At 55.0% G+C, this 48,714-nt stretch carries 40 protein-coding genes and 1 pseudogene; 25 read left to right on the plus strand and 16 right to left on the minus strand.

Features of this window, described 5'->3' with window-relative positions:
* Window positions 1–73 precede the first annotated feature (73 nt).
* The 7 genes from B30_RS17450 (at window position 74) to B30_RS17480 (ending at window position 5,644) form a co-directional block, all read left to right on the plus strand.
* Complete coding sequence (locus B30_RS17450) at window positions 74–358, plus strand: hypothetical protein (RefSeq protein WP_009573485.1); 285 nt, start codon at window positions 74–76, stop codon at window positions 356–358.
* Between the two features lie 12 nt (window positions 359–370).
* Complete coding sequence (locus B30_RS17455) at window positions 371–763, plus strand: hypothetical protein (protein WP_009573486.1); 393 nt, start codon at window positions 371–373, stop codon at window positions 761–763.
* Between the two features lie 225 nt (window positions 764–988).
* Window positions 989–1,543 carry a hypothetical protein gene (locus B30_RS17460; RefSeq protein WP_009573487.1) on the plus strand — a complete coding sequence of 185 codons (555 nt, stop codon included), beginning with the start codon at window positions 989–991 and terminating at the stop codon, window positions 1,541–1,543.
* The gene (locus B30_RS22250; RefSeq protein WP_157789833.1) at window positions 1,540–2,052 is read left to right on the plus strand and encodes a hypothetical protein; all 513 of its coding nucleotides are present in this window, start codon (window positions 1,540–1,542) and stop codon (window positions 2,050–2,052) included. Before B30_RS17460 ends, B30_RS22250 begins: the two co-directional genes overlap by 4 nt.
* Window positions 2,053–2,167: 115 nt before the next feature.
* Window positions 2,168–3,367, plus strand: coding sequence for a CsgG/HfaB family protein (locus tag B30_RS21535; RefSeq protein WP_157789834.1), 1,200 nt, complete (start codon window positions 2,168–2,170; stop codon window positions 3,365–3,367).
* Between the two features lie 148 nt (window positions 3,368–3,515).
* Complete coding sequence (locus tag B30_RS17475) at window positions 3,516–4,433, plus strand: hypothetical protein (RefSeq protein ID WP_009573490.1); 918 nt, start codon at window positions 3,516–3,518, stop codon at window positions 4,431–4,433.
* A gap of 167 nt (window positions 4,434–4,600) precedes the next feature.
* Complete coding sequence (locus B30_RS17480) at window positions 4,601–5,644, plus strand: hypothetical protein (protein WP_157789835.1); 1,044 nt, start codon at window positions 4,601–4,603, stop codon at window positions 5,642–5,644.
* Window positions 5,645–5,666: 22 nt separating this feature from the next.
* Here B30_RS17480 and B30_RS17485 read toward each other — a convergent pair whose 3' ends face one another.
* Together B30_RS17485 and B30_RS17490 are read right to left on the minus strand one after the other, a co-directional pair.
* Window positions 5,667–8,354: a response regulator gene (locus B30_RS17485; RefSeq protein ID WP_009573492.1), complete on the minus strand. Its 2,688-nt coding sequence runs from the start codon at window positions 8,352–8,354 to the stop codon at window positions 5,667–5,669.
* Window positions 8,351–8,857: a hypothetical protein gene (locus B30_RS17490; protein WP_051130654.1), complete on the minus strand. Its 507-nt coding sequence runs from the start codon at window positions 8,855–8,857 to the stop codon at window positions 8,351–8,353. Before B30_RS17490 ends, B30_RS17485 begins: the two co-directional genes overlap by 4 nt.
* 205 nt (window positions 8,858–9,062) lie before the next feature.
* Here B30_RS17490 and B30_RS17495 point away from each other — a divergent pair, with 205 nt between their 5' ends.
* The gene (locus tag B30_RS17495) at window positions 9,063–9,734 is read left to right on the plus strand and encodes a response regulator transcription factor (protein ID WP_009573494.1); all 672 of its coding nucleotides are present in this window, start codon (window positions 9,063–9,065) and stop codon (window positions 9,732–9,734) included.
* Window positions 9,735–10,109: 375 nt separating this feature from the next.
* Here B30_RS17495 and B30_RS17500 read toward each other — a convergent pair whose 3' ends face one another.
* On the minus strand, window positions 10,110–10,607 hold the full coding sequence (locus B30_RS17500) for a hypothetical protein (protein WP_009573495.1): 498 nt from the start codon (window positions 10,605–10,607) through the stop codon (window positions 10,110–10,112).
* Window positions 10,608–11,864: 1,257 nt separating this feature from the next.
* Here B30_RS17500 and B30_RS17505 point away from each other — a divergent pair.
* From B30_RS17505 to B30_RS22255, 6 genes are all read left to right on the plus strand, one after another.
* Window positions 11,865–12,914, plus strand: coding sequence for a hypothetical protein (locus tag B30_RS17505; RefSeq protein WP_009573496.1), 1,050 nt, complete (start codon window positions 11,865–11,867; stop codon window positions 12,912–12,914).
* Window positions 12,911–13,774, plus strand: a complete 864-nt coding sequence (locus B30_RS17510; RefSeq protein WP_009573497.1) for a class I SAM-dependent methyltransferase — start codon at window positions 12,911–12,913, stop codon at window positions 13,772–13,774. Before B30_RS17505 ends, B30_RS17510 begins: the two co-directional genes overlap by 4 nt.
* A 31-nt stretch (window positions 13,775–13,805) precedes the next feature.
* Window positions 13,806–14,786, plus strand: coding sequence for a Bug family tripartite tricarboxylate transporter substrate binding protein (locus B30_RS17515; RefSeq protein ID WP_009573498.1), 981 nt, complete (start codon window positions 13,806–13,808; stop codon window positions 14,784–14,786).
* 46 nt (window positions 14,787–14,832) lie between these two features.
* Window positions 14,833–16,698: a tripartite tricarboxylate transporter permease gene (locus B30_RS17520; protein WP_009573499.1), complete on the plus strand. Its 1,866-nt coding sequence runs from the start codon at window positions 14,833–14,835 to the stop codon at window positions 16,696–16,698.
* An 819-nt stretch (window positions 16,699–17,517) separates the two neighbouring features.
* Entirely contained in the window at window positions 17,518–17,910 is a 393-nt protein-coding gene (locus B30_RS17525; protein WP_009573500.1) for a hypothetical protein, read from the plus strand.
* 114 nt (window positions 17,911–18,024) lie between these two features.
* The gene (locus B30_RS22255) at window positions 18,025–18,741 is read left to right on the plus strand and encodes a hypothetical protein (RefSeq protein WP_152001988.1); all 717 of its coding nucleotides are present in this window, start codon (window positions 18,025–18,027) and stop codon (window positions 18,739–18,741) included.
* Window positions 18,742–19,017: 276 nt separating this feature from the next.
* Here the strand turns inward: B30_RS22255 and B30_RS17535 are convergent, their stop codons facing one another.
* The 3 genes from B30_RS17535 to B30_RS17545 all read right to left on the minus strand — a co-directional run bounded on the left by B30_RS17535 (window position 19,018) and on the right by B30_RS17545 (window position 22,992).
* Window positions 19,018–20,013, minus strand: a complete 996-nt coding sequence (locus B30_RS17535; protein WP_081583751.1) for a LysR family transcriptional regulator — start codon at window positions 20,011–20,013, stop codon at window positions 19,018–19,020.
* A gap of 311 nt (window positions 20,014–20,324) precedes the next feature.
* Window positions 20,325–21,113, minus strand: a complete 789-nt coding sequence (locus tag B30_RS21540) for a helix-turn-helix transcriptional regulator (RefSeq protein ID WP_009573502.1) — start codon at window positions 21,111–21,113, stop codon at window positions 20,325–20,327.
* A gap of 739 nt (window positions 21,114–21,852) precedes the next feature.
* Window positions 21,853–22,992 carry a DUF3047 domain-containing protein gene (locus B30_RS17545; protein WP_198430632.1) on the minus strand — a complete coding sequence of 380 codons (1,140 nt, stop codon included), beginning with the start codon at window positions 22,990–22,992 and terminating at the stop codon, window positions 21,853–21,855.
* Window positions 22,993–23,189: 197 nt separating this feature from the next.
* Here B30_RS17545 and B30_RS17550 point away from each other — a divergent pair, with 197 nt between their 5' ends.
* From B30_RS17550 to B30_RS21545, 3 genes are all read left to right on the plus strand, one after another.
* Entirely contained in the window at window positions 23,190–24,653 is a 1,464-nt protein-coding gene (locus tag B30_RS17550) for a sensor histidine kinase (protein WP_009573504.1), read from the plus strand.
* Window positions 24,641–25,321 carry a response regulator transcription factor gene (locus tag B30_RS17555; protein ID WP_009573505.1) on the plus strand — a complete coding sequence of 227 codons (681 nt, stop codon included), beginning with the start codon at window positions 24,641–24,643 and terminating at the stop codon, window positions 25,319–25,321. The genes B30_RS17550 and B30_RS17555 overlap by 13 nt, the downstream gene beginning before the upstream one ends.
* 90 nt (window positions 25,322–25,411) lie before the next feature.
* Entirely contained in the window at window positions 25,412–25,900 is a 489-nt protein-coding gene (locus tag B30_RS21545) for a tetratricopeptide repeat protein (RefSeq protein ID WP_009573506.1), read from the plus strand.
* Window positions 25,901–26,281: 381 nt separating this feature from the next.
* On the opposite strand, the gene B30_RS17565 is transcribed toward B30_RS21545, so the two are convergent.
* A complete protein-coding gene (locus tag B30_RS17565; RefSeq protein WP_009573507.1) occupies window positions 26,282–26,926 on the minus strand; it encodes a peroxiredoxin in 645 nt (214 codons plus the stop codon).
* 104 nt (window positions 26,927–27,030) lie between these two features.
* On the opposite strand from B30_RS17565, the gene B30_RS17570 reads away from it, so the two are divergent.
* Together B30_RS17570 and B30_RS21845 are read left to right on the plus strand one after the other, a co-directional pair.
* A complete protein-coding gene (locus tag B30_RS17570; RefSeq protein ID WP_009573508.1) occupies window positions 27,031–27,906 on the plus strand; it encodes a LysR substrate-binding domain-containing protein in 876 nt (291 codons plus the stop codon).
* A gap of 471 nt (window positions 27,907–28,377) precedes the next feature.
* A pseudogene (locus tag B30_RS21845) lies at window positions 28,378–28,643 on the plus strand (integrase core domain-containing protein); the annotation flags it as partial.
* Between the two features lie 86 nt (window positions 28,644–28,729).
* Here B30_RS21845 and B30_RS17580 read toward each other — a convergent pair.
* Entirely contained in the window at window positions 28,730–32,038 is a 3,309-nt protein-coding gene (locus B30_RS17580) for a translocation/assembly module TamB domain-containing protein (protein WP_009573511.1), read from the minus strand.
* Window positions 32,035–33,789, minus strand: coding sequence for an autotransporter assembly complex protein TamA (locus B30_RS17585; RefSeq protein WP_157789837.1), 1,755 nt, complete (start codon window positions 33,787–33,789; stop codon window positions 32,035–32,037). Before B30_RS17585 ends, B30_RS17580 begins: the two co-directional genes overlap by 4 nt.
* Before the next feature lie 202 nt (window positions 33,790–33,991).
* On the opposite strand from B30_RS17585, the gene B30_RS17590 reads away from it, so the two are divergent.
* Window positions 33,992–34,501, plus strand: coding sequence for a PhnA domain-containing protein (locus B30_RS17590; RefSeq protein WP_009573513.1), 510 nt, complete (start codon window positions 33,992–33,994; stop codon window positions 34,499–34,501).
* An 87-nt stretch (window positions 34,502–34,588) separates the two neighbouring features.
* On the opposite strand, the gene B30_RS17595 is transcribed toward B30_RS17590, so the two are convergent.
* The 5 genes from B30_RS17595 to B30_RS17615 form a co-directional block, all read right to left on the minus strand.
* Window positions 34,589–34,795: a cold-shock protein gene (locus B30_RS17595; protein ID WP_009573514.1), complete on the minus strand. Its 207-nt coding sequence runs from the start codon at window positions 34,793–34,795 to the stop codon at window positions 34,589–34,591.
* Between the two features lie 296 nt (window positions 34,796–35,091).
* The gene (locus B30_RS17600) at window positions 35,092–36,396 is read right to left on the minus strand and encodes a RelA/SpoT domain-containing protein (RefSeq protein ID WP_198430633.1); all 1,305 of its coding nucleotides are present in this window, start codon (window positions 36,394–36,396) and stop codon (window positions 35,092–35,094) included.
* Window positions 36,397–36,408: 12 nt separating this feature from the next.
* On the minus strand, window positions 36,409–38,064 hold the full coding sequence (gene ettA, locus B30_RS17605; RefSeq protein ID WP_009573516.1) for an energy-dependent translational throttle protein EttA: 1,656 nt from the start codon (window positions 38,062–38,064) through the stop codon (window positions 36,409–36,411).
* 70 nt (window positions 38,065–38,134) lie between these two features.
* The gene (locus B30_RS17610; protein WP_009573517.1) at window positions 38,135–39,517 is read right to left on the minus strand and encodes a KAP family P-loop NTPase fold protein; all 1,383 of its coding nucleotides are present in this window, start codon (window positions 39,515–39,517) and stop codon (window positions 38,135–38,137) included.
* Between the two features lie 66 nt (window positions 39,518–39,583).
* Window positions 39,584–40,459 carry a helix-turn-helix domain-containing GNAT family N-acetyltransferase gene (locus B30_RS17615; protein ID WP_009573518.1) on the minus strand — a complete coding sequence of 292 codons (876 nt, stop codon included), beginning with the start codon at window positions 40,457–40,459 and terminating at the stop codon, window positions 39,584–39,586.
* A 108-nt stretch (window positions 40,460–40,567) separates the two neighbouring features.
* On the opposite strand from B30_RS17615, the gene B30_RS17620 reads away from it, so the two are divergent.
* Window positions 40,568–41,173: a nicotinate-nucleotide adenylyltransferase gene (locus B30_RS17620; protein WP_009573519.1), complete on the plus strand. Its 606-nt coding sequence runs from the start codon at window positions 40,568–40,570 to the stop codon at window positions 41,171–41,173.
* A 121-nt stretch (window positions 41,174–41,294) separates the two neighbouring features.
* Window positions 41,295–42,779 carry a D-alanyl-D-alanine carboxypeptidase/D-alanyl-D-alanine endopeptidase gene (gene dacB, locus B30_RS17625; protein WP_009573520.1) on the plus strand — a complete coding sequence of 495 codons (1,485 nt, stop codon included), beginning with the start codon at window positions 41,295–41,297 and terminating at the stop codon, window positions 42,777–42,779.
* A gap of 32 nt (window positions 42,780–42,811) precedes the next feature.
* On the opposite strand, the gene B30_RS17630 is transcribed toward dacB, so the two are convergent.
* Window positions 42,812–43,252, minus strand: a complete 441-nt coding sequence (locus B30_RS17630) for a tellurite resistance TerB family protein (protein WP_009573521.1) — start codon at window positions 43,250–43,252, stop codon at window positions 42,812–42,814.
* 232 nt (window positions 43,253–43,484) lie between these two features.
* Here B30_RS17630 and B30_RS17635 point away from each other — a divergent pair, with 232 nt between their 5' ends.
* From B30_RS17635 to B30_RS17645, 3 genes are all read left to right on the plus strand, one after another.
* Entirely contained in the window at window positions 43,485–45,128 is a 1,644-nt protein-coding gene (locus B30_RS17635) for a lysine--tRNA ligase (RefSeq protein WP_009573522.1), read from the plus strand.
* 78 nt (window positions 45,129–45,206) lie between these two features.
* A complete protein-coding gene (locus B30_RS17640) occupies window positions 45,207–45,602 on the plus strand; it encodes a DUF4864 domain-containing protein (RefSeq protein ID WP_009573523.1) in 396 nt (131 codons plus the stop codon).
* 200 nt (window positions 45,603–45,802) lie between these two features.
* Complete coding sequence (locus tag B30_RS17645; protein WP_009573524.1) at window positions 45,803–48,091, plus strand: glycosyl hydrolase family 28-related protein; 2,289 nt, start codon at window positions 45,803–45,805, stop codon at window positions 48,089–48,091.
* Window positions 48,092–48,166: 75 nt separating this feature from the next.
* Here the strand turns inward: B30_RS17645 and B30_RS17650 are convergent, their stop codons facing one another.
* Window positions 48,167–48,670, minus strand: coding sequence for a pyridoxamine 5'-phosphate oxidase (locus B30_RS17650; RefSeq protein WP_009573525.1), 504 nt, complete (start codon window positions 48,668–48,670; stop codon window positions 48,167–48,169).
* Window positions 48,671–48,714 lie beyond the last annotated feature (44 nt).

Here is a 48,714-nt window from a genome sequence, read left to right on the forward strand (position 1 = left end):
GATTTCCATCTCGCTCGCACGCCAACACGGACTTCTCCGTGACCAGTGTCGTGTGCCGATGAAAGGAAAATCTATGGATCGTTCTAAGCTTCCCCACCTCCAAGGCCGTCGTTTCGATATTGAGACACTGCAATACGACGCGTTGAGATTGGCGCGACAGGCGGACAAAGGGCCGACGTTTTTGCGTCACCATGGTAGGATTGCCTATGTCGTCATGACAGAAGACATCTTCGATCAACTCTGGCCCGATCCGCGCAGAGCGTGGAGCGTTGATGAAATGCCGCTGCACATTCTCCAGCTTTTAGAGCAGAGCTTGCAGGACGGGTTGTCGTCGAGACCGGAAGTTTCAGATATTTAAGGCTCATATGTAATGAATGTGACGCCGAAGTGGCGCATGTCGCGGACCTCACCGGTATCGCGTTCGACGCACGGCGTTTCGATACTCCGTTCCTCGATGGGAACGGCTGGTTTCGGCTTGGCTTGTGTCGTAAGCGATAATCGCGCAGGTCTGCGCAACGGTCCGGTGAAAACGGCGCTTTTGGGAGCGGGGGCTCAGGTGGTCGATGTCAGAGCGTATCGCTTGGGCGACACGCCCTTCGTCGAACGGATGTGGAGCACGATGGAAAGCCAGGTCATCAATTTGCTTCATGGCTACACGGGGCGTAAGGCGGGCCATCTCAAGGGGGACGATGCCAAGAAAAACGTGGTGATCTTGCGCGAGGACCTCTTTCGCCTGATCACGCGCTATCTGATCGTCGAATAAACTCGGGCCTATTCAGACAGTGTCAAAACGTATGGAAAATTAGAATTTCCATAAGAGTGAAACTTTAGATTCCGAAATAATCTCAAAGTTAAACAAAAACTTAATTCGGGCAGAGATGACAATCTAACGCGCTATTTTTAATCTTAAGAACATCCCTTTACGCGAATGTGTTCCGGTCTCTTCCTGCGTGGTGTCGTAGCCTGACGGAAACGCGTGGAGAATATCATGAACATCCGACTTAGTGCCATAATTTTGGCGATTCCAACGCTTTCTGCGTGTGGACAGAGCTTGAGCCTGACCATGCAGGATCCGTACTGCATAGCCGATAAGGCAGGGAAATCAGTCGAAGACTCCTTCTTTGTCGTCGATGGCGAATACTATGTTTTGAGCGACACCTATGTCGCGTCGAATGGCAAAATGACACAATATCCGGACGAATGCCCAGTAACGAATTTCTACGTCGTGCCGGCGGTGCGCCTTTCCGATGGCAGCGTGCGGTCTACGCAAAGTGTTCCAAACAATATTCCAGCACCGGCTGGCACTCCAGAGATTGTTGCTGAGAGCGCAGAAGCAGGAACCGCACAGGCGTCCGAAGTGGTTTCTGGTGGGACAGTGGCGCAGAGTGCAAGTACCGGAAACGTGTCTGTATCTGAAGTGAGTATGGAAGATGCGCCCAATGACACTGGAAAGGACGGAGACGACGCAGCTGTGACGGCGGGCAGCATCACGATCCACCGTGATGGTAGCGTTACAACGCCCAATCTTGGGCGCGTAAAATGAAACAACTCGTTCTCGGCCTTTCTCTGCTTCCATGTCTCGCATGGGGCCAAACCTATAGTACGTCTGGACAGAATTGGTCGGGAAGCTATGCGTTTCCGAGCGCATCAGACCGTAGCCTCGTGTTGCAGCAAGCGCAGGTGATCAACGACGCCGAAAACCCGACGGCTGCGGCACAAACGAACTACTACATTACAAACGATAACCGCACTGGCTACGTTGAGGTGACAACGGATGGTGATGTCACGACCGATTTGCAGATTGGTGACGAAATCGGCCAGCAGACCTATGCTGTTGGATCTCTAAACACCGGCACGACGGAGGTGTCGGTGGAGGGCGATGGCAACATCATTACCGCAGACAACACGGCCGACAACAGCGGCTGTATTGATGCGTCTATCTTGTCATCCTTGCAGACTCCTGAAGGCGACGCCGCAACGGATGTGTCGTCTCTTTCGGTCCTTGATCTTGCCGATGCGCTCGCTGCTTTTGCAGCGGGAAAATGTAATTGATCTTGTGTTTGGGGGCTACGTGAGACCGTTTCCAGTCATCGCAAGTGTTGTGGCTCTCCTTTCAGGATGTGCCAGCCTTGGACAGGCTGTGGCGCCAATGGATCAGGATGTATTCATGGTTGATGGGCCACCCGTCCGCCGTGTCGAGACTGCATATGACGACGCGCTTGCGTGCATTGGCAACCGCGCACCGAGATCGCTGACCTTCGCCGTCGGTGCCATCAATGATGCGACCGGCAAAGAAAGCTATGCCGACGCAGGCAGCGGGAAAATGGTCACGCAGGGTGCAGGGGATATGATCCAGACCGCCCTGTTTAATGCAGGTGTGCAGGTCGTAAACCGGCGCGATCCGGCCATTGCGGCGACTGAGCACAACTGGGGTATCCGAGATATTACGTCGATGAAGCCGGCGGATCTTTTCATCACGGGAAGTATCAACAGTCTCGATTTTATTCCAGGAGCCGGGGCGTCTGTGACCGTCTCGGGAGTTGGGCCGAAAGCGCGGCAGAACCGTTTGTTGGTGGGAATGGACCTGGCCATGACCAATGCGCTGACCGGGGAAATTGTCGCAAATATCGCAATTCAAAAACAACTCGTTGGCAAAGAAATTGGCTTTGCGATTGGTCGGTTCTTTGACACGAGCCTCGTTGATATTTCGGCAGGCGCAATGGAACGCGAAGCCACCAATGCTGTGTTCCGGCAGATGCTGTACTACGGTGTATATCAGCTTCTTTTACAAGCAAGTGACGCGGCAGAAAGTGCTGGCGAATGCAATGCAAAGCTGACTGCGACAATTGCAGAAGACTTGGTCTGGGAAGATCCGGCTGGGCGCGCATCCTTGCGGGCAATTGCCTCAGAGGTAGAGGCGGCTCGTCCGCCTTCCGAACAAGAAGTCGCCGAGATGCGTGCAGAAATGACGACAGCCGCTCCGGTTGAGCTGTCCGCCGAGGCACGCAAGCTTGCCAACAACGTTACGACACAGGCGGCACGCGCCATATCGATGTTTGATACTGTCGTGTCGGAGAAAAATGCCCAGGCCGCGCAAACAGCCTTTGAGAAGGGCAAAATCTACCTGTCCATTGCCATTCGCGATCTGCGCGCTGGGGCCAGTGTGGGTTTGACTGGTCCCGTAGGCGATGCCGCCGCGACGCTTGTCGAACAGGCGATCCGCGCAGGCTCAGCCGCCGAAATTGCACTCGCAGTCAAAATTGCTCCGAAGGATGAGGAAGAGGCTGTGATCGCGCCCGAAACGGCGACGGATCCGGCATCCCCGTCCAGCCCGGCTAAACCGTCAAACGTGGAGGGAAAGCCATGATGCATCCTTCTACATCCAGTTTTCTTTGCGAGACCCGCAAAGAAAGGTTTGTGGTCATACACCACAACTCAAACGGGGCCCTCGAATATGCCCTATTTAAGGACGGCCTGTTCACGAGGGAAGAACAGACACAAACGAGGACATCACTATGAAAAAGTTTCTTGCGACCACCGCTGTGATGCTGATCGCCACGACCGGCGCAGCGTCCGCACAATCCGTTCTGGAGCGTGTGCTGACTTCTTTGGATGCAGCGACATCTACAGAACTGAACGGGACGTTCGCTAACATCGCTGAAAACCTTGGCGGAGCTGGAATGACGACGGTCTACGCTGCACCTGACGGAACCGTTTTGACTGCTGACGAGTATCAAGCGGGTCTGGATTCCGCTGTTGCAGCAGCTGTTGCGGCGATTACGGTCGTCGCAGAACCGAATCCTGCGAATTACAACATGGCTGATGCGACCGAGTTGGCTGCTTATGGAACTGCTGTAGAAGCCTATAATACGTATGTAGGTGAGGTTGCCGCTGCTACGACTGGCGCAACCAACGCTTATACCGGCTCTTACATAGCAAACGACGTTGCCGTTGCTGGTCTCGGCGGCATCGACGGCTCGATCACAAACACCATCGAAGGCGTGACCAGCGCTATTGCTGAAGCAAGCCAAAGCGCGACCGCTGGCCTCGACACAGTTGCTTATGAGTTCAACTTGCCGACTTATGATCTTGGCGCGCTGTCCACAACCGCACTTGGCGCTGTGAACACCGGCGACATCACCCTCGGTGTGAACTCCACCGTGGATGACGCAAAAACCACGTCGACACAGGCCGTGTCCTCTGTGATGCAACAACTGGGTGGTACTATCGATAACGGCGCGCTTGTGCTGAACATCGCATCCAACATGACCGGCGTGAACGGTTCGATCACCAACTCGATGAACAACGTGAACGGTGTACTTGCATCCGCGTCGACAACTGCACTTGGTGCGGTCAACACCGGTACAATCACATCCGGTGTGAATGCTGCTGTTCAGGGCATCGTCGGCACGTCCGGCCAGTCCGGCCTGTAAGCTTTAGGCTTATTCGCAATATAAGAATTGGGATGGCAGTCATGCCATCCCTCCAAACTATTATAGGTGGCACAATGTTCACCCAGAGGCAGGGCGTACCGCCGAGTTTGGTCGTGGGCATATAGGCGTTCGAATGCGGTTGCGTTGATCGAGAAAGCCCTCATGAGATGCAGAGCGAAGGAGTTGAAATCTTGCATAGTTTTCGCAGTTTTGTCTCTCGTTTCTTGCACAGAATATGTCGCGGCCTGTCGCGCCGTCTGAGCCACAGCCTACCCAGAGTTGCTTTGAAACGAAGCAGATACCCCTTTGAGAGGTTTCCAAACCTGTGCGGCATTGTGATCTGCGTCCTTTCAGGACTGTCGCTTGCGGACCCTGCGTCAGCAGAGACTCGTCTTGAACGTATTTTTGCCGCTTTGGCAGAAACAGGGTTTGGTGCTGACGTCTTGTTTATGGTCAATGTTGCCGAAAACACGTCAAGTTTTATGAGCCAACCGGCACGTCTCAAATCCGGACAAACTGTCGTCATCGGATATGACACCGTGGGTGCGCCCGTCATCGCGCAATCCGACGATTTTGGCGTGACTGTGACGGCGGCGCAGGCTTTGGAGCTTGAGCGTGGTCTTCCGCCTGGTTTCTATCCGACCGGCAGCGGGCTTTTTTCCATTCCGACAGGTGCTCAGCTGTCCCTGTACGAAGCGGACCGGGATGGGCAGGCGATTGCAACAGCGCGCGAACTTGTTTCGACGCGGATTGATGGCCAGATCCTGACGGTTATCGGACTTTCCCCAAGATTTGCCGAATTTGGGGACCTGGCGTTGGTTGCAGGACAAAACAGTGCCTTGCGTGCCATCACTCAAATTGATGCACTTCAAACGACGGTACTTGGCGCGGTGAACAACGGGATCGCTGTCACAAACGTCGCTGCCAATTACGGTACGGATGTTTTGGTCCCAACGGATCTTATCGCCTCAAAAGTCTCGCGTGGTGCCAACATGAGCTATATGCAGGCGGCTACGGATCAGCTCGACGCGGTGCATCTGGCGCAAGTTGTCACGACGGGTCCCAGTGTTTTGATGAATTTGGCGTCGAATGATATGGATATAATCGGTAGCATCCGTCTGCGGGTGTCTGATCAATCGGGCGCAGCCCTCAAGGTTGTCACGACGGCAATCGGTGCTGTGAACAGCGGGATTATCTCGAATACGAACTAGGGCGAGTCTTCAGGCCGATTGGTTATAAACACTTTGACAATAGCAATTGTGCAAGCCCTTGTAGGCGCACAATTTCTGCTTTGCGGCAGCATTTTTCGATCTCACCCAAAAGGCGGCCGAGTTTCGGGTAACCAAGAAACAGCAAACTCCCCGCAACAAAGTGCGAAAATTGCGCAATCTCATCAAGGTCTTTTGCCCCCGGGTCATTTTGCAGCATGCCCCGTAGCATGTCTCCAAGTGTTTCCACCTCTGTTTTGGCGCGATGGGTCAGTTCGACCAAATTGGGATTTTCCTCAAAACTCGGGAGCGGATTGGAAAGTCGTTCGAACTCGAACTCCTCTTGCTGCTCGACATCGTCCATCGCGTCGCGTTCTGAAATGACTTTTTCAATGTGCGACCGAAGCTGATGCATGGTGAACGGCTTGTGGAGAATAGAATCGATGCCGCTTTCAAACAGCTCAAGTGTCTCTTCCATCTTCATGCTCGCCTGCGCCGTCACGGCAATAATGCAGGCTTTCGAGGATCTTGACCCCAGTCGTATGATGGATGAGGCATCTAAGCCTGACATGTTCGGCATATTCAGATCGGTCAAGATAAGATCGTAGGCTGTCTCACAAGCCTTTTGAACCGCTTCAAACCCATCAATGGCGGTGTCCACATCATAGCCGATTTGTTCGGCCATTGCCTTGAGCAATGTTCTATTGGTGGGGTGATCTTCGACCAACAAGACATGTCCTTTTGGTGCGCCGGTATGTTTCACATCCTCGCCTGCGGTTGTGTCTGGGGCTGGCGTGCTATTTGGCGTCTGATCGGTGCGCCCAGACATTTTCCCCAATGGGATATTCGCGGGCATGTCGTCTTCGGATTGTTCCTGTTGCGCGGAAGAGGGCACCCGGATCGCGTCATTCTGCTCATCGTGTACAAAAGAGGGGATCGTGAAACAAAACCGACTGCCACTTCCCAGAGTACTTTCCAATGTGATTGTCCCGCCCATGAATTCCACGGATCTCTGGACAATTCCGAGGCCTAGACCGGTGCCGGGCAAAACCGGTGCAACTTCGTCGGATAGAGAATAGAAATCTTCGAAGATGCGCGCTTGATCTGCCTGGCTTATGCCAATGCCCGTATCAATCACCTCGATACGTGTTTCCCATGCACTATTTACCAACGAGTTTGTGCCGAGCACAGTGATCGAGCCAGCATTTGTAAACTTGATGGCATTGGAAATGAGGTTGTAGATCGCATTTGAAAACGCGCGCCGGTATCCGATGTTTTCATCCGGACCCCGCCAGTTGAGTGTCAGGGCGTTGCCCTTTGATTTGGCCAATGCCTCGAGCTGCTCACATATCTGCTGTACTGTGTTGCGAGGGTTATAAGGCTGCGGGGTGAGCTGAGATGACATGGCATCGTGCCGCGCAATGTCGAGAACATCGTCAATTTGCTCAAGAGCTGTTGCCGCGGCATCGCGTGATATCTGAATATATTCGCGACGTTTTACGGCTTCCGTCTCGGTTTCTGCGAGATCAAGAGCCGCGACAACGCCATGCAGAGGCGTCCGCATTTCGTGACTCATCGTCGCGAGAAAACGGCTCTTTGCAGACGCATCACTGCGTGCGCGGGCCAACGCTGTGCGTGCTTTTAGGCGTGCATTCCATTCTTGAGAAGTGTCACGCACGAAGCCGATTAAGACCGGTTGCCCGTCCATTCCCGTCTCTCTTACGATGCTAAGAGATGCGGGAAATGTTTCTCCATTGAAGCGACGGGCCCTTACATTTGAACGATGTAAGGCGTTGTTGCCGCTTTCTTTGCGGGCAAACATGATGCGGAGTTGTTTTTCGAAAGGTGCCCAGCTTTTTTTGGGTGTCAGGTGCTTTAAAACGGATTGTCCATAGGCCTCTTTGCGTTGACATCCAAACATGGCTTCGGCAGCAGCATTGAACTCTATGACTTTAAAATCACAGTCCATTACGATGATTGCATCGTGAGAGACCTCAAGTAGTTTTGCGAGATAGGATGACAATTTTTTTTGAGTGAGATTGGTGGTTGCGATCCGCCTCAAAAGAAACACCACGGATATGAAGCTCAGGAGAAGTAGACCGATTAGAACAAGAGAATAAAAGAGATAGTTGTTCAAAGATGAATGCAGGACGCTGCGTCTCTCTTCTTGAGAGTCGATTGCCGACTGCAGAGCCGACAACGCAAAGATCCGGCTAAGCGTTGCGGCATATTCGATTAAATCGAAGATTGCTCGCACATCATCGACCGTTTTCAAACGCCCTGCATCTATTTCAATTGCAGCCCTGTCACGCAGTGTGGTCAATTCCGATAGGGCGTCACGGGCATCTTGTTCGACGGGAAATGTTCGCAACCTTTGTGCAACTGTGTCCACGCGCGCATAAAAGATGTCGAAACGCGTCTCAATTTCGAGATGGGTCTCGTCGGATATCTGAGACCCGTCTTGCGTTTCCATTAAGGCTTGAGCAAGGGCTAGCTGAAGGCGATGCAGTTCCACTTCGACCTGAACGAAGTTCCAGGTTTCGCTGTCAGAGCGTGCAAAAGAAAAGGAATTAACTTTGCGGGACAAGTCAACGGATATGGTCAAGAGGATCAGCAGGACGAAGCTGAAAATCGTTACTGAAACGTACATTTTCCGTCGTGTCAGGCGCCAATGCGGAGACACGTTCAGAAATTTCGGAATGTGGCGTTTCATTCTGACGTTAAAACCCTAATTTCAACGAGTTGCCAGACGGCGGCTCCATACACAGGTTCTGTTTGGTATTCTTTGCGTTTGTCGAAGGGATACATGATCCACAGAGGGCCTTTCTCCCGGAGAGAAAACGGCATCCCATCGATCCTGTTGGCAATGATTGGATAGGTGTCATCAATCAAAGCCGGGCTAATATCAACCTTGTAGTCATTGGCTCCAACAAACGTCATTGAATTTTGTTCGTGGATTCCCACCATGGAAAGGACGCTGGTAAGAGAAGGGCCACTATAACTTGGACTCCCTTCTGTCCAAAGCGAAGATGTTTGGAAGGATTGCTGTTCCAACTGCAGAAGCATGTCATCCGTAATCTCGAAACGTTCATCTGTCCCTTCTATAGAAATTGTCAGAAGCACATCCTGAGCACAGACCATTTGCGGCGATAGCGCGAAACAACCCGCGAAAGCAATCATTTGGGCAGCTTTAAGAGTAAAGCCGTGTGGGAACATAGTCATTTCCTTGAGATAAAACGCTTTTAGGGAGATTTTCACCAAAAAAGTTTTTTATACAATGCGCAAAAGTAAAATAGCATCATCTTTAGTTTCCACGTTATTCCACCAAGGATTTATTTGCTCTTAATAGTTTCTGCATATGGCGGCGGCGCTAAAATTCATACAAATAGTAAAAAATTGTATATCATATAGAGAAAATCCTATGCACAAACCTCAAAGGCAGTCGAACACAGAGATGCAACAGCGCATGGTTTCCGTCCTTATTGCCGACGATCATAAGCTGATCTCAGAGGCTTTGAAGATTATTCTGGTTGAAGAGGGAGATTTTTCCGTTGAAACGAGCGTCTCATTGCAAAGCACCCTCGACGTTCTGCGCGCGCACCCAAAGTCTTTTGATGTTGTGATGCTTGATATCTCCATGCCGGGAATGGAAGGTCTGCGATCTGTGAAGCAGGTCGTAGATGCAACCCATGAGGGATCAGTTGTCATTTTTTCTGGAACGGCTGACGATGACTTCGTCTGGCAGGCCATTGAGATCGGGGCAAAGGGATTTATCTCCAAAGGGCAACCTTTCCGCAGCTTCGCCGCGACACTCAGATTGATCGCCGATGGCAACGAGTTTGTCCCACTGTCACTGTCGAGAAGTGTTAAAAACGCAACCAAAGGCACAGACGGACCCGATGAGCAAGATCGGCGCATTCTCAAGCTGGTTGCAGAAGGAAAGACAAACAAGGAAATTGCGTTTGAGCTGAATTCGAGCGAGGTCGCAATTAAAATGAAAATGCGGTCGATATGTACGAAACTAGATGCCAAGAACCGCGCACACGCTGCTATCCTTGCGCAAAGACATGGGCTCATAACGATTGAAACGTGAGCAGGGCTAAGAACAATCAATTGTTTCGACTATTCAAATCGGCTCATACGATCAATGGACATGACGGAGATCGCCCGGAGGTCGCGTTTATCAGAGATCTGTGGCATGTCTTTCACCTGGATGAGTAACGGGTCAGTGACTGCCCTTAACTTATTACGACAAGTCGTAAATTTCTTATTTATATCTGTCACATGCCTCGAAACAAGCAGCAACGATAATCACGACCAAATTTGCGATAAGCAGGCCCAATGAAAGCGAAAATAGAACATTGAGGCCGATGAGTAACATCACGATGGATGTAAAGATGAATGCAACTAGAGCCAAAATCCCAAAAAATATCATATTTCACGTCTTCTATTTCGTTACGAACCAATCTTACGGGTGACTTCGGAAATCGCGTTGTCCACGCTTTAAGGATTGCACAACCGATCGCGTGGGCGCGTGTGTAAGTGCAGAGTTGAGGCGTTGAACCCAAACGCGATTGTTCACGGGCGCTTGCAGCAGTGCGAGTTCAAGGCACGAGTAGGTAACTGGAAGTCGGAGAGAAACATCTGCGAGAAATAATCTGTGCGTTCCGAATTCATCTGTGCTGAAATCTGAAGATACCAGAATTGTTGCCACGTCCGGGAACCGCCCCCGCATTTCCCTAATCCTGTCATACTGAGCGGCGATGCCGCCGAAACTGTCGACGTCGATGAACGCAAAATTGATCCCAGGAATGGCGTCGAGACACCGCATGAACTCGCTGTAATCTTCGCAACAGGTCACGGTTGCGTCGTTTTCCACCAGCATAATTGGCAAGGTGTGCGCCAGAATTTTCGATTGGCTCAGGAACAGACATTTTGCATCCATCCCGTCGAAGATACTGAACATGATTTGCCACCTGCATTTGAATTTAAATCTTTGTTCCCTCACACTTACAGCGGATTGATCCCTGTAGCGTGCGCCCGAAAGGTGAATGAGATTCTCTTTAGTTGTTCAGCCACTCCAATGATCGCCTTCACTAAAGAGGGGCCTGGAAAATCGGACAGTGGCCTATGCCGCATCCTAAATTTTTGAAGGCATTACAGGCGGCAAAGCGCGGAAATTTTGCAGGTCGGTTTAAGACAAGGTTGCTTTGGCGGCATTGCGAACCTGTCTCAAAAGAGGGGACCACTTCACTCATCGCAAACAAACGGTCAGCCCATAAGGTTTTGCCCGACCAGTATGTGTAGCCAGCATTGGGACATTTGCCGGTGACGCATTCTGATCGGGCAGGCAACACGAGATATGTATTTGCTGCGCGGTCTCGGGGGGGTGATAAGCACAGCGCCTACCCGAAGTCTCGTGTGTGATACGGGCGGTATCTCAGCAAATATGAGGTGGTTTGCGCGCGATTCCAAAGTGTCTTTCGATTGGCGCGGGATCGAAAGTTGCATTCGGGTTCCACGACCTCGGCACGCTGGTCCAGCCGAAGCAGGTTTGCGGTTGCGCCTGATCGACGTCGGTAAAGAGATCGTCCGACCTGCCGAACGGTCCTCCCGCGCCACCCTGAGCGTCTGATCAGGTGCCTGCGCAAGTTTCTGAAAGGGTGAGAATAGTTCAGGGCCAAGTCTGGTTGGACGTGCTGCATGGTCACAGAAAAAGACCGGCGTAAATGCGATGATGAGTGCCGGGGTGGGCAAGCATAGCGTTAAAATCATTATTCAAGTTGGACGATGTGATGCGCCTTTGAGTTGATGTATGCGCAAAAGTTTCCATTTCCTCATAGCGTTTCTCTAAAGGGGATAGGCATGTACTAAAGAGAATTTGATTTGAAGGGCACCAAGTGATTTGAATGAAAGCGTGTCCAGCGAGTTTAAATTTGCTGTGCTCGACCTCACAGCTCAACACCTTCTCCACGCCAATTTGGCGTGGTTTTTTTTAATCAGGGGACGAAAATATTGAGTATTCGCTGTGGTCCCAAGTCGACCTTCGTGGGGGGGCGCCTAATACGCGGAGATTACAGGCACTTTGATCGGGAACCACACCTAACGCTACGGCTCAAAGGCATGTCCATGCAAGATCGGGGGCCGTTGAAAACGTGATGCAAGTCGAGCGGTCCTGAAAACTGCGCCCATGAAATCAACAAGAGGTTCCAAGAGTTTCACTATGTCCGTAAAGATCAAAAAAGGAAAAGGTATCTTGTTTGATGCGGTGCCTGACAGTGGCCAAGTTATGGTGAAGGTCGCGCCACATGGGCGCCCACTTTACATTTGGCCTAACCGCCTTGGATTTCCAGAAAGTCTCCTGCCGAAGATTAAAAAACAGTCTGTTCCCTTCCTCTACCCACCGCAGACTCCGGTTGAATACAAAGGTGGCAGCTGGATTGTAAACATGTGTGCGGACGCAGACGAATATCGCAATGCACTCATTGGTCTTGACCGGGCCTTTGGAGACAAAATCCCTATATTTAATCATCCTCGGGCTGTGGCGATGACACGTCGAGATCTCAGCGCAAAACGTTTGGCAGGGATACCCAACCTGGTCGTTCCTAAATGTGTGCGTTTCATGGCTGATGAGAACAACAGTTTTCAGAGAGCTTTTGAAGCAAACGGTTTCAATTACCCGGTGCTCGTGCGTCCGGCTAAATCTCAAACTGGCCGCGATCTTGTCAAAATCGACAATCCGTTCGACTGGCCAAAAGTTTACAAGACGCATTGGCAAGGTAAGTCCCACTTCATGACCCAATACGTCGATTACTCAAACACATCTGGGGACTTCATTAAGTCTCGGATTGTTTATGTCGGCGAGCGCATGTTTGTGCGACATGTAAAGCGTGCGGAAAACTGGCGCATCCACAACCAGACCGCATCCAGCAAAACAACGGATGAAGCGTGGGAGGCCTCGATCTCAGAGCAATTGATGAGTGATCCTGTTTTTCACAACATGCTCAGCGAGGTGCCAGTTCGTGTGAAACTGGATTTTTTTGGCCTAGACATTGGTGTCGATCTTGAAAATCGGCGGGCGATACTTTTCGAAGCCAACGCTGCGATGTCTATTTTCTTTGCCACAGGCGCTGATGAGCGCTCGCAGGCGAGGGCGACGCGCCTTCAACATCCGATTGTGCGTGCTCTGGAGGAACATTTTGCGACCCCCAAAAACTGGCGATCCGGCGCGGACATCGGCGAAGAGCCCGTCGAAAGGATCTTTCAGTCATGAGTGTCAGAGACGAACGCGCATTGTTTACAGGCGAGACTCTGCAGGCTCTGGCGGAAACAGCGCAGGACATCCTGCAAGATGCGCTAAATGGGTGCGCGCAAGACTGTAAAGGGTTTCACGGATCGTGGCCGTTTACACAGCTTTTCAATCTCCTCCCCACCACATTGCGTGACAAAGAGTTCATCGCAGATCAGACCGCAGCCGCCGTTGGGGCCGGCGCGCGCAAATTGGTTATTTCAGGCGCTGCCGACGATGGCATTCTAAAGGCAATGCTCTCTAAATTGCCGTCGCCACCGTCAGATTTGGCGGTGCATGTCATTGATCTATGCGACACTCCTCTTAAAGCAAATGTGCGGACTGCAAAGCGGCTTGGAGTCAATCTTTCCATAGCCAAAGCAGACCTTCGGGCTGGGTTGAACGTGAAAGCAGATGTGATTGTTGCTCACAATCTTCTGCCTTTTTCATCTCCCGAAGATAAACAGGTGGTGGTGCAGGCTTGGGCTGATGCTCTCAGTTCGGGTGGATTGCTATGCGCCGTGAACCGGATCAAACCAATGGCCGCCTATGGCGCACCACGATTTCCATTGGCCGTTCATGATGAGATGGTCCAAAGGATTTTGGACCTGCAATCGATCTCCCCATATCGCGATCTTATTCCGCCAGAGCTGTTGGCCGGCCTCTTCAGGGAAGCTCTGGAGACCTCGAAGATGTGGTATTTTCGTTCAAAAGACGAAGTGATCACGCTGTTGGAGGCGGCCGCATTTCGCATCCTTGGGACCCATACTTACAGCCGAAGAGGGGAAGTCCCCTCGCATATGCCTGACAACGAAACCATCAGAATCTCAGCCGTTCGCTCGTAGATCCAACCAAACAAGATCCAAAGGAGATAACATGATCAACAAGAAGACGGGCCGGGCTGTAATTTTGGCGGGCGCGGCGATTTTCGCTCCGATAAGCGCCTATGCGGATATTGTCATCAAGGTCGGTTTTGCCGTTGGTGGTGGATATGATGTAAATGCTCGCTTGATGGCAAACCATCTTGGTCGTTTCCTGCCAGAGGCTGGGTCGATCTACGTTGAAAATGTTGATGGCGCGGGGTCTTTGAGGCTCGCAAAAATGATGCTCGCCAAAGAGCCCGCTGATGGTACCGTCATCGGCTCGATATCCTCATGGTTTCCTGTCGGTGCGACCTTTGATCCAGCCTTGGTTGGACTCGACTTTTCCCAGCTCAGCTGGATCGGTGGGATCGGAACGACGCAAGAACGCCTTTGTGCAGTCTCGTCCAGTCTTGGAATTGCGGACATCTCGGACTTTGCGGAACAAACTTTCCAACTTGGTGCAACCACCTCTGGAACCACCGATGTTATCACCCGCTTGGTCCAAAACACGCTGCATGCTGATTTTGAAATCGTTAGGGGATTTTCAGGTACGGCACCAGTACGAGCGGCGATCATTCGCGGCGAATTGGATGGGTATTGTTCGTTGCGGGTACGTGATCTTGAAAAGGTGTTCGAACCCGGAACGATGACAGCGATTTTGCAGGCCTCCTACCGCCCGAACCTTGACCTACCTTATCCGCTTCTTCGCGATCTCGTTGAAGCGCCTGAAGATATTGAAATTGTTGATTTTATTTTGTCGCATGAGCTGTTTCAATATAGTTTTGCCCTACCGCCCGGCACGCCCGAGGATATTCTAACCGTGTATCGACAGGCCTTTGATGCCATGGTGCAGGATCCCGAGTTCCTCGCTGAGGCAGAAAAGTTGCGCATGCAGCCGAGCCCGATCACCGGAGCTGAACTTGAAGATCATCTGGATCGCATTCAGAAAACACCCTTAGAGGTTCTCGCACGGGCGGGCGCAATGCTTGACTGAGGTATCTCGCGCGCGCCGCCCGGTCTGACCAGATGAGAGATCCCAGATGGATGTCATGACCTTACTCACGGCCGACGCTTTCACTATGCTCATGCTAGGAGTGTCGGCAGGCTTGCTCATTGGGGTCATCCCGGGACTGGGAGGCGTGTTTGGCCTGTCGATCCTCGTCCCTCTGACCTTTGGCATGGGACCGGAAAGCGCGATCAGCCTTTTGATGGGACTGGCCGCTGCCGTCACGATCTCCGATACGATTCCAGCAATTCTTATTGGGGTTCCCGGCTCGGCAGGGGCCAGCCCTACGGCCTTGGACGGTCATGCTCTTGCCAAGCAAGGTCAAGCGGGCAGAGCATTCATTGCCGCCTATACATCAGCTTTTTTCGGAGGAATATTCGGTGCGTTGGTTCTTCTGGCCGCGATCCCGTTTATGACCGTAGCGGCAAGTTGGCTCAAAATCCCCGATTATTTTGCTGTCGCCATGCTGGGTCTCTCCTGTGTGGTCATTCTGAACGGAATGAAACCAAGAGAAGGGCTTGCTTCTGCCCTCATGGGGGTGACCTTTTCGTTTGTTGGTTTAGACAGTTTCACCGGGGAGGAGCGCTGGACCTTCGGCTCGTTATATCTGTGGGATGGATTGCCCATTTCCATTGTATTGCTCAGCATGTTTGCTCTGCCGGAGATAGGCCCGCTTCTGGTTCGCGGGCGCATCTCGGCACGTGATGTTGGCTTTCGGAAAGAGGACATCATCTTGGGCATGCGTGATGTTTGGCGTGAAAAGGGACTTGTGGTGAAGTCGAGCGCGCTGGCCTGCATCGTAGGTATGATCCCAGGGATCGGCCTGTCGGTGATTTCCTGGCTTGTCTACGGGATTGCCTCCCGTCATCGGGGAGACGGTCCGGATTTTGGCCAGGGCAACATAAGAGGGGTGATCGCGCCCGAAAGTGCGGCCAATGCCACGGAGGGGGGGACCTTGATCCCGACTTTGGCGTTGGGCTTGCCCGGCAGCGCTTCTATGACACTGATCCTGAGTGCCTTAATTATTCAAGGCATCGAGCCGGGCCCAGTTTTGATCGCCCAGCACAGAGAACTTGTCGTAGCAATCGTAATTGCGCTTTTACTGGCAAATACGATTGGATCAGTGATGAGCTTGGCCTTGACGCCGCTGCTTGTCCGCATCGCGCTGCTGCGCGCGAATATTGTCGTGGCTATTACGGTCATGGCGGTTTCGTTATCGGTTACTTTGCCAACACCGACATTGCCAGTTGTGCTTGTACTGGTCATCTTTGGGACCCTTGGCATCCTGATGAGGCAACAGGGCTGGTCTAGGCCTTCTTTTGTCCTCGGATTGGTGCTTGGCCCAATCCTTGAGAAAAACTTTATGCTGGCAACGCAGTTGAATGGCTATCACTGGCTTCTACGCCCCAGCATCATCTGCGCGGTGGTCGTCTTGATCGCTGTTCTCTTTATGCGAAGGAAATACGCGCACAAACACCTTCGAGAGGCTTCGCGCCCCGAAGGGGGCCCCTTACAGTGGGCTCTCATTGCCCTTTCGTTTGCTCTGGTCGCTCTTGTCGCTGTCGGCTCATACAGTTTTAAAATGCAGGCTGCGGTCTTTCCTATAGTGACCGCCGGGGGTCTTTTTGTTGTTACTCTGACCCTGGCTAAATCCGCCGTTTACTCCGGGACCGCACCGGTATCGCAATTGCCAAAGGCACTTCAAGCTGACGCCAAGATTCTTCTGCTTTTGTTGGCGTTCGTTGCCATAAGCGTCTTTATCGGCGCCGCGCCTGCCGTCTTCTTTTCTGTGACCATCTTCAGCAGCCCTGGCCAAAAAACGTGGTGGCACAGCTCTGCAATTGGTGCGATTTGCGCACTTTTGGTGGGAGGTTTAGAGTTCTCCTTGTATGGTTTGTAGATGGCCTTGCGGCGCGTGAATGACAAATAATCGTTAGGTTGCATATCTTTTTCATCGGCCCACGGATGAAAGATCAGCCAGTATATTGATAGCCTTACGGCAGGTTTCATTTTGCGACAGAGGAAGAAGACATAGCCACGCAAGCAACGATTTATATAAGTGCAGATGTGTCGAACGGGATGCTTGCCGGCACGATTTCAGGCAATAAGATTTGCCCCGGCGTTATGAATTTCGTCACACTCGAGACGGCTTTAGCCAGCGTTGATAAAAATTTCAAAAGGCTTTGAAGTCGTGTGGCTTGTCTGCTTTGCGGCGGTGCCGACAGAGTGTGGCTCTATCGGTGGGACCGCGTTCTTTGATTCAGACATGGTAGCCCCGGTCGACTAGCGAGAGCGCCTCGGCGAACGGTTCTGTCCTGAAATTTCGCGGGCGGAGCACCAGACAACGGACGGGAAACGGACCTTCGTCGCGATCTGCACCAGATTTCCCAAGGCAAGCCGTCCACGCATACAATCCGGCACACAGTAGTCCCAACAGAATTGGCATCACGGCCAATGTGCCTTGGTATGTGCTTTCCATTTAATCTAACGGGCTATCTTGTGCCTCCAATTGGCTAGGCTTCAGACATCCAAAGCAGTGGGTATCGGGGGGCATACTTCTTGGTAAGCTACCAAAATATCTACTAATTTTTCCGATAGACATCAGTCCAACTGTCGTGTCTCCCAAGGTCCCCATACATTGATGTCGAGGCAATCAGCACACTCATAGCAACGGGGTAATTGATGGTCTCGTTTGGAAACCCAATAGGAGGAAATAAAAATGAAACTCTTTCTTATTCTCGCTTCAACAGCAGCTTTGGCCGTAGGGGCCGCTTCGGCCGATACCGTTCTGGGGACGGGGTCTTGGTCCGGTTCCGAAAGCGGCGCAGCCGTTTCGGGCTCCTCTGGTGCAGGTACATTCGGTGGCATCGCAGCAGCCTCCAACAGTTCCTCGATGGGCCTGTCCTCGACCGGTCAAGCGGTTGGCTATACCGGACTGGGCTTTGGGAGCGCAGGGTCGGGTTCGGCTTCTAGCACCACGGCAGTTGGCTCCGTGAACAACACGTCCACCAGCGGTTCGATCGGGTTCGGTGGCGCGAACGCATCTGGCGGCTACACGGGCTCCAATGGCAGCTCCAGCGGTGCCTTTGGCGGATTTGGCACCATGTTCTGATACTTGGTGTCAAAGCCTGACCGCTCACTGCGGTTTCAGGCGGCCGAAGTGGATATCCGAACGTTCCGCTTCGGCCTCATATTAAACCCTCTGCGTTCGGAGAGGAGAAATCTCATGTCTTATGCAAAGAAGGAAACATCCATCGAAACATTGGCAAAGGTCGCCATAATTTCCATGTCAGTGCTGTGGGCAACCTCTGCAGCCAGCCAGTCCAGCACAAGCTCGTCGACGTCAAGTTCGTCGAGTTCAGCGCAGGTGGACAGCAATGCGTCAGCAACCGTAACAAGCGGCAACTCCAATGCCCAGATTTATCTGGATCAAAGTACACCGGGCACGATCAGCACCCAAAACGCCTACAGCGGGTCGTATACGGTGCGCTCCGCACCAGCTGTGCAACCCCCCTCAATGGGGTCGGGTCATCCCTGCGCCTTATCCAACAGCATCGGAATATCCCTCATCGGTGGCGGAGCCGCGGGTGGGTTAAGTCGTGTCGACGAAGCCTGCCTCTTGGCCCAGATGGGACAGGGTCAGGCCGCTTTGATTATGATTGCACGCCGAGACTCCGAAGCCTGTTTTGCACTCCGACAGGTTGGGACCATTCCAGCCGGCAGTGTGTGTTCCGCGTCTGACCGCCGTTCCACGGTTCAAGCACGGCGCACGACGGTTTCCACAATGAATCAGCAGGCGACAACACGCACGACCCCGGCACCGATCTCGCGCTATGTGTCATGTTCAAAACGCTCGGATGGTAAAATTCTCGCCCGAAAACAAATGGGCGCTCCCTACACGAACGAACAGGTGGCTGCATACTGCCGCAGTCAGATAAACTGAATTTGCGGCATATGCGACTTTGAAATCTGGCCCTGCCTCGACCAACTCGCGGCAGGGCACCCGCTTTGGTTCAAAATACTTCCGCAAACATTCATGACATTCATTCGGGTCGGTCGTGGGATGCGTTAAGATGTTCCGCAGACACGCCTTTCCCACTGTTTTTTGCGAAGCGCAGCACCGTTGCAACGGCGCAGATGTCTGGCCGATAGCGAATATCAGGCCACAGGTGTGACGGATTAAATCCCTTGTGGGTCTCTTAGGATGACCGTCCGAACATCAGGTCTCGACATCACGGAAATCCACCGCATGAGCGAGAAAATACCGCGTGTAATCGTCGCGTACAGCCTCGGCGAGACGTTCGAAATAGCTGGCAAATGTTGGCACCATCATGAGATGGCGCGGCATAGCCAACACCATCTTCTGTGCAACGCAGCCTGTATCATAGAAGGCCACATCCTTATGAAGGCGGTCTGGCAGATTGCTGTGTAACGTCATGGACAGATGACACGTTCCAAGATTCGCGGCGACGATTTCGATCGCGCCCACATGCAGATCACTGGTAAAATAGGGCGCAGCTGATGCCAATCGCGATTTGTACCATGCATTGCTTTTTGCAGACCATTCATGTGGCGCTCTGACGGCGACGCGTTTCTTTAGGGCTTGCGGCAAGGGCGCAGAGATGCTGTTTGAGTTGATAATGTCGATGGCAAGTTTCGGGTCCACACTTTTCGGTACGGCCCACAAAATACGGTCTTCATAGAGCGTTTCGTATTTGAGGGATGTTGTTTCTCTCAAACCTTCCGTCATCACCATAAGCCCAATGCTGGCTTTTCGAATCGCGAGATATTCGAGAAGGGTGGTGCTGGAGTCAGCGAGTTCTATCGAAAACTCCGATATCCTCGGATCAGCATGTGCTTGGGCCGCAGCCAATCCCCATATGCGCCCGGCGTGCGATGGGATGGTTGCGAAGCTTATTTTGCATTGTTTCTGTCCAAACTGTTCACAATGACGACCTCTGCCCTCTTCGAGATCGGACAAAACAGTGCGGGCAGTGCTTGCCCAGAGTTCGCCAGCCCCTGTCAGAACCTCTGATCTCTGGCGATCTCGATGCACCAACTGTGTCCCAAGGTCGTCTTCCAGTTTTGCAAGCTGGGCCGAAACTGTCGGTTGCGACAACCCCAGAAGCTTTGCGGCTTTGCGTATTGATCCAGAGACCGCAATTGCATTCATGACCTCCAGTTGACGTATGGTGATTGCGTTTGAATAGTTCATCCCCCCCCCCGATTTCCAGCGACACCTTATAACGGCGACGTTTGTATTCGACTCGGCCACGGCAAGCGGCGATATAAATCGTCTTTTGCGCTTTTCGCTCATCCTGCCCCGATGCATTTTACATCCTACGAATGAAGCTTTTCTCCTGGACGCGCGTCAGTTCAGGATTTCCGTACAGTGACTAAGTGCTTTGACCAATTCCGGTCGCCATGTGACCGATATTGTCGTAGAAATTATTTAGATTTAACCTTGACGATCACAGACAATGTCATGCGAGGCGCGCCCGCCCAATCTGGCGCAGATGAGTTGCATTAACCTTTTTGACTGTGAAAACAGATTGCGGCCTCAGTCCGGTTCGTAACGCCAAGCTTACCCATGATGCGGTGAAGATGTAGTTTGATCGTATGAGCCGAGACGGAAAGTTCATTGGCGATCATTTTATTGGGGTGCCCCGACGCAACCAATTTGAGGACTTCGCGTTCCCGCGGAGTCAGTTTTGCAACCCCTCGGGCGCACACAACATCGCGTAGGCCATCAGGTGAAACGTCGTTTTGATGTTCCTCGATATAGTGCTGCGATACCCCGCTTTCCCCGTTGATTGAGTGCATTGCCCTCAACGCGCAAACAGGCAGGTAATGCGCACCGCAATCAATCAGACGGATCAACTGAACCCAAGCTGTCAAATTCAGATTCATAGGCAAAACACTTATCGCGTATTTTGATAGGCGCTCGCCCCACCGTCCCACCACATCTGTGGCACTCACATCATTGCGCACTGCAATGGCCAGTCTAATCCCTGGTGTCTGACGGCCTTGACGGTCCAGAAACGCCATGAGTTTCTCCGCATGACGTTCATCTACGATCAAAAGGCGTGTCATTTGCTGTTTGGGCTGAACAGGATGTGCAAAGACCAGATCCCAAGTCTCTATATCAGGAAAGCGAGACGCCCGAACTTCCTCAAACTCCGTTTCAATTGTCCTGAGGACAACCTCTGAAAATAACCTTTGCGACCCTATGAATGTGAATAAATCTTTTTGGCACATGTTTGACTGCACAACGACTTGCGCGACGTCCTGATCAGTTCCATTCGGTTCGTACATTTCAACCTCCCCTACTATTTCTCCAACTGTACAGGCGGCCGCCCCCTAAAACCAAACGCCGCATATCGCTGGACACCCATGTTAGTACACCATAGTTAGCAGAAAATTGACTGTCATTAATCTATGTCAAGCAATTGAAAACCCTATCACCTGCACAAAAGAACAACTTGTTTTTGGCATTTATTCGCATCTTTAGGCGCAACGTTTCAGCCCTTTGAGTGCTTTAAAACCTGCAAGTTTCACTCAACCCAATGATCGTAAAGGCTTATATCGGCAATTTATGAGGCCGCGTTCAGAGCTTGAGGAGAGGCAAGGCATATTAACCAAATGGCTAAATAACATTGGTTCCTAGATCAACTTTCGACACAAATTACTGGGATGCTGAGCATATGGCATGGTGCAGCCACAGCATCTACTCGTCCACCGACCGAAAAGATTGTGTGCCATGCCCCAGAACAGTTTGGGAGCATGGCACCATCCAGCCTCGATACCGCAAGCCTTTTAATGTGTCTGAGCTGCCCTGTACGTTATCGGCCCAAAAGGTGCATTCATGCCGAGATGTACCACAGTACTCGACGTCGGGGAGGGGCGTCGGGGATAGTCGCGTGCTCCTTAGACGCGCATGCAATCCATGCATAATTCCCTGACAATTCCGCATTCGGAAGGTGAAGGTCTTTTGGGAGAGCACCTTTTGTGATCTGGACGACCCAAATGGAGTGAAACGGATGAGCAGACAAACTCACACCAGAGACATGCGGCTTTCCGATGACTCACGTCCAATGCTGACATTGCGGTAGCGACACATGCCGGTCTGGCGCTGAAACACCGACACGCCCAGCAGCCAAACCCGCACGGCCCGCTTGGCCGGGCCGCCAATATGGGCATGATAATCCGCCGTCACATCGCGGCTTTCACTCTGCCATTCGCCCAAATCGGCAAGGCCGCTGCGTTGCACCAGATGTGTTTCAATCGCATCCCACCCCGGCAAGGGACAGCGAAACACATGACCGACAGGCAGTTGCGCGCTCCACAGATAGGTCAAATCCTGACCATCATCAAACTCGACCCCGATAGACAGGTAATCATGGGTCGTCATCTGATCTTCGGCCAAACGCGAGGGCAGTTCGTCCACCAGCCAATCCCAATCGAGCTTTAGCCCCTCCACCAGATCCATGTTCACATCGCGTTGCAAAATGGAAACGGTCTTGTGGGTGTGGCAGGCCATTTCGTCACCGTCCTGACGGAACACCCCCGCTTCTCCAAAATGGAAATGATTGTGCCAATTGGCCGGGGTCACATCCGGGAATTCGGCGCGCTGAAGCGCGTGTTGCACAGTGCCATCCACATCGCCTTGGGCCATCAGCCGTCGCAGCCCCGCAACCGGATCGGTTTTCCATGCAATCGCAATGCCCTCGACCCGACCATCGGCGGCGGAATAGGCCTCAAGCGGGATCGCAAGCGCGCCAGTGGCATCGGCAAGTTCACCCGCTGAGCGGGCGATTTCCAATGGCCCGTCCTGATCGGCAATCATCGTGCCGACATTTTCCATCGGGTTGAACAGCGCGCCCCCTGGGCTGCGCGCGAAAAAGACAAATCCCGGTTCCAGCCACAGATCAAGATCACGCGCCAGATACCATCGCCCACTCAGCAAGAATGTCACCGCCTGTCCGGCGCGCACATCCATGAGTTTGGTGTCCCAAGGCACTGTCGTCCCGGTCAGGACAAAGGGCGTGGCCTCGGCAATGGCCTCGCCACCTGCGGCCTCGACCAGCGCCAGCATCCGCCGCGCAAAATCGCCGTCGCTGTAACGGTCCGCCCATGCCGATGCGCTCAGGCCACCGGTGCCCGCGACAAAAGTTGACGCTCCTAGGCCACGCAATATGGCTCGGCGCGAAAGGTCCAATCCATGACAAGCACAAGGCATTTCTCTCTCCTCCTTTGGGGTTTGTCGGTCCCTGCTATCGCCCCGAAACCGAGGGCGGGTCATGCGCGTGTAAGAACTCTGTAAGATCAGACCCGGTGACCAAGACCAACGTCCAGCTTCTTTCATTTTGGGGCACGGTTAGATTTCTGAGCATGGTTCAGATCCCCAATCCGCAGCAATTCCGCCGCACATCCCCCTTGCTTGCACCGGTGGGGTTGCTCATCCTTTTGCCGATGATTGCGCTGGCTTTGTTGGGATTGCGCTATGTCGAAGCGGATAAGGCGGCGGTCGCCGAGGTGCAGCGGGCACAACAGCAGGTGAGCGCCGATGCGCTGGCGCAGGGGATGGTCTCCCATGCCACCGCGCGGGCTGACGCATTGATCGGCTCTGCCCGGACCCGGTTTGCGACAGATGGCCCGCAAGGCCTGCGCAATCTGTATCTGTCACAGCCGGAACTGGCATTGGTGGTTGTTTTTGATGCGGCAGGCACACGGGTCTTTCCCGAAACGCAAGAAGTGCCGCTGTTTGCCGAGGCGCATTACCTGCGCCTCGGGCGGACCCGGCTTGCCGAGGCACAAACAAAGGCGAAGGATCACAAAGATCATATTGTCTGGGTTGGCGCCTTGTCAGACGTTGAAACGCCAATTGTGGCGTGCCAAGTGCAAGATGGTATCACGGTTTGCCTGTTGCTCCATACTGCGCCTTTGCTGAAAATCGCCGCCTCTGAACCGCTCGAAACTCTTGGGACCGACACCACCCCGCCAGAGGGGATGGCAAGGGTGCGCGCGCCCCTCGCGGAGCCATATTCCGGCTTTGCCGTGGCGGTGGATTATCGGCCCATTCCAAGTCGCGGCTGGCGCGGGCTGGCCCTGATGCTTGGCCCCACCGTGTTGGGAACCGGTCTCGCGGCCTGGCTTTTGGTTCTGGCACAGCGGGCGGTCCTTGGCAGCGAACGGCGCAGGCGGCGTCTGCTTGCCGAGATGTCGCATGAATTGCGCACACCGCTTGCAAATCTGCGGCTTTATTCCGACATGTTGACGCGCCACAGCGAGGATGTGGTCCGGGTCCGCCGCTATGCACGGGTCATCGCGCAAGAAGCCACGCATCTGTCCGACATCGTTGATAACACCTTGATTGTCACGGTCAGGGGCGGTTCTCCCTGCCGCGCGCCCATCGTTGCAAAAGCGGATCAAGTGGTTGCCGCCGTCTTGGACCGGTACGGCCCGAGCCTGATTGCACAGACCCCACCACATCTGGACCTGCAAGCCGCCAAAGCGGTGCGCTTTGATCGGGATACCTTTGAGCGGGTGTTGGTGAATGTGCTGGACAATGCCCGCAAACACGTGCCCGGCACAGAACTGCGCATTACCACCCGGCTCACTGCGGATAGGCTGGTGCTGGACATTTGTGACACTGGCCCAATTTGTGACACGGGCCCAAAGCGTACGCCGCACCATGAGAATATGACCGGGTTTGGGTTGGGCTTAAACGCCTGCCACACCATGGCCGAACAGGCCGGCGGGCGCTTTCGCCCGCAGATTACACCAAAGGGCAGCCGTTTCACCCTTGAACTGCCACTCCATCCCGACTTTGCCGAGGCGCAATGCGTATCCTGATTGCCGAAGATAACAACGCCCTGCGTGAGGGCCTGTGCGATTTGCTGGCCGGGGATGGTCATGACTGTCATCCCGCCGCTGACGGTCTGACCGCCCGCGCGCTGTTTGATGCCGCGCCTTTTCCTGTGGTGATTTTGGATGTGGTGATGCCGGGCATGGATGGGCTCAGCCTGTGTCGCCACATCCGCAGCACTGCCCCTCACAGCCAGATCCTGATCCTCAGTGCCCGAGGCGAATGCTTTGACAGGGCTTTGGGCTTGGAATTGGGCGCGGATGACTATGTCGCCAAACCCTTTGATCCGGCAGAGCTGCGCGCCCGCATCAAGGGGATGGCACGGCGGGCAGGCGGGCCTCCGATCGGAGAAACACAGTTTCAGATGGATGATCTGTGGATCGACCCACTGCGCCTTACCGCGCGCCGTTCTGGTGAGGACAACATTCCGCTTAATCCGCGCGAGCTCGCCGTTTTGCGCCTACTCTACCGGCACGCTGGCATCCCGGTCAGTCGCAACACGCTTTTTGATGAATGTTGGGGTCGCGATTATTTCCCCAACAGCCGCGCGCTGGATCAATATATCTCTGCCTTGCGTCAGCGCATTGAGCGACAGCCAAGGCAGCCTCGCATCATCGAAACAGTGCGTGGGATCGGCTACCGATACCCGCGCTGACGCGGAATCTTACAAACTTCTTGCAGGACCATGACCAAGCGGCGCGGGCCCGCTTTAATCTGGCACGATCAAGCAAGAGGAGGTTCCCCAATGCGTTTCGCAACTGTTTTGACACTGGCCTGTGGTTTGGCTCATCCCATTCAGGCCGACAACCTTGGCACGCTCAACCCCGAAGAGGGCGGATTGAACAGTCTGGAGGCAAACATCGCCTTGCACCCGGATCGCATCGGGATGCTGTGCTGGATCGCCTATGAGATTCAAAAGGGGGGCGGAAAAGAGTCAAAACCCGCAGCAGAAGTAATGACAACCTGCGCGAAAAACGGGAATGCTCCCTCGATGATCATGCTGGCCCATGCTTATGAAAATGGTCTCGGGGTGGAAAAAGACCTGACACAAGCAACCTATTGGCTGCATGAAGCCGCCCAGACCGGATATTCCCTTGCTGAATATCACTACGGCATGGCGCTGTTCACAGGAAGCGGCACCACCAAAGACCATGCCGCCGCCCGTCTCTGGCTCAAACGAGCCGTCGAACATGGCAGCGATGCGGCCCGCGAAGCCCTGTCCCAGGTTGAATAACGCCTGGAAGGGCCCATCCCCTGGCCCGTTCCGCCTTGCGGCACATGTCGGGTTGGGCGCACGCGGCCTCAGTTGCCTGTTTCATCCGGAGACAGGGATGAGGGCGCGTGGCGTGTCCGTTTGTGTCTTGCGCCACTGCACCAACGAAAAGTGAGTGGCAGGGGAGGGGCGTGTCGAGATTCCGTTCAAGGCCGATCCCGGTGTTGATCACATAGTCCAACAATCGCACCTTTCATTTATTGGGATCGTGAAAACATATTGCCAGCGTCCGGGTGGGTTGGTCCCATGGCCTTTGACAATGGGATTGCTCATCGGCCCTCTCCTCTATGGATCTGGTGTGAACGGGCGAGAGCGGCGGGCCGCAACAGCCCGCCTGTTACGTTAAAGTGTGCGGGTCGAGAAATACCAGTCGACCGTCTCATAGCCTTCGCTGGCGCGGGCCATGGCCGCCTCGGGTGTTGCCGGGGTCGGCACGATCACCGGCTTGCCGGGGGTCCAGTTTTCGGGCATCGCGCATTTGTGTTCGTCTGCGGTCTGCATCGCCACCAACAAGCGATAGATTTCGTCCACCGAGCGCCCGGCATTCATCGGGTAATAGACCATCGCCCGCAGCACGCCTTCTGGGTCAATCAGGAAGGTTGCACGCACGGCGGCTGTGTCGGACGCTCCGGGCTGGATCATGCCGTAGGCTTGCGCCACCGCCATGTTCAAATCCGCGATGATGGGGAATTTGATCTCAACACCAAATTTTTCCTTGATGTTCAGCATCCAGGCGATGTGGCTGTAATGGCTGTCGATGGACAGGCCCAAAAGTTCGGTATTGCGCGCGGCAAAATCATCATGCTTCTTGGCGAACGCGATGAATTCGGTGGTGCAGACCGGGGTGAAATCGGCCGGGTGCGAGAACAGCACCAGCCACTTGCCGCGATAATCCGCAAGCGTTTTGCGGCCGTGCGTGGTGGGGGCGTCAAAGGCCGGTGCGGGTTCGTTCAAACGTGCGCCGGGGTGTTGGATTTGGTCGGTCATTTTTGCAGTCCTTCTGTGTATCGCCTTGATGACACAGAGATAGAGAATGGACAGATATAGGGGAAATCGAATATAACTACATCTGTCATAGGATTCTTCTATCAATGCCAACTCTTCGCCAATTGCGCTTTCTGACCGCCGTCGCCGAGACGCTGAATTTCTCGCGTGCGGCCGATCTGTGTTTTGTCACGCAGCCCACGCTCAGCGCGGGGATCAAAGAACTCGAAGACCGTTTGGGCGTGCCGTTGATTGAACGCACCCGGCGCAGCGTGATGTTGACCCCGCTGGGCGAAGAGATCGCCGACAGAGCACGGCGTCTGCTTTTGGATGCCACCGAGATCGAAACGCTGGCGCGTGCACATCAAAATCCATTCAAGGGCGATCTCAAACTTGGATCGATCCCGACGATTGGGCCCTATCTGTTGCCACCGGCCCTGCCTGCAATCCGCGACGCCTTTCCCGAATTGCGCGTCTACCTGCGCGAGGAGATGACCGAGAGCCTAATTGAGGGCCTCAATGCAGGGCGTCTTGATCTGATCCTGATCGCGCTGCCGTTTGAAACGGGGGCACTGGAAACTTTACCGCTGTTTGTCGACGGGTATCAACTGGCCACCCCTGCAGATTGGCCGGTGCCCAACGGAGCCGAGGCCCTCACCCAAAGCGGGCACCTCATGCTGCTTGAAAAAGGTCATTGCCTGCAACGTCATGCACTCGCGGCCTATCCCGGCCGCATCTTCGCGGCGCAGGACAGCTTTGCCGCGACCAGTCTCACGACATTGATCGCAATGGTGTCAGAAGGGTTGGGGATCACGCTTTTGCCAAATCTCGCGATTGAGGCCGGGGTGGTCGGCTTGCAAAAGATTCAACTGACACCACTCCCCGACGCTTGCCCCCGTCACGTGGTCCTCGCATGGCGCCCCGGATCGGCACGGCATGAACTCTTTGGCAAGCTTGGCGACATCTTGCGACGCGAAGGATGAAGATTGTCGGAGAAACTTTTGCACTCAGAGACGCTTTCGCACACTCGGCTCGCTGAATGCCCACCTCACTCACGAGTTGCCCACTGGTAAGATTTTCCCATGACTGTTTTCGAGCGGGATGTAAGATCATGCGTAGTATTACTGTAATGTTTGCGGGCATCATTGCCTTAGTCACGCTTTGTGTTTCGGCGTATCTTGGAGTTTCGCTATTCTGGATGTTCACAAGCTATCTTGCAGCTGGGTATGGCACGCTCGCGATAATCAGTGCTTACATGTATTTCACGAGAAAAGATTTTTGACCATTCACTTCCGGGCAACAATAATCTTGGTCATAGTCGGTCTCCTTTACGATGTGGTTCGTGCAAAAACCACTTTAGGGGCCTGAGACCCGGCTATGACCACCTACTGCGCTATTTGAGGGCTGCGCAGATGGCTATAGCCTCTCAATCAGCGTCATTCCAAAGGTGTTACGGCCCGGAATACATCAGTGGAAAGCTGATGGCTTGGGCCGAGAAACGCAACATCCGGCTCGCATACATCCAGCCGGGCAAGCCGCAACAAAACGCCTATATCGAGCGTTACAATCGCACGGTTCGCGGCGAATGGCTGGCCAATACATCTTTGAGACGATTGAGGAGGCACAAGATCAAGCAACTGAACGGCGCTGGACTTACAACAACAAGCGACCCAACATGGGCATCGGCGGCATGACACCCGCCATGAAATTGAAAACAGCCGGGCGAATTCTACGGCTGAACCCCATTCAAAATGGCGGGATTACCGAAAGAGGGGGGGGCAGCCTCGATTTTGGCACAATGGCGGCTCAATAATCCTTTTCAAAATAAACCCCAACGCCGGTGTCGCCGGTAGAGGAGACGGACCCTTTGACGGTCACCTTGTCGGTGGCGTCAAGGTTGAGGTTGATCACCGATTTGCCATCACTGTCGATGGTCACATCCGTGTAGATTTTATCCGAAATATATTTGCCGAGTTTCAACGAGCTGCCGCCCTCATCGGAGGTTTGCAGGTCAAGATCGTCGAGGCCAAAACTGTTGCGGATCGAACCGACAAGCCCACCACCGCCGCCGGTTAAGGTCGCCACAGCCGAGGCCATTTGCGCCGCTTGCAGAGCGGAAATTTGGCTCAGACCGCGACCGAACAACAGTTGAGAAAGGATTTCTTCTTGCGGCAAGGTGGGGGAGGAGCTGAGCGTCAAGGCCAGCGCACTCAGCGGCCCTTCGGTGACCAGTTGCACGTTCAAGTCAGGCGTCTGCGTTTCCGCGACAAGCCGCACCACGGGGTCCAACTCGCCCTGCAGGGTCAAAGTGCCCTCTTTCATCACAATGCGTTTACCCAAAAGCGACAAGCGCCCGCGGATCAGCGAGAATTGCCCCACCGGGATCACATCCTGCGTCGTGCCGCGCAGGCGCAGCCGCCCGCCGAGTTCCGCATCCAAGCCACGACCGCGAATGAAAATCTGGTTCGGGGCGGCGATAGTGACATTGAGACCATAGGAAGCCCCCGGTCCGCCATTGCTATCAGTGATCACAAGTCCCGCGCGCTTGCGGGTGGTGAGCACAGCGCCGGTTTGGCCGGTGTGGGTGATCTCGGGGATGTCGCCGCTACCGCCAAGACCAGAGGCGGACACAGTGATGTCGGTGCGGCCCAATGTGAGATCGCCCGCGATGGCAGCCCCCCCAGACAGCGGACCAGTGATGGCCAAATTGCCATTCAAAGAAGTGCTGTAGAGTGTCGGGTCCACCAAGGTCAAACCATTGAAAGCCATCGTCACATCGGCGGGAACTGCGCCGGTGAGGCCAATTTGACCAGAGGCAGAGATGCCGCCGCCGGTGTCGGCATTGGTGACCACGTCGATTTGGGCGCGTTCGCCCGAAAGCGTGATCGTGCCACGCTCCACCGTCAAAGCCAGCCCTGCGTCTGAGACCACCACTCGGGCGCCGGGGGTGACTTGAACTTGTCCCGACAGCGACGAGAGGGCGAGCGGGCCGTTGAGTGCGAGGTCAAAGCCAGCGTTACCTTGGGTTAGCGCGGCGGTGGTGAAACGGTTGGACAGGCCCAAAGGGGCGGTGCCGGTCAGCGACAGGTTGGCTCGGCTCGCGTCTTGGGCGAGGGTACCGGTGACACGCGCAGTCGATCCGCCGGGGCCGGTCATATTGGCCTCGGTTTGCCACGGCGCTGTGACGCTCGCGCGGGAGACATCGGCGGCAAGGGTCAATGGTCCGGAAAGGCCAAAACCGAGGCGCGCCACGTCATCGAGGCGGGCGGAGAGCGTCAGCGCCCCGGCCTCAGACGACAGCGTGCCCTTGGCGGAGGCGGTTACGGCCCCCGTCGTCATATCCGCCGCGCGCAGGATCAGCCCGGTTTCGTCGCGTTTGGCAGAGAGGCTCACCGTGCTGGAGCCATTGGTCAGCGCGTCCACTTGCGCGATGCCAAAGCGCAGATTGGTGCCTTTGGCCTCGGCGGTCAGATCGAACATCCCACTGAGGGGCGCGTAGCTGCCCGAGCCTGTTGCCTGAACCGCCCCCGCAAGGCCAAGGCCGGACAGGCGGGCAAATCGTGCCAGACGCGGGGTGTCGAGGCGCATGTCGCCAGTGAATTCAAGCCCCGCGTCAAGCCCGGCCAGCCGACCTTTGACGGCGACGGTGGTCGCGCCGGTTTTGAGTTCGACTGTCTCGAAAACGATGTCCTGCCCCTCTTGCCATGTCAGTTGGGTCAGCAGGCTGGGATTTGCGCCAATGGCGTCTTGAAGGGCGGGATCATCAGAGACGAGGCCGATCACGGTGGCGTCAATCTTGGCGCTCACCGCGCCCAATGTGGTCAGGCCATTGTTATCCGTCAATCGCGCGATGGTGCCACCCGCATTGATCGCCGCTTTGCCAAGGCTCAACCCGTCCTGCGTATAGCCATCGACATCAATCAGCGCGGTCCAACCGTCGCCTTGTTCGGCATCGTAATTGGCAATGATCAGGGCTTTATCGACCATGCTGCGCGCAGAGCCAAAAGGCAGCAGCGTCGGGCGGCCGTCAGGGCTTTTGAGCGACCCGGAGAGGGCGAAGGAGTGTGGCAGGCCATCGGCGCCAATCTTGGCCGCACCGACCATCGAGACTGCTTGGGTAGAGAGGGTGAATTGCTCAAGCTCAAACCCGCCCGCAGGGAAGGATTGGCCACGCGCTTGTAGTGTTGAGGAGGAGCCAAAGAACCGCGCATATTCGGCGCTGAACAACGGGGTGAGATCGCCGGAGAGATCAGCCGTAAACGCCCGTGGGGCAGGGGCGTCCGGTGCGTTTGGGTCGGCTTCGGCTTTGAGGGCCACTGTGCCGGTGAGGCGGTCTTTTCCCTGCGTTGCCAAGGCGATATCGGCGGTGAAATCATCCAAAGGACCCGCGCCCTTGGCCGTCAGAGACAGCTCAGGCGCACCGGGTAGGTTGGCGAGGGTGGAGATCAGGCCGCCCGCGCCTTCCGTCAGGGACAGATCGAGGTCTAATATCTCGGTCGGTCCATCAAAGGACACATCGACCGTAAAGGCCCCCTCCGCCGCATCCAGACGTTGAATGTCCAACGTCGCGGCACCCGAACCACCGGCCAAATTGGCGCTGCCAGCGACGCTCAGATCCACCGCTTCGCCCAGTTTCAACACCGGGGCTCCAAGGTGAACGCGCTTGGCCTCAATTGTGCCGATATTGATCGACACGGGCAAATCCGGCAAGGAAAAGGGTGTGGCTTCGGGCGCGGGGAGCGCGGTCGTGGCCTCTGCCACTGGCAGGCGGTCAAACAGGATTTCACCCGCCGTGATGCGGTTGATCTCGACCCGACCGGAAAAAAGCGCAGCCCGGCTCCAGTCCAGCTCGACATCGCGCAGGGTGAACCACACGCCAGTGTCATCGGCGATGGTCAACGCGTCGAGTGTGGCCTTGGAGGACAACAGGCCTTTGAAGCCTTCGATGCGAATATCGCGGCCCGCACCCGACAGGTTGTCTTCCAAGAAGCCAACAATCACAGAGCGGTCCCGGGCGGTTTGTGCCGTGTCTGTTTGTGCCGTGTCGGGGCTGTCCTGCGCCATCAGCGTCAGAGGGATGCAGATGGCGGTCATGACCGGAAGAAATTTGTTCAAAACGCTTGCCCTATGCCGATGTAGATTTGGATGCCGTCACCCGTGTCGCCCGTCACAGGTCCGGCAAGGTCAAGGCGGATCGGGCCAAAGCCGGTGTCATAACGCAGCCCAAGGCCTGCGCCCGAATGCCATTCGGCGGCGTCGCCCGGCAAAGCCGATGTGCCGATGCCGCCGAGGTCATAAAAGCCCACGACGGAAATTTTACCCGTGACCAAGGCGCGCAATTCGGTTGAGAGGCCAAGGAAGCTTGAGCCGCCTGTGGCATTGCCGCCGCCCAAATCGACGTCGAGGGATTGGTATGGTTGCCCGCGTACGGTGCCGCCGCCGCCGGAGTAAAACAGCAGATCGGGGGGCACCTCGGTATAGTCCGCCCCGGAGATGGACCCCAGTTGCAGCCGCCCAGCCAAGGTAAACCGATCATCGTCCCCAAAAGAGAGATAGCCGCGACCATCGGCAGAGATGCGCACGCCGGAGGCCGATCCGCTCACGCCCACAAAGGGCAGGATGTCGGCGTTGAAATAGGTGCCGGATTTCGGATTGAGCGCATTGTCACGCCCATCGCGGCTGCCGTTGATCGGGAAAATCACATGCGAAAAAGAGCGCGAGCCAAGCGAGTCCTCGACCTCGGAATAGCGGTAGCCGAAGCCAAAGGAAAACGTCGAGTTCTTAGAGGTTTCCACATCGGCGCTTATGGTGAATTCGCCACGGTCCGAAAGGTAATCCGGTTCGTCCAGATGTTCGATTTCAGCGCCAAGGACGAGGGTTGTTTTGCGGGTAATCGTGGCGGGGCGGCGGTAGGTTGCGCCAAGGGTGTAATCCACGCCTGTGGTGCCGCCGAGACCGCCGATTTCGGCGTCAAAGCGCAATCTGTCGGCGTTTTTGGTGAGGTTGCGATGCATCCAGTAGGCCGAAATCGTGCCGCCTTCGAGCGATGACAGTTCCGCGCCAAAGCCAAGGCGACGCTTTTTTTCGTCCACCAGCGTTGCGGTGATGTCCAGGGTTCCATCCGCATTCAGAGCGTCGGCCTCTCGCAGGGTGATCGAGCGGAAAGTGCCGGTTTTTTGCAGGCGCCGGGTCACCAGATCAAGCGTGTCGGGATCATAGGCGCTCCCCGTTGGCAAGTTGGCGATACGCGACAGGCGATCTTCGCGCACGCGGGTGTCGCCTGCAAATTTCAGGCGGCCAAAGGCAACGGCGGGGCCGGGATCGATGGCGAGGGCGACATCGAGTGTTTTGCTGTTGTGATCTGCGATAATTTGTTGATCTGACAGGGCCGCTTTGGCGTGCGATGCCTGCCGCCATGCCTCGATGGCCACGTCTTTTGCCTCGCCAACCAGACCGGATTTGGCCACCGCGCCGGATGTGAAATCTTCGGGCAATTGCGTGTCGGGGGCGAGCGGGGTAACGGTGGCGCTGCCAAATCGGAACCTTGGGCCGGGGGTGACGGTGATCACCACTGCGTCGATCGTCGATGGCAATGAAATCAGGGACATATCCGCCCCTTCGCGCCCGTCTACGCGGATTGAAATACTGGGCCCATAATAGCCCTCTCGGTAGAGCGCACCGATCAGAGCGCGGTAATCGGACTGAACGGCGGCGATGATTTCTTCGGGGGTTGTGACGTCGTTTTTGGCGGCTTCCAAGATGGCAGAGGCGCTTTCCAGCCGGGTTTTGACCTCACCCTCTGCCGTGGTTTCAAGCGTGGCCTCAAAGGCATTCGCGGTCCCTGCGTAAAGCAGGGCTGCCGCCACAAACATAGTCCCTCTAAGCACCGCTCGGCCTTCCTCTTTGACGTGGTCACTCGCCCTCTACATAAAGCAACTATGCGGTGTTCCCAGCATTGTTTCCAGTGTCAGCACGAGTCTTTTCACGCGGCTGTGATGAGGTGGCGGTTTGTTGCTTGCGTGGTTTGGGGGCGAGGCCTAGGGTCCGCGGGAATAAAAGGAGGGCAGTATGGCCGAATGTGAAATATGTGGTGCGGATGCGGCATTGGTGGATGTGACCGTCGCGCCCAAAACGGAGGTGGCGCATCTGTGCGAGACCTGTGCGGGCGGGATCAAGGGCGAGGCGGTGCCCGAAGGGCATTGGCAGGCGTTGACCACGTCGATGTGGTCGGAAAGTGATGCGGTGAAGGTGCTGTCTTGGCGGCTTTTGAATCGTTATAAATCAGAGGCTTGGGCCTCCGATGCGCTTGAGATGCTCTATCTTGAACCCGAGGTCGAAGACTGGGCCAAGGCGGCCGGTCCTGAGGTCATTCATCGCGACAGTTTGGGCGCGGTTTTGTCGTCTGGCGATACGGTTGTGTTGATCAAGGACCTTCCGGTCAAAGGCGGCGGCTTTACCGCCAAACGCGGCACGGCTGTGCGTGGGATTTCGCTGGTTCCCGACAACGCCGGGCATATCGAAGGCCGGGTGGAAGGTCAGCGGATCGTGATCCTGACCGAGTTCGTGAAGAAGCGTTAATTTACTCAGGTCTTACTCAGTGCCTAAAATGAAAAACGCCCGCAGAATTCAATCTGCGGGCGTTTTAGAATTCTGTTCGAAACAGGCTTACGCCATTTCGATGTTGACTGCGCTTTCGCGGCCGTCACGACCAGCTTCGATGTCGAAAGTCACTTTCGCGCCATCGGCAAGACCGGACAGGCCAGAACGTTCGACAGCAGAGATGTGCACGAACACGTCTTTTTTGCCGCCTTCAGGCTCGATAAAGCCAAAACCTTTGGTAGAGTTGAACCATTTCACGGTGCCATTAGCCATCGTGTGTCTCCTAGTTTAGATGTTGCCCGCTTAAGTGCGGCAACCCGGCGTAGTCAGGGATCGATCGAAGACTGTAGCCGATGAAGGAGAACAGAAGGGTCGATAGAGGTAACGTAGCGAGGCCTTTATGACAGGATTCTATGCGCTTGCATAGGGGAATGTTTTTGGGGGGATTTGAGTGGAGTGGATGCTCTCGTATCTTGACCATTCACAGATGCAAAGCATCTGTGACGCGCCGGACCCTCCCCCATGGGAGGGCGCGTTTCACGTGCCCACCGATCAGTTTGGCAATAGCGTCATACAAGCTCGGAGATTTCTTTGTTCTTCTTTATGTTTAATGACACTGGGTCAGATCCGACAACTAACCCTCGTTCCATTAGCAGTTCGAGAGATTCATGGAATGTCGCCACATTAAGGCAGAAATGGTTTTTCAGAGTATCAATCTTGATTGCTTTTTTGCCCCATCTTCCTTGACGTTTCAATGTAGATAGTATCCTGCGCGCTCCTACATCCATGGACATTCGGCTTGTAAGGCCAATGATCGATTGCTCCATGTCTTCCAAAGCTGAGCTATGGTGCTCGATTCCGAAGTAGTGGCTGTGCGTGTGCTTGACCGAGGAAATTTCAGAAGAGCCAATCATTACAACCTCGTATTTATCTTCTTCTGGATATTGCGATTCGTAGTTTGAATATGCTTCAGTTGCTTCGTCGGGGTCTCTACCAACTAGATCCCAAGTAACGAAATTGCCGTCGTTCCAGTCAAAAACCAGGATCCAGTTATTTAAAGAGCTCTGAGAGTTCTTCTCGGCCTCACTCATGGTTTTGATAATATTTTCATTCACATAACTTGCGAGTGCTTTGGGCGATGCCTGACCAATTATGGCTTCAGCAAGTTCTCTTGATCTTTGAAGCTCAATTTCGTGTTCTGAAGACAGCTTCTTCTCCTGTTCAAGGAAGTGCAGTGCGTCTGAAAACTTCTTGAAATATTTTAATACCTCTTTATCGCCCTCATTCTCTTTAAGCCTTGAGCCGTAGATAACGGATGTCCTCTCAATGCTCTCGGACCAGTAGTGTTGAAGTTGGCTTCTAAGCTGAAGCTCTAGCCGTATTCCACTCGTGGTCAAAATAATATGGTATGCTCTGTATCCGGAGTCGTCGCGCCCCCAATCACGGTAATCGGTTTCTCGTTCGATTGTGTAATCTCCGGAGTCCGTTAGCTTAGTTCTAAGAAAGCTGACGAGACCATCAACGGCCTCATTGTTGTCTACTACAATGCGGCAGCCACCAATATCTTGTAGCTGAGTAAGGCGTACACTAAAGCGCCTTAGCTTTCGGAGTATCTGAGGTTTTCTTTTTAGGCGTTGGGCTATGTAGTATTGCTGGCCATAGGTTTGTAACCACTCTTGGAGGCTAAGCGTAAGTTTGGTCAGTGGTGCGAGGTATGATTTGCGAAACTCTTCAAAAACATAATCGAGTTCAAGCGAAAGCTCGTCATAATTCCTGTCTTTATCGCTTAGAATACGACCGGCTTTATCAACTTTGCTTTTTGAAATCATTTTATCCTCTTTCAAGAAATAAGCCCCGCCGAACTGGCGGGGCAATTTCGATCCCGATCAACGACTAAACTTCTTATACTTCATCCGCTTAGGCTCCAACGCCTCAGCCCCCAACCGCCGCTTCTTGTCTTCTTCGTAATCCTCGAAGTTGCCTTCGAACCATTCGACATGGGCATCGCCCTCAAACGCCAGGATATGCGTACAAATCCGGTCGAGGAAGAAACGGTCGTGCGAGATGACAACCGCGCAGCCCGCGAAGTCGGTGAGCGCGTCCTCCAAAGCGCGAAGGGTCTCGACGTCCAAATCGTTGGTCGGCTCATCGAGGAGCAAGACGTTGCCGCCGGATTTGAGCAGGCGGGCGAGGTGGACGCGGTTGCGTTCGCCGCCGGACAAGATGCCGACCTTTTTCTGTTGATCGCCGCCTTTGAAGTTGAAGGTCGAACAATAGGCGCGGCCGTTCACTTCGGCGTCGCCGAGTTTGATGATGTCTTGGCCGTCGGCGATGGCTTCGAACACGTTGGCTTTCGGGTCCAAATCGTCGCGGTTCTGATCGACGTAGGACAGTTTGACCGTGTCGCCATATTCGACCGTACCCTCGTCCGGCTGTTCCTGGCCGGTGAGCATTTTGAACAGCGTCGTTTTACCCGCGCCGTTGGGACCGATGACGCCAACGATGCCGCCGGGCGGCAGGGAGAAGGACAGGTCTTCGATCAAAAGCTTGTCGCCCATGTGTTTTTTCAGCCCGTTGACCTCGATCACCTTGGAGCCAAGGCGCGGACCGTTGGGGATGACGATCTGGGCGCGGCCGACTTTTTCGCGCTCGGATTGACTGGCGAGTTCGTTATAGGCGTTGATCCGGGCCTTTTGTTTGGCTTGGCGGGCTTTGGCGCCTTGGCGAATCCATTCGAGTTCGCGCTCAAGCGTCTTTTGCTTGGATTTGTCCTCGCGGGCCTCTTGCGACAGGCGTTTGGCCTTTTGTTCAAGCCATGCGGAATAGTTGCCCTCGTAGGGGATGCCCGCGCCACGGTCGAGTTCGAGAATCCATCCGGTGATGTCATCCAAAAAATAGCGGTCGTGGGTGACGATCAGGATTGTGCCTTTGTAATCAATCAGGTGCTGTTGCAGCCAGGCGATGGTTTCGGCGTCCAGGTGGTTGGTCGGTTCGTCAAGGAGCAACATGTCGGGGGCTTCAAGAAGCAGTTTGCACAGCGCCACGCGACGTTTTTCACCGCCGGACAGCGTCGTGACATCGGCGTCATCGGGCGGGCAGCGCAGGGCCTCAAGCGAGATGTCGATCTGGCTGTCGAGGTCCCACAGGTTCTGCGCGTCGATCTCGTCTTGCAGCTTGGCCATCTCGTCGGCGGTCTCGTCCGAATAGTTCATCGCCAATTCGTTGTAGCGATCCAGAATGGCCTTTTTCTCTGCCACGCCCAGCATCACGTTGCCGCGCACGTCGAGCGACGGATCAAGTTCCGGCTCCTGCGGCAGATAGCCGACTTTGGCGCCCTCAGCGGCCCAAGCTTCGCCTTGGAAGTCTTTGTCTTGGCCCGCCATGATGCGCAGGAGGGTGGATTTACCAGTGCCGTTGACGCCGACCACACCGATTTTTACGCCGGGGAGGAAGTTCAGGCGGATGTTTTCAAACACCTTCTTGCCGCCGGGATAGGTCTTGGACACGCCGTCCATGAAATAGACGTATTGATAGGCTGCCATTGTGCGGGCTCCTTTGGGAGGGAATAGGATTGGGGTGGTTTAGCGTGGGAGAGGGGGGGATGGGAAGGGGCTATCGGCTCAACTGGAAAGCGCTGGCGTAGTTGTCCCATAGGTAAATTAGGGTCGAATAGTCGAAACTTCCCAGCATAGTATTCGTATTGCTTTGATAGTATTCTTCAAAGAATCCCAAATCTCCTTGGGATTGGAAACAAAGCATCCAAGCGACCGTTGTCTGTTCTTTTGAGCCGTTTGCTTCACGAGGATCGGGCAGATGAAGAACCTTAGCTACATCTTCGTAGGTTAGTTGTTCTTGTTTGAGGCGGGATATGAGTTGAGGATAAAATGCGTTTAGGAACAGGAGGCCGACACGCAGTATTTCTTTGTTTCTGTTGATTTTCCTGTCGCCCCACTCATCCCAACATGATGGACTAATGATGAGAGATCGGGTGAAATGCTGTAAGCCGCGCAGGGTCGTGGAACTGGAGTCAGAGGCAAGGTTTAGGTAGGTGCTTGCGATGTGAAATGGTCCGTTTTGTTGCATTCCGAATTGGTTACAAAGTTTCTCAAAGTAGCTTTTCTTTAAGGAGAGAGTACTTTCTTGATCGTGCAGACGCATAGTCACTGTCACAAACTTTTGCAAATACAGCCCCGCATTCACGCCCGCTCCATACCGCGCCCGTACGGAGTTCTGTAATTCCGTCAGGTTCACACCCAATACGAAATGCACGTTCGGGACGTTGAAGAAATGTTTGATCACTTCCAGCAGGTTCAGAGCGTAATCCGGCCGACAGCGGTCCAACTCGTCCACGACAATGATGAGTTTTTGCTCGGCGGCGAGGTCGGTTAGGTAGGTGCGAAACCCTTCCATTGCGTCGGCTCTGGCCTCCTCAGCTTGCCAGAATGTGCCGATTGCATTGTCGAGTTCCTTCGCGCATTGTTTGGCCGCTTCGTCAAGAACCGACTCTGCGATGTCGTTGATGTTTCGAATAAGCCCTGCGGTTCCTGCTGCAACACCAAGGCGCAGTGCTGCGCGTCCGAGAGCCGGGGCGAACACCTTGGCTTTTCTTACGCTCTCTTTGAGCTTTTGAACCCGCGTTTTCTCACTCTCGTCGTTGTCGTCGTCAGGCGTAAGACCTTCAATGCGCTTTGAAACTGTCCGGACAAGCGATACTAGAGGGTCATCCAGATAGTCCTCTTTGAACGCATCAAAATAGACGGTGTTTGCCGAGCCGCCGTTGTCCCTCACATGTGCGCCCACCCGGCATTTCAAAAACACCGATTTTCCTGCTCCCCATGGGGCATCAACTGCGATGACCATCGGCTCTTCAATTTTCTCAACAAGATCAGAGAGTTTCTTGCCATCCGTAGTTCGGCCTAGATCTGAGGCAGCTTCAAAGCCATCCGTGTAAAGCTCAATTTTTGGTTCCGGGACGGTTAGGCGCTGACCACTCATAGAAAATGCTCCGATGCTCGAAATATCGGATGTAGTCTATGGGAACTCATAAAGAGAGGTCCAGCCTCACACCCGCTTTTCAAAGAACAAATCCGGGTAGGGATCGTCGTTGAACCGCTCAATCTCGGTCCAGCCGGTGCGGTGGTAGAGGTTGGTGGCTTCTGGCAGAGCGGAGTTGGTGTCGAGGCGCAGTGTAGTGATGCCCAAGGCGCGTGCGTGGGATTCTGCCTCGCTCATCAGGCGTTTGGCCAATCCAAGTCCGCGCGCGGAAGGGGCGACCCAGAGGCGTTTGATTTCCGCATATCCTTTGTCGGTGCCTTTGAGGCCGACACAGCCGGAGGGCAGACCGTCGGATGTCGCGACCAAGAATATGCCGCGTGGTGGGCGCATGTCAGAGGCATCCAAAGGGGCGGCTTCGGACGGGTCAAATCCCATGGAAAACCGCGCGGCCAATTCGCTGTAATAAGAGTGCAGGCAATGGAATGCGATAGGGTGCTCCGGGTCGATTTCAACGATTTCGATCCGGTCTCGGCCCAAGGCGGAGGCGACTAAATCCATCGCGGCCAAAAGGGCCTCTGGGTTGGGATGACGGTCGATGAGGGCTTGGGCGCGATCATTGGAGAGGGTTTCATAGGCCTCGTATTCGGCGTGGCCTTTGGGGGTGAAAACCGCGAAACGGCGGCGTTTATCGTGTTTGTCCTCAGAGACATGGATCAGGCCTTCGTCCTCAAGACCACGCAAAAGGCGGCTTAAAAGGCCGGTGTCGAGGCCTAAAAAATCGCGAATGTCTGAGATGGATCGGCCCATTGGGCCAATGGCATTGAGCACGCGCGCGGCGCCAAGCGGACGTCCGCGTCCCAGAAAGCTATGGTCCAACGCCCCGGTTTCGGTGGTAACGGCGCGGTTAAGACGGCGGATGCGGGCAACGGGAGTGAGAGGCATTTTAAAAGCTGACCTTGGTCTGATATTTTTTCTGACTTTAGTCAGGTAATTTCGTCTGTCAAGTCAGACAGATTGACAGCCGCCTACCTTACCGCCATTCAGGACGTCATGCGGTATGACCTGCCATATGCTCGTCCGGGTCAAGTGATTGGCCTGCTCGGGGGATCGTTTGATCCCGCGCATGAGGGCCATGTGCATATTACCAAAATGGCGCTCAAACGGTTCGACTTGGATCGGGTGTGGTGGCTGGTCAGTCCCGGCAACCCATTGAAATCAAAAGGTCCGGCGGCGATGGACAAGCGGTTGGCCCATGCCCGTGCCATAATGGATCACCCGCGTGTCGTGATCACCGATCTCGAGAGTCACACCAAAACCCGCTATACGGCGGCCACGCTGGATGCGGTGAAAGCGCTCTATCCCGGTGTGACCTTTGTCTGGCTGATGGGGGCGGATAACCTCGCCCAGTTTCATCTTTGGCAAGATTGGCAAGGCATTATGGCGACAACGCCTGTGGGGGTGATCGCCCGACCCGGCACGCGCGGGGCAGCGCGCAATTCGGTGGCGGCCCAAACCTTTGACTATGCAAAGCTTCCGGCGCGGGCTTCACGGCTTTTGGGGCGACGTGGTGCCCCCAGTTGGTGTTTTATCAATGTGCCGATGTCAGATGCGTCCTCAAGCGAAATCCGGGCAAATGGCGAGTGGGGCGGGGCCTGAGCGCTTGCTGGCAATGATTTTATGCGGGCGATTTTGCAACGCCTGACTCTGGTCACGTTTTCCCGTCTTGCTCGGATCTCTGCCACAGGGTTAACTCCGGTTTATCAGGGGAGATTGGGGTATGAGTCTGAACAGACGTGCGATACTTGGGCTGCTTTTGGGCGGTGTGGCCGGAGGGGCGTTTGGGCAAGAGACGATGGTCTCGCCGATTCCGAAGCCGCGTCCGCTTGATCTCCATAAGCAGGGGCTTCCAACGGGGGATGCGCTTGTCGAGCGGGCGGGCCTGTCGGGGGAGGTCGCCTTTGCCGTGGCGCGTGTGGCGCAAAGCGAGATGCTGGAGGCGCGCGGTCCGCTGTTGCGACTGCCGCCGGCTTCGGTGGCGAAAACGGTGACGAGCCTATATGCGCTTGAACATTTGGGGCCTGATTTTCGGTTTATTACGAGGGTTTTGGCGACAGGCCCGATCAGCAATGGCGTGGTGCAGGGCGATTTGATTTTGATCGGCAGCGGCGATCCGATCCTCGACACGGATGCGCTGGCACGGTTGGCGACCCAGCTTCGCGAGGCTGGGATTTCGGGCGTGTCTGGGCGGTTTTTGGTCCATGATGGTGCCTTGCCGCGGATTGAACAGATCGACGGGGCGCAGACCGAATATGCGGGCTATAATCCGGCGATCACCGGGCTGAACCTGAATTACAATCGGGTGCATTTCGAATGGCGGCGTCAGGGCGAGGATTACAGCCTTAAAATGGACGCGCGCGCCGCAAAATTTGCCCCTGATGTGCGCATTGCCCAGATGCGGGTCGCGCAGCGCGACCAGCCGGTGTTTGATCACGAGCCGGGGCAGGGGCGGGACGAATGGACGGTGGCGCGTTCCGCACTTGGCACCGGCGGGGCGCGGTGGTTGCCGGTGCGTTTGCCTACGCTCTATGCGGGCGAAGTGTTTCAGACGGTTGCTGCGCAGCTGGGCCTGCGATTGCCACAGGCGCAGCGGGCAAATGTCGTCCCTGAGGCTGTCGAGATTTCCCGCCTTGAGAGTGCCCCCATGAGTTTGATTGTAAAGGATATGTTGAAATATTCGACCAATTTGACCGCAGAGGTTTTGGGGCTTTTGACCACACAGGCACGAGGGGTAAAGCCGGTGTCTTTGCAGGCCTCGGCGCAGGCGATGACCGAATGGGCGCAGGCACGGTTCGGCTTGCGGCATATGTCGTTTGTAGATCATTCCGGTCTCGGAGGGGCGTCACAGATATCCGCGTCTGACATGGTGCATATGCTGACGACGCCCGGCGTTGAGGCAACACTTGCGCCGCTTTTGAAACCGATTCCGATGAAGAATGCGCAGGGTGAGGTGATCAAGGATGCGCTGGCGTCAGTGGTCGCCAAAACCGGGACTCTGGATTTTGTGTCCACATTGGCCGGGTATCTTGAGGCACCGGGGGGCAAGCGGATGGCCTTTGCGATTTTTGCCGCAGATGTGCCAAAGCGCGAGGCCGCGAAACTGTCGGGTCAGGACGTGCCGCGGGGGGCGAGGAGCTTCAATGCAGGTGCAAAGAAACTACAACAGGCGCTGATTGCGCGCTGGGCAGCGGCGTATCAGAGCTAGGCTGTTGTAAAGCGGGTTTGAAAAGACGCAGCTCAGGCGTTTTCTGTTTCGTGAACCACAGCATAGCGCGCCCGGGCACCGCGTTCGATGGCGGCGGCATGGAGGCGGTCGATGGTGAGTTCGTAGCGGATCTCTTCCAACAAGCGCAACTCGGCCTCATAGGTGTGGCCGTCTGCGGCGGCCACATCACAGGCCAAGGCATAAGCGGTTTCAAACAGATAGCCCGGAAGGTTATCGCGGATCAGGCCGAAAAGCGCGTCAAGGCCGTCTTCTTCGGAGAAGAGGTCGAAGACGGTTGAGGAGACCAGTTTGATCCGGTCTGGATCATAATCGGCAAAGATTGGCAGGTGGTTGACGATATTCTCGATCGTGATCAATTCCGCCGTGCGGATGTTTTCGTCAGACATGGATTGCGCGATCATGACCGCGACGAGGCAGTCCTGCGGTGTAAGGGAATGGGGCATATCGGTCATCGAACGGTCTTTTCATAGGGGGCCAAAGGCAGTTGGAGGAAGGATAGGCGGGGCGTTGGGTGGGGGCAAGTCTTGTTCTGATCGGGCGGGGCGTGGCGGTGGGAAAATGCAGAGGATTACTCCGCGCATTGCCCAGTAATTCTTGACCCTTGGCGCGACTGGCAATAGACGACGAGTTTGCGGGCGGCCTCTGCGCCGATGCCTGCTGTCAAATGATATAAGGATTGTCCCCATGTCTGACCTGCGTGACGCTGGTATGAGTTCGAAAGCCTGGCCCTTTGAAGAGGCGCGCAAGGTACTCAAGCGCTATGAGCAGTCCAAGGACAAGAAGGGATTTGTGCTGTTTGAGACCGGCTATGGGCCGTCTGGTTTGCCGCATATCGGCACTTTTGGCGAGGTCTTGCGCACAACGATGATCCGCCGCGCCTTTGAGGTGATTTCCGACATCCCGACCCGGCTGATTTGTTTCTCCGATGATATGGACGGGATGCGCAAAGTGCCGGGCAATGTGCCGAACCAAGAGATGTTGAAAGAGAACGCGCAGCGTCCGCTGACCTCTGTACCCGATCCGTTTGGCGAGTTTGAGAGCTTTGGTCATCACAACAATGCGATGCTGCGGCGGTTCCTTGACACGTTTGGCTTTGAATATGAGTTTTATTCGGCCACGGAGTTTTACAAATCGGGTCGGTTTGACGAGGTGCTCAAACGCGCCGTCGACAAGTATGATGAGGTGATGGCGGTGATGTTGAAATCGCTGCGCGACGAACGCGCGGCGAGCTATTCGATTTTCCTGCCGATCCACCCGGAAACGGGGCGGGTGCTTTATGTGCCGATGAAATCGGTCAATCGCGACGACTACACCATCACCTTTGACGATGAAGAGGGTCGTGAATGGACCCTTCCGGTCACGGGCGGCAACGTGAAACTGCAGTGGAAACCGGACTTTGGCGCGCGCTGGGCGGCGCTGGGTGTGGACTTTGAAATGTATGGCAAGGACCACAGCACCAACACGCCGATCTATGACCGGATTTGTGAAATTCTGGGCGGGAAAAAGCCGGAGCATTTCACCTACGAATTGTTCCTGGATTCGAGCGGTCAGAAAATTTCGAAATCGTCGGGCAATGGTTTGACCATCGACGAATGGCTGACCTATGCCTCGACTGAAAGCCTGTCCTATTTCATGTATCAAAAGCCCAAAACGGCGAAGCGTATGCATTTTGATGTGATCCCGCGGGCGATGGATGAATATCACCAACAGCTTCGCGCCTATGCCAAACAGGACGTCACCCAACGCGCCAACAACCCGGTGTTTCACATCCACGGCGCGGATGTGCCGGCCTCTGATATGGTTGTGCCGTTCACCATGTTGCTCAACCTTGCCTCTGTGGCGGGGGCCGAGGACAAGGATCAGCTTTGGGGCTATATCAAACGCTATGCACCAGAAGCGACGGCTGAAACCCACCCGCAATTGGATGCGGCGGCGGGCTATGCCGTGCGGTACTACAATGACTTTGTGAAGCCTGAAAAGACCTTCCGCGTGCCGACCGAGCAAGAGCGGGCGGCGATGACGGATTTGATGGCGGCCTTTGGGTCGGCGGAATTGGCTTTGTCCGAGATTGCCAAGAAAAACGCAGCGGATGGCGTGGACGAGGCGTTGCCGGAGGCGGATTTCACCGATGGCGATTTCTTGCAAACGGTGGTCTTTGCCGTGGGTAAAAACCACGAGTTCGACAATCTGCGCGACTGGTTCAAAGCGCTCTACGAGGTGCTTTTGGGCCAGTCCGAAGGCCCGCGCTTTGGCTCTTTTGCAGCCCTTTACGGCGTCAATGAAACCATTGATTTGATCGCCAAAGGATTGGCGGGCGAGTTGGCCTAAGTCCACGACACGTGACGTAAATGTGATCCAACCCTTCGTTTGGCTGCGTAAGATCAGCAGACAGACGGAGGGTTTTACATGTTTAAAGCACTGATCACCGCAACAGTTCTGGGCCTTGCCCCGCTGACGGCTCTGGGCAATGAGATGACGGATGTGATTTCGGATCAATTACAGGCGTTTCAAAGGCGCGATGTCGGGGCGGCGTGGGAGTATGCCAGCCCAATGATCCAAGGCCAGTTTGTCGACCCGCGCAGTTTTGCCCATATCGTCGAACAGGGCTACGGCCCGATTTGGAACAACGCCACGGTGCGGTTTGGCATGAACATGGTGCAAGACGGGCGGGTGATTCAGACGGTGATTGTCACCGATCAGACGGGTCAAACGCAGGGCTATGAATACGACATGATTGAAACGGACGCCGGTTGGAAGGTGAACGGGGTGCGCCCGATTGACGTGGCCGATGTTGCCGTTTGAGAGAGGACGTGCGTTGCGCGGGGGCAAATTGAGCCGCGCGCAGGGTTAACAGCGGGGTTAACTTCACTGCTGTAGAGCTTTCACATCTCGGGTCATGCGCCCGGACTTTCCATGACGAAAGACCATGAGAGGCGTGGCGCACCGTGAGGGTGCGGCGGGCACCGGTCGCGCATGTATTGAAAGATGTGAAAGGGGTTCGGATGAACAAGGCCATTACTGACGGGCTGGCGCTGATGCCGCCAGCTTTTGCGAACGGTTTAAACGTTTGGTCCAGCGAGAACGGCACGCCGGGCTCGGCGACCTATGACGGGGCTGCAAACGCGGCTCTGGTCGCAGCGGATGCGGATTTCGGCGGCTGTCTGGAAATCGTCAAAAACACCACGACGACGAAATTGCGTTTTATGGGCGAAACGCCGCTTTTGCCGGGGATGTATCTACAGATCACCGCAAAAGTGAAGGCGATTTCGGGCAATTTTCCCTCTGTGCGGATTGCGGGCTGGGCCGGGGACAGCAGCTTTGCCCATGTGGCGGGACTGACGGAGGTCGGGTCCACTGTGGCGCTGACGGCCTATGGTGAGGTGGTCGAAGTGACCGCTATTGTTGGCTCGGGCGCACGCGGCGGCGTGGACATGCCTTGGGGGCTTGAGGCGGTTTACGGTCATTTTGGTTTGGATTTGACGGGGGCCAATGGCGGCACGGTTCGGATCGAGGACATCGCAATCGAGGATGTGACCTCCTATTTTCTCGGCGACAGTTCCGGGCGCATCGACATTCGCGACTTTGGCGCGGTGGGCGACGGTGTGACCGATTGCAAAGCCGCCTTTAATGCGGCGAATGCGGCGGCGGATGGGCGTCAGATTCTTGTGCCAGAGGGGGTGTATTACATCTCCGATACGGTTTCCATGATCAATGAAGTGGTGTTTGATGGCACGGTGACGATGCCAGACACAGCACGTTTGACGCTGCGCCATGGGTTTCACCTCAACACCTATATTGATGCGTTTGGCGACGAAGTTTTGGGGTTTAAAAAGGCGATTCAGGCACTGTTTTACTACTCGGATCACGACAGCCTCGATCTGTGCGGTCGTCGGATTGAAATCGACGAACCGATTGATGTGGCCGTGGTTTCCGGGGCGAGCACTTTGGAGGTGCGCCGGGTGATCCGCAACGGTCAAATCAACATCCAAGCCTCAAGCAATTGGGACGTTGAGGTGATGACCTCAGCGGGCAGCTACAATGCCGCCTCGCCGCGCCAGATGACCAATGTGACAAACATCGCCAACATCAAGGTCGGCAGCCTTGTGACCGGGACAGGGGTTGGCCGCGAAGTTTACGTTCAAGCGGTCAATGTTGGGGCGCAGACCTTGACCTTGAGCCAACCGCTTTATGCGCCGAATGCGACCCAGACCTATACGTTCACGCGGTTCAAATATGCGCTGGATTTTTCCGGTCTGTCGAAACTGTCCCAGTTTCAGATTTCTGATGTGGAATTCCTGTGCAACGGTCATTCTTCTGCGGTGATGCTGGCGCCGTCGGGCAACAATTTCCAACTCAAAGATTGCCATGTCAAATCGCCGCTGAACCGGGGCGTGACCTCGATTGGGGAGGGCTGTCAGGATTTGCATATTGACCGCTGTTCCTTTGTGTCTAACGAACAAGCGCTGCGCGCAGAGGATCGTCAGTCGATTGCCTTCAACGTAAATGCCAATGACTCGAAAATTCGCGACAGCCGGTTTCAGCGCTTTGGCCATACCGCGATTTGTTACGGCACTGGTCATATGTTTGTCGGCAACCATTGGTTCCAAGGCGACAATGACTCAGACAGCCCCCGCAAGGCCGGCTTGGTTTTTACCTATCCGAATGTGAACTCGATCGTCACCGGCAACTACGTTGATAACTCGTTTATCGAAATGACCAACGAGCATGATGCAACCCCGGATTTCAATTCCGAGTTCTCCTTTGGTGGCTTGACGATCACGGGCAATATTTTCACCGCGAGCGACTGTGCAAGCTGGTTCTCGTGGATCGTGGTCAAACCCTATGGTCCGGGGCATTTCATCCAGGGCCTGTCGGTTCAGAACAACAGTTTCAAGTCGATCAATGGCTATATCGACCGGGTGGATAAAGTCGATACGACCTTTGCGACTTTGGACTATAACATGATGCGCAACATCACCTTTGAGGCCAACACCTTCAACGGCGTCAGCCAGAACACCATCAACCCGGCGGCGCTTGAGTTTACGCAAGGCACAGCAGCAACCAATTGGGTTTTGGACCCGTCTGCCTATTTGCCATTTGATGGCTGGGCGCGCGGGGTGGAAAGCCTTGTGTTCCGCAATGCGGTGACGAATGCGACGGGCGAAACCGTGTTCCACACCCCCTATGTGACGGTCAATTATGGCGCGTCGTCAAATCAGATCCGCCTGACCTTCCCTGAGGCGACGAAGGGCACGGTGAACATGATTTCACGTATGGATCGCCCGATTTAAGCCCCGGTTTAAGTCCCGATTCCAGCAGTGTGTGGTATAAAGAAATGGACCGGGCGGTTGTGGCTGCTCGGTTTTTTATGACTGAATCGGGGTGAGGTCGGCGGCGCTCAACCGATATGCTTTGCCAAAACCGCCATTCAAATCCGCAGAGAGCGGGGTGAAGGTGACAAAGGAAAAATCGGCAAAATCGACATAGAGCGCTGACTTTGGGTGATGGCCAAGCCAGGCGGCGCGCAGGTCGCGATAACGCGGATCGTCTCGGGACACAAAATGAGCATCGACACAGGCAGAAAGACGCGGGAAGGCCAAAGGATCGCCTTTGCTCGGCGCTTCGCCAAGCAAAAGCCCGGCGCGGATGTCGGTCCTGAGCGCCTGGGTGTGAGCCGACAATTCCGAGATCAATTTCATCCAAGTGCCATCCTGCGCCAAGCCAAAGGCGATGCGCGTGACATGCGGCGCACCGGTGGTTGGGTCAAGCACGGCCAGGGCGGCGAGCCGTGCCGCGCCAATCACGTCCTGTGCCAAGCGCCGGGCCGCATCATCTGTGTCACGAAAAGGGGAGGGGGCATCTTGTGTCATACCCCTGTCTAGCCTCTAACCGCCGCGCCGCCAATCTTGAATAT

The sequence above is a fragment of the Celeribacter baekdonensis B30 genome, assembly GCF_000299875.1.
In the GTDB taxonomy this organism is placed as follows: domain Bacteria; phylum Pseudomonadota; class Alphaproteobacteria; order Rhodobacterales; family Rhodobacteraceae; genus Celeribacter; species Celeribacter baekdonensis_A.

Excerpts from the sequence above, each read along its gene's own strand:
- B30_RS17450 (WP_009573485.1), top strand. The coding sequence starts at position 74 with ATGGATCGTTCTAAGCTTCCCCACCTCCAAGGCCGTCGTTTCGATATT.
- B30_RS17610 (WP_009573517.1), bottom strand. The coding sequence starts at position 39,517 with ATGAGTGGTCAGCGCCTAACCGTCCCGGAACCAAAAATTGAGCTTTAC.
- B30_RS22250 (WP_157789833.1), top strand. The coding sequence starts at position 1,540 with ATGAAACAACTCGTTCTCGGCCTTTCTCTGCTTCCATGTCTCGCATGG.
- B30_RS17630 (WP_009573521.1), bottom strand. The coding sequence starts at position 43,252 with ATGACCGATATGCCCCATTCCCTTACACCGCAGGACTGCCTCGTCGCG.
- B30_RS17535 (WP_081583751.1), bottom strand. The coding sequence starts at position 20,013 with ATGAACTATTCAAACGCAATCACCATACGTCAACTGGAGGTCATGAAT.
- B30_RS17590 (WP_009573513.1), top strand. The coding sequence starts at position 33,992 with ATGGCCGAATGTGAAATATGTGGTGCGGATGCGGCATTGGTGGATGTG.
- B30_RS17475 (WP_009573490.1), top strand. The coding sequence starts at position 3,516 with ATGAAAAAGTTTCTTGCGACCACCGCTGTGATGCTGATCGCCACGACC.
- B30_RS17620 (WP_009573519.1), top strand. The coding sequence starts at position 40,568 with ATGCGGTATGACCTGCCATATGCTCGTCCGGGTCAAGTGATTGGCCTG.
- B30_RS17480 (WP_157789835.1), top strand. The coding sequence starts at position 4,601 with ATGCAGAGCGAAGGAGTTGAAATCTTGCATAGTTTTCGCAGTTTTGTC.
- B30_RS17455 (WP_009573486.1), top strand. The coding sequence starts at position 371 with ATGAATGTGACGCCGAAGTGGCGCATGTCGCGGACCTCACCGGTATCG.
- B30_RS17635 (WP_009573522.1), top strand. The coding sequence starts at position 43,485 with ATGTCTGACCTGCGTGACGCTGGTATGAGTTCGAAAGCCTGGCCCTTT.
- B30_RS17520 (WP_009573499.1), top strand. The coding sequence starts at position 14,833 with ATGGATGTCATGACCTTACTCACGGCCGACGCTTTCACTATGCTCATG.
- B30_RS17515 (WP_009573498.1), top strand. The coding sequence starts at position 13,806 with ATGATCAACAAGAAGACGGGCCGGGCTGTAATTTTGGCGGGCGCGGCG.
- B30_RS17510 (WP_009573497.1), top strand. The coding sequence starts at position 12,911 with ATGAGTGTCAGAGACGAACGCGCATTGTTTACAGGCGAGACTCTGCAG.
- B30_RS17565 (WP_009573507.1), bottom strand. The coding sequence starts at position 26,926 with ATGACCGACCAAATCCAACACCCCGGCGCACGTTTGAACGAACCCGCA.
- B30_RS17550 (WP_009573504.1), top strand. The coding sequence starts at position 23,190 with ATGGTTCAGATCCCCAATCCGCAGCAATTCCGCCGCACATCCCCCTTG.
- B30_RS17500 (WP_009573495.1), bottom strand. The coding sequence starts at position 10,607 with ATGTTCAGTATCTTCGACGGGATGGATGCAAAATGTCTGTTCCTGAGC.
- B30_RS17615 (WP_009573518.1), bottom strand. The coding sequence starts at position 40,459 with ATGCCTCTCACTCCCGTTGCCCGCATCCGCCGTCTTAACCGCGCCGTT.
- B30_RS21545 (WP_009573506.1), top strand. The coding sequence starts at position 25,412 with ATGCGTTTCGCAACTGTTTTGACACTGGCCTGTGGTTTGGCTCATCCC.
- B30_RS17525 (WP_009573500.1), top strand. The coding sequence starts at position 17,518 with ATGAAACTCTTTCTTATTCTCGCTTCAACAGCAGCTTTGGCCGTAGGG.
- B30_RS17650 (WP_009573525.1), bottom strand. The coding sequence starts at position 48,670 with ATGACACAAGATGCCCCCTCCCCTTTTCGTGACACAGATGATGCGGCC.
- B30_RS17460 (WP_009573487.1), top strand. The coding sequence starts at position 989 with ATGAACATCCGACTTAGTGCCATAATTTTGGCGATTCCAACGCTTTCT.
- B30_RS21540 (WP_009573502.1), bottom strand. The coding sequence starts at position 21,113 with ATGTACGAACCGAATGGAACTGATCAGGACGTCGCGCAAGTCGTTGTG.
- B30_RS17505 (WP_009573496.1), top strand. The coding sequence starts at position 11,865 with ATGTCCGTAAAGATCAAAAAAGGAAAAGGTATCTTGTTTGATGCGGTG.
- dacB (WP_009573520.1), top strand. The coding sequence starts at position 41,295 with ATGAGTCTGAACAGACGTGCGATACTTGGGCTGCTTTTGGGCGGTGTG.
- ettA (WP_009573516.1), bottom strand. The coding sequence starts at position 38,064 with ATGGCAGCCTATCAATACGTCTATTTCATGGACGGCGTGTCCAAGACC.
- B30_RS17485 (WP_009573492.1), bottom strand. The coding sequence starts at position 8,354 with ATGAAACGCCACATTCCGAAATTTCTGAACGTGTCTCCGCATTGGCGC.
- B30_RS17595 (WP_009573514.1), bottom strand. The coding sequence starts at position 34,795 with ATGGCTAATGGCACCGTGAAATGGTTCAACTCTACCAAAGGTTTTGGC.
- B30_RS17570 (WP_009573508.1), top strand. The coding sequence starts at position 27,031 with ATGCCAACTCTTCGCCAATTGCGCTTTCTGACCGCCGTCGCCGAGACG.
- B30_RS17640 (WP_009573523.1), top strand. The coding sequence starts at position 45,207 with ATGTTTAAAGCACTGATCACCGCAACAGTTCTGGGCCTTGCCCCGCTG.
- B30_RS17495 (WP_009573494.1), top strand. The coding sequence starts at position 9,063 with ATGCACAAACCTCAAAGGCAGTCGAACACAGAGATGCAACAGCGCATG.
- B30_RS22255 (WP_152001988.1), top strand. The coding sequence starts at position 18,025 with ATGTCTTATGCAAAGAAGGAAACATCCATCGAAACATTGGCAAAGGTC.
- B30_RS17490 (WP_051130654.1), bottom strand. The coding sequence starts at position 8,857 with ATGTTCCCACACGGCTTTACTCTTAAAGCTGCCCAAATGATTGCTTTC.
- B30_RS17645 (WP_009573524.1), top strand. The coding sequence starts at position 45,803 with ATGAACAAGGCCATTACTGACGGGCTGGCGCTGATGCCGCCAGCTTTT.
- B30_RS21535 (WP_157789834.1), top strand. The coding sequence starts at position 2,168 with ATGGTTGATGGGCCACCCGTCCGCCGTGTCGAGACTGCATATGACGAC.
- B30_RS17555 (WP_009573505.1), top strand. The coding sequence starts at position 24,641 with ATGCGTATCCTGATTGCCGAAGATAACAACGCCCTGCGTGAGGGCCTG.